Annotated in this window: 35 protein-coding genes and 1 other annotated feature (1 of these 36 running past the window's edge); of the genes, 27 read left to right on the top strand and 8 right to left on the bottom strand. The window is 56.9% G+C overall.

Annotated features, from left to right (window positions below; translation table 11 throughout):
* From DQG13_RS06145 to DQG13_RS06130, 4 genes are all read left to right on the top strand, one after another.
* A protein-coding gene (locus DQG13_RS06145; RefSeq protein WP_113018869.1) for a chemotaxis protein CheX crosses the window boundary here: on the top strand, positions 1–356 show its 3' portion. It extends 103 nt beyond the left edge of the window; the window shows 356 of its 459 coding nt (coding positions 104–459); the start codon falls outside the window, past its left edge; its stop codon occupies positions 354–356.
* Positions 357–377: 21 nt separating this feature from the next.
* On the top strand, positions 378–1,163 hold the full coding sequence (locus DQG13_RS06140; protein WP_181592610.1) for an SDR family NAD(P)-dependent oxidoreductase: 786 nt from the start codon (positions 378–380) through the stop codon (positions 1,161–1,163).
* Between the two features lie 173 nt (positions 1,164–1,336).
* Entirely contained in the window at positions 1,337–1,921 is a 585-nt protein-coding gene (locus DQG13_RS06135) for an RNA polymerase sigma factor (protein WP_113018868.1), read from the top strand.
* 335 nt (positions 1,922–2,256) lie between these two features.
* A complete protein-coding gene (locus DQG13_RS06130) occupies positions 2,257–3,765 on the top strand; it encodes a DEAD/DEAH box helicase (RefSeq protein ID WP_113018867.1) in 1,509 nt (502 codons plus the stop codon).
* A gap of 415 nt (positions 3,766–4,180) precedes the next feature.
* On the opposite strand, the gene DQG13_RS06125 is transcribed toward DQG13_RS06130, so the two are convergent.
* Entirely contained in the window at positions 4,181–5,767 is a 1,587-nt protein-coding gene (locus DQG13_RS06125; protein ID WP_181592609.1) for an FAD-dependent oxidoreductase, read from the bottom strand.
* A 402-nt stretch (positions 5,768–6,169) separates the two neighbouring features.
* On the opposite strand from DQG13_RS06125, the gene DQG13_RS06120 reads away from it, so the two are divergent.
* The 3 genes from DQG13_RS06120 to DQG13_RS06110 all read left to right on the top strand — a co-directional run bounded on the left by DQG13_RS06120 (position 6,170) and on the right by DQG13_RS06110 (position 16,555).
* Positions 6,170–7,393, top strand: a complete 1,224-nt coding sequence (locus DQG13_RS06120; RefSeq protein ID WP_258525486.1) for an S-layer homology domain-containing protein — start codon at positions 6,170–6,172, stop codon at positions 7,391–7,393.
* A 197-nt stretch (positions 7,394–7,590) separates the two neighbouring features.
* Positions 7,591–14,151: an S-layer homology domain-containing protein gene (locus tag DQG13_RS06115; protein ID WP_113018864.1), complete on the top strand. Its 6,561-nt coding sequence runs from the start codon at positions 7,591–7,593 to the stop codon at positions 14,149–14,151.
* A 25-nt stretch (positions 14,152–14,176) separates the two neighbouring features.
* Positions 14,177–16,555, top strand: a complete 2,379-nt coding sequence (locus DQG13_RS06110; protein WP_146767110.1) for a TIM-barrel domain-containing protein — start codon at positions 14,177–14,179, stop codon at positions 16,553–16,555.
* Between the two features lie 103 nt (positions 16,556–16,658).
* On the opposite strand, the gene DQG13_RS06105 is transcribed toward DQG13_RS06110, so the two are convergent.
* Both DQG13_RS06105 and DQG13_RS06100 read right to left on the bottom strand, forming a co-directional pair.
* On the bottom strand, positions 16,659–18,245 hold the full coding sequence (locus DQG13_RS06105) for a response regulator (RefSeq protein ID WP_113018862.1): 1,587 nt from the start codon (positions 18,243–18,245) through the stop codon (positions 16,659–16,661).
* Positions 18,246–18,249: 4 nt separating this feature from the next.
* Positions 18,250–20,034: a sensor histidine kinase gene (locus DQG13_RS06100; RefSeq protein WP_113018861.1), complete on the bottom strand. Its 1,785-nt coding sequence runs from the start codon at positions 20,032–20,034 to the stop codon at positions 18,250–18,252.
* 272 nt (positions 20,035–20,306) lie between these two features.
* Between DQG13_RS06100 and DQG13_RS06095 the strand changes: the two genes are divergently transcribed.
* From DQG13_RS06095 to DQG13_RS06085, 3 genes are all read left to right on the top strand, one after another.
* A complete protein-coding gene (locus tag DQG13_RS06095; protein WP_258525496.1) occupies positions 20,307–21,194 on the top strand; it encodes an ABC transporter permease in 888 nt (295 codons plus the stop codon).
* The gene (locus DQG13_RS06090; RefSeq protein WP_113018859.1) at positions 21,188–22,051 is read left to right on the top strand and encodes a carbohydrate ABC transporter permease; all 864 of its coding nucleotides are present in this window, start codon (positions 21,188–21,190) and stop codon (positions 22,049–22,051) included. Before DQG13_RS06095 ends, DQG13_RS06090 begins: the two co-directional genes overlap by 7 nt.
* Positions 22,052–22,138: 87 nt before the next feature.
* Positions 22,139–23,632: a type 2 periplasmic-binding domain-containing protein gene (locus DQG13_RS06085; RefSeq protein ID WP_181592608.1), complete on the top strand. Its 1,494-nt coding sequence runs from the start codon at positions 22,139–22,141 to the stop codon at positions 23,630–23,632.
* A 100-nt stretch (positions 23,633–23,732) separates the two neighbouring features.
* On the opposite strand, the gene DQG13_RS06080 is transcribed toward DQG13_RS06085, so the two are convergent.
* A complete protein-coding gene (locus tag DQG13_RS06080; protein ID WP_113018857.1) occupies positions 23,733–25,040 on the bottom strand; it encodes an aminotransferase class I/II-fold pyridoxal phosphate-dependent enzyme in 1,308 nt (435 codons plus the stop codon).
* 308 nt (positions 25,041–25,348) lie between these two features.
* Between DQG13_RS06080 and kduI the strand changes: the two genes are divergently transcribed.
* A complete protein-coding gene (kduI, locus tag DQG13_RS06075; RefSeq protein ID WP_113018856.1) occupies positions 25,349–26,182 on the top strand; it encodes a 5-dehydro-4-deoxy-D-glucuronate isomerase in 834 nt (277 codons plus the stop codon).
* A gap of 151 nt (positions 26,183–26,333) precedes the next feature.
* Positions 26,334–27,329, top strand: coding sequence for an aldose 1-epimerase (locus tag DQG13_RS06070; protein ID WP_113018855.1), 996 nt, complete (start codon positions 26,334–26,336; stop codon positions 27,327–27,329).
* A 63-nt stretch (positions 27,330–27,392) separates the two neighbouring features.
* On the opposite strand, the gene DQG13_RS06065 is transcribed toward DQG13_RS06070, so the two are convergent.
* Positions 27,393–28,016 carry a pyridoxamine 5'-phosphate oxidase family protein gene (locus DQG13_RS06065; RefSeq protein ID WP_113018854.1) on the bottom strand — a complete coding sequence of 208 codons (624 nt, stop codon included), beginning with the start codon at positions 28,014–28,016 and terminating at the stop codon, positions 27,393–27,395.
* Positions 28,017–28,210: 194 nt separating this feature from the next.
* On the opposite strand from DQG13_RS06065, the gene DQG13_RS06060 reads away from it, so the two are divergent.
* The 3 genes from DQG13_RS06060 (at position 28,211) to DQG13_RS06050 (ending at position 31,288) form a co-directional block, all read left to right on the top strand.
* A complete protein-coding gene (locus DQG13_RS06060) occupies positions 28,211–28,567 on the top strand; it encodes a hypothetical protein (protein ID WP_146767109.1) in 357 nt (118 codons plus the stop codon).
* Between the two features lie 134 nt (positions 28,568–28,701).
* Positions 28,702–30,408, top strand: coding sequence for an alpha/beta hydrolase family protein (locus tag DQG13_RS06055; RefSeq protein WP_113018852.1), 1,707 nt, complete (start codon positions 28,702–28,704; stop codon positions 30,406–30,408).
* Between the two features lie 88 nt (positions 30,409–30,496).
* Positions 30,497–31,288, top strand: a complete 792-nt coding sequence (locus DQG13_RS06050) for a helix-turn-helix domain-containing protein (RefSeq protein ID WP_113019012.1) — start codon at positions 30,497–30,499, stop codon at positions 31,286–31,288.
* A 91-nt stretch (positions 31,289–31,379) separates the two neighbouring features.
* On the opposite strand, the gene DQG13_RS06045 is transcribed toward DQG13_RS06050, so the two are convergent.
* The 3 genes from DQG13_RS06045 to asd all read right to left on the bottom strand — a co-directional run bounded on the left by DQG13_RS06045 (position 31,380) and on the right by asd (position 35,712).
* On the bottom strand, positions 31,380–33,341 hold the full coding sequence (locus DQG13_RS06045) for an LTA synthase family protein (RefSeq protein WP_146767108.1): 1,962 nt from the start codon (positions 33,339–33,341) through the stop codon (positions 31,380–31,382).
* Positions 33,342–33,583: 242 nt separating this feature from the next.
* The gene (locus DQG13_RS06040; protein WP_113018850.1) at positions 33,584–34,840 is read right to left on the bottom strand and encodes an MFS transporter; all 1,257 of its coding nucleotides are present in this window, start codon (positions 34,838–34,840) and stop codon (positions 33,584–33,586) included.
* Between the two features lie 83 nt (positions 34,841–34,923).
* The gene (gene asd, locus DQG13_RS06035) at positions 34,924–35,712 is read right to left on the bottom strand and encodes an archaetidylserine decarboxylase (protein ID WP_113018849.1); all 789 of its coding nucleotides are present in this window, start codon (positions 35,710–35,712) and stop codon (positions 34,924–34,926) included.
* A gap of 271 nt (positions 35,713–35,983) precedes the next feature.
* Between asd and DQG13_RS06030 the strand changes: the two genes are divergently transcribed.
* The 12 genes from DQG13_RS06030 to DQG13_RS05975 all read left to right on the top strand — a co-directional run bounded on the left by DQG13_RS06030 (position 35,984) and on the right by DQG13_RS05975 (position 57,315).
* The gene (locus DQG13_RS06030) at positions 35,984–36,946 is read left to right on the top strand and encodes an amidohydrolase family protein (protein ID WP_113018848.1); all 963 of its coding nucleotides are present in this window, start codon (positions 35,984–35,986) and stop codon (positions 36,944–36,946) included.
* A 417-nt stretch (positions 36,947–37,363) separates the two neighbouring features.
* Positions 37,364–37,446: a sequence feature (ribosomal protein L21 leader region), on the top strand.
* Between the two features lie 12 nt (positions 37,447–37,458).
* Positions 37,459–37,770: a 50S ribosomal protein L21 gene (gene rplU, locus DQG13_RS06025; protein ID WP_113018847.1), complete on the top strand. Its 312-nt coding sequence runs from the start codon at positions 37,459–37,461 to the stop codon at positions 37,768–37,770.
* 21 nt (positions 37,771–37,791) lie between these two features.
* Complete coding sequence (locus DQG13_RS06020) at positions 37,792–38,142, top strand: ribosomal-processing cysteine protease Prp (RefSeq protein ID WP_113018846.1); 351 nt, start codon at positions 37,792–37,794, stop codon at positions 38,140–38,142.
* Positions 38,143–38,148: 6 nt separating this feature from the next.
* Complete coding sequence (rpmA, locus tag DQG13_RS06015; RefSeq protein WP_113018845.1) at positions 38,149–38,460, top strand: 50S ribosomal protein L27; 312 nt, start codon at positions 38,149–38,151, stop codon at positions 38,458–38,460.
* Positions 38,461–38,633: 173 nt separating this feature from the next.
* The gene (locus DQG13_RS06010; protein ID WP_113018844.1) at positions 38,634–39,359 is read left to right on the top strand and encodes a Spo0B domain-containing protein; all 726 of its coding nucleotides are present in this window, start codon (positions 38,634–38,636) and stop codon (positions 39,357–39,359) included.
* Between the two features lie 60 nt (positions 39,360–39,419).
* Positions 39,420–40,730, top strand: a complete 1,311-nt coding sequence (obgE, locus tag DQG13_RS06005; protein WP_113018843.1) for a GTPase ObgE — start codon at positions 39,420–39,422, stop codon at positions 40,728–40,730.
* Positions 40,731–41,040: 310 nt separating this feature from the next.
* Positions 41,041–42,111, top strand: coding sequence for an anthranilate phosphoribosyltransferase (locus DQG13_RS06000; RefSeq protein WP_258525485.1), 1,071 nt, complete (start codon positions 41,041–41,043; stop codon positions 42,109–42,111).
* Between the two features lie 599 nt (positions 42,112–42,710).
* Positions 42,711–43,664, top strand: coding sequence for an ABC transporter permease (locus tag DQG13_RS05995; RefSeq protein WP_258525484.1), 954 nt, complete (start codon positions 42,711–42,713; stop codon positions 43,662–43,664).
* A 15-nt stretch (positions 43,665–43,679) separates the two neighbouring features.
* Positions 43,680–44,549, top strand: coding sequence for a carbohydrate ABC transporter permease (locus tag DQG13_RS05990; RefSeq protein ID WP_113018841.1), 870 nt, complete (start codon positions 43,680–43,682; stop codon positions 44,547–44,549).
* Between the two features lie 3 nt (positions 44,550–44,552).
* Entirely contained in the window at positions 44,553–47,498 is a 2,946-nt protein-coding gene (locus DQG13_RS05985; RefSeq protein ID WP_113018840.1) for an FAD-dependent oxidoreductase, read from the top strand.
* A gap of 48 nt (positions 47,499–47,546) precedes the next feature.
* Positions 47,547–49,784, top strand: a complete 2,238-nt coding sequence (locus DQG13_RS05980; RefSeq protein WP_181592606.1) for a heparinase II/III family protein — start codon at positions 47,547–47,549, stop codon at positions 49,782–49,784.
* Between the two features lie 91 nt (positions 49,785–49,875).
* A complete protein-coding gene (locus DQG13_RS05975) occupies positions 49,876–57,315 on the top strand; it encodes an S-layer homology domain-containing protein (protein ID WP_113018838.1) in 7,440 nt (2,479 codons plus the stop codon).
* Positions 57,316–57,671: the final 356 nt, after the last annotated feature.

Genomic DNA, 57,671 nt, shown 5'->3' with positions numbered 1-57,671 from the left:
TGAAGCTTGCCGACAATTACATATGGATTCAGATTGGGCTTAACGGACAAATGCAAGGGGATATTGTATTTGGTCTTCATGAATCGGTGGCGCTGAAGCTGGTTTCAGCGATGATGGGCGGCTTCACCATTACGGAAATCGACGATATGAGCAAAAGCGCCATATCCGAGCTGGGCAATATGATCAGCGGCAATGCCAGCACCATCCTGTTTAATCAAGGGGTGAAGGTGGATATTACGCCTCCGGTGGTTTTGCAATCGTCCAGCCATGCGGGCTTCACCGCCAAACGGGCCTTAACCATCCCCCTCATTATGGGCGGAATCGGAGAGATGGATATTCAGGTACTGATTTCCTAGAGAGGGGGGACAATTAATAAAATGAAGGGCATCTCCCTGGACGGAGCGGTAGCGGTGATTACCGGGGCCTCCGGCGGTCTTGGTTCCGTCCTCGCGGCAGAGCTGGCAAGCCGGGGCTCCTATGTTGTGCTTGCGGGACGTTCCCCGGAAAGGCTGGGCATGTTGGCCGCCAGGCTGGGGGAACGGGCCTCCTGGGCGGCTATGGATATCGCGTCTTACGAGAGTGTGCAGGGGGCCGTGCAGGAGATTATGTCCCGGCATGGCCGGATTGACGTGTGGATCAACAATGCCGGCTTTGGAATTTTTGAGAGGGCGGAGGCCGCGCCTCTGGATCATTTTGCAGAGATGATGGACGTGAACTATATGGGAACCGTCCGCTGCACCAAGGTGGTGCTTCCCCATATGCAGAAGGCGGGCAGGGGGCAGATTGTGAATATCGCCTCCCTTGCCGGCAAGATCGGGACGGCCAAAGGAAGCGGCTACTGCGCGTCGAAGCATGCGGTGCTGGGTTTCACCGACAGCCTGCGGCAGGAGCTGGCGGGTACGGGGATTACGGTGACGGCGATTAATCCCGGGCCGATTGACACGCCCTTTTTTGACCAGGCTGATCCCGAGGGCCATTATGTGAACAACATTCGCTGGATGATGCTGCGCCCGGAGCAGGTGGCCCGCAAGACGGCGGAGGCCATTGCCAAAGGGCGGAAGGAAGTGGACATGCCCTTTTTTCCGGCCGCGGGCGCGAAAATTCTCCGGCTTTTCCCCCGTCTGGCCGATGGCCCGGTTGGGCGTTGGCTGAACCAAAAATAACCTGAACAAAGCGCATTCCCGAAGGAGAACGGGGGTGCGCTTTTTCCGTTGGTTTTTCAGGGGGGAGGGCAAAGATGGGCCTTTGGATAAATTTGCGTTGTTTCCTGGGGCAACTTCCCCTAATATAGGATTAAAGCGACATATGCGTTCAGCAGCTTATCGGAGGTTCTTTCATGTCTGTATACCTGTCCATGCTGTTCACATCAAATTACATATCCCTGCCCAAAGCGACCCAGCAGGAAATTTATAAAGAATACTACAAGCTGGTTTATCCGGTGATTTTCTTTATTCTTCAGGAGTATCCGGCGACGGAGGATGTGATCCAGGAGTCTTTTTTGCGGACGCTGGAAAAGTCGTACCAATTGCAGGATATCAGGCGGATGGAAGGCTGGCTGCGGATGGTGGCGCGTTCCGTTGCGCTGAATTACCTGCGGAAGCTGAAGCGCAACCGGACCGAGCTGGAAACGGATGAGGTGTTCAGCGGCAGCGGGACCCCTCCCGGGGTAGTCCGCCCTTCCCTGGAGGAAGAGGTGGAAGCAAACCTGATGAAGGAGGATATCCGCAAATATCTGGGCCTGCTGAAGCCGGAATACCGCCAGCTTATTGAGATGCGCTGGTACAGCAACCTGAGCTACCGGGAAATGGCTGCCGCCCTGGGGACCACGGAGAATGTGGTGCGCCAGAAGCTCTACCGGGCCCGGGAAGCCGTCCGTGATAAGCTGAAGGAAAATTGGGAGGGCGTGCGGATCAGGCGTTAGGAGTTTGACCGCTGGTCAGACTCTCCCGGAGCCCGCATGGTTGGACTTTTGGCCTTGGGGCATCCTATAATGGAGAAATGCCGCTGTTTTTTTAGCGTAAGGTTATGATTGCCTCGGGAGCGCCGCGGCCAACCAACACGAGCCTGGCTAAACTGAGGGGAACAGATAAGGGACGGTCCTTGTCCGCTACCCTGAACTAACACGGTCCTTGCCCCAGGCCGAATGGTTAGCGCAGGTGGGAATTGTGTTGTTTGCGCCGCAGCGCTCAAGACAGTTGCGGGAGTGTTAAGGGCAGTAGCTTGAGTATATAGTTACGATACAAAAGGAGTTTTTTCATGACCATTCATACTTTCGAAGCCCTTCCGCTTCGCAAAGCTTTGATTCAAAATGTGCGCAGCATGAATATTACCGAACCGACCCCCATTCAACAAGAAGCCATCCCTGTCATTCTGGAGGGGCGGGACCTGATTGCCCAATCCCAGACAGGCTCCGGCAAAACGCTGGCTTATGCCCTTCCGGTGCTGGAGCGGATCGACCCTGCTCTGAAGAAGCAGCAGGCGCTGATTCTGGTGCCTACCCGCGAGCTGGGGGCGCAGATTTTCCGGGTGATGGAGCAGGCCGCCAAGGATACGGGCGCAGAGGTGCAGCTGTTGATCGGCGGCGCCTCCATCAGCCGGCAAATTGACCGCCTGCGGCTTCATCCCCAGGTGGTCATCGGCACTCCCGGACGGGTGCTGGAGCTGATCAAGCTGCGGAAGCTGTCCATGCACCATATCAAAACCATTATTGTGGATGAGGCGGACCATATCTTCGAGCAGGGAGAAGGCCGGGAAGTGGAAACGGTGATCAAAAGCGCCATGCGGGACCGGCAGCTTTGCTTTTTCTCGGCTACCATTCCCGATCCGGTGCGCCAGCTGGCAGACCGCTGGATGCGCGACCCTGTATCCGTCCAGATCGAACCCGAGCACAAAACGGCCAGCACCCTTACGCATTTGTACGTGGTTACCTCCGAGCGGGAACGGATCGATACGCTGCGCAGGCTGGTGAAGACATTGGAGCCCCGCTCCGGCATGGTGTTTACCAATCAGGTAAGTGACTTCGGGGAAATTCTGGCCAAGCTCCAATACGCCGGTCTTTCCATCGAGGGCCTGTACAGCGAGGCGGGCAAGCAGGACCGGGCCAAGGTGATGAAGGATTTCCGGGAGGGCCGCCTGCAGCTGTTGCTGGCTACGGATGTGGCTGCCCGGGGACTGGACATTCCCGAGGTGACCCATGTGTTCCACTTCGATCTGCCGGTGGATGCGGATCATTATGTGCACCGCTCCGGCCGGACGGGACGGATGGGACGGCAAGGGGTATCGGTGTCCCTGTGCGCGCCGAACCAGCTGTTTATTTTGGAGAAGTTCTCCAAGAGCCTAGGCGTCGATTTTGAAAAAAGAGTGCTGTTCGAGGGCAGGCTCTCCCGGCAGGAGGAGCTGCCCAAACGGCTGCTCCACCAGCTGGAGGGAAGCGGACAGTCCGGGCGCGGAGGACGCGCGCCTGTGGTTGACCGCACAAGAGGGGCGGCAGAGGCCCGCGACAGCACCCCGGAGCTCCGGGAGGAGCCCCGGGAGAAGGGCGGCCGGGCTGTCGGCGCAAGCCGTCAGGGCGCAGAGGCCGCTTATGGCGACCGCCGCGGTGCAGGTGCTCCGGCAGCCGGGGGGCGGGAGAAGGCTTCCGGTCCGCGGCCGCAGGAAGCGAAGGCGAGAGTCCCGGCCCGGGGCGGCAAGGTAGCCCGCAAGGCCGACCAGAAGAACAAAGGAGCGCCCCGCTGGCTGAAGGAGAAGCGCGGCTCCCAGGAATAAGGAGCTGTAAGAAAAAGGATAAAGCGCCCGCTATCCCCGGTTTGGGGAAGGGGGCGCTTTTTTTAGCGGCAAGGAAAATGATAGCGCATAACAAATGTATGCTATTTGCATAAAATCGATAAAAATCGCCAATTAGTGTACATAAAATGTATGCTAATACCACTCAAACTCCGCCAAATAGGCAGAATGGAGCGAATAGGATACATTTCATGATTGCTAATTGAGAAAATCGGGGGCGAATAAACGGATAGCATACATTTTTATGGCGCTTACATCAGCTTGGCAAATTCATCTGTCTCTTACTTGGGCCAGGATCGGGCCCGCCTGAAGGCATACAAGCAAGCCGCCACAAGGCAGCCTTCTCCCGCGCCAAAAAACGGGCGCCCCTCTTGGGATGCCCGTTCTGTGTTTTGTGTTACGGCTTGCGTGTTTTTACATAGCTGGGGTACACGATCTCGCCGGTGTCCAGCTTGGCGATTTCCTCCGCCGTCCAGCCGGCGATTTTGTTGGTGCCGGTGACGCCGGTAACCTTGATGGCGTATTTGCTCTCCAGGTACGGGTGCAGGGTGCTCCAGTCGGCCTCTGTCAGCTCCCGGAGCTTCTTCTTGCCGTGGATCTGGCCCAGAATGACGCCGATGGATTCCGCGGCCAAGGAGGTATTGGGCTGAATCCGGGCGCTGCCGTAGGCAATGGCGGTAGTCCCCACATTTTTGCCCGCCATCAGCACATTCTCGTAGTTCTTCAACTGGAAGCTGCGCAGGGGCATGCCGTATTTGTCCGGACGGCCCATCTCAATGCCCCACTTGTTGGCCTTAAGCCCCTGGAGATCCAGAGGATACCCGGCGATGCTCACATTGTCCGGGAACATCCGGGCTCCCAGCACATCGGAAACCTTCAGCACATAATCCGTTTCGTAATGGTTGTACTCCCGGATGTACAGATAGTCGGGAAAGCCGTTCAGCTCGGCATTTTCCCAGCCGGTCATATTTTTCTTGAAGTATTGCAGGATCAGGGGGATTTCCTTTTGGCCCAGCTCCTTGGCGGCGGCAATGGAGGCATCGTCGGAAGGGTCCACCTGGTAGAGCAGGAAGGCGTTGATGATCACTTCCCCGTCCCGCTGGCTGACGGCATTGAGCCCGCGCAGAAAGACGCTGTCATTGGTGGGCTTGTATCCCCGGGTGACGCCGGTGAGCCCAATGGCGAAGCTTTCATTGACGGATTCCTTGTAGGCCGCCTGGAAACGGGCCCAGTCCACGTTTTTGAACTTCATCATCATGCCGGCGCTCATATATTCAATCTGCTCCTGGCCGTAAAATTTCTCCAGACCCGGCAGGCGGGTTACCGCGAGGCGAGAGGCCAGGGCGGCAAAGTCGGAATTTTCCACCCAGTAGGAAGCGGTGAGCTTCTTTTCGGTGCCGTCCGCGGTTTTGTATGTAACGGATTGCACCGCCTCCGTTCCTTGAATACCCGGGGCTGCGGCAACCTCCTGAATAGTGATTCCCGATTCCATGGGGATGCCGTTCACCAGCTTGGCGTAGTAGGTTTGGAATTCGCTCAGCTTGCGGATTTTGCCGGCGCGGAAGCCGTCGAACAGCTCCTTGGCCCGGCCTTGCACCAACAGCTTGCCGCTGCCATCCCGGGTTTCATCCAGAAACAGCATTTCTCCTTGAAGCAATTGTCCGCCGGCCTTGGCCCGGGGGTCGATAACCTTGACGCTTAGCCCCTCATCTGCCGCCGCCCGGGCCAGATACATCCCCTCCAGCTCGCTGCCGATAATGGCTACATCCACCGTTTCCGCAGGGATGGGTTTGGGGGTAGGGACAGGGGAAGCGCTGGCCGCTGCGCTGGGTGCCGGCGTTTGGGCGGCCGCAGACGGCTTTGCCGCAGGATCAGCGCGGTTATCGCGGAATTGGACATACCCGATTGTAGAGCCTGCCAGGACGACAAGAAGGACGGCAAGGAATCCCCAGCGGGGCAACACGGACTTCTTTTTTCTGCGCATATACATCTCCTTATTCTCTTCACTTTTGGGGGATCTATTTCACCCTTACCAGTCTATCATGTTCCTCCCACCCCCTCAATCTCTTCTTGCCCCCCGAAACTCTGTAGCATCAATCCCCACTTCGCGAAGCGGTTCTTGGCCGGAACCATACCCAGGAGCTGCGAGGAAATTAGTACCCGCTTTTGCTGACAAAATCTCCACGGTTTTGGGAGTTTTGTCAGTAAATTAGCGGTACTTAGTTCGTCGCAGTCTCCCAGGAGCTGCGAGGAAATTAGTACCCGCTTTTGCTGACAAAATCTCCACGGTTTTGGGAGTTTTGTCAGTAAATTAGCGGTACTTAGTTCGTCGCAGTCTCCCAATCCAAAGCGAGGGAGTGCTTTAGAGATGAAGGCAAGAAAGACAATGAAAACAATGATTGCTGCAGGACTGGCGGTTTCCATGCTGGCGGGAGGCGGCGCTTCGGCGCTGGCCAACGGCAAAGGAAATAGCAGGGATCAAGGCAAAAACAACGACAGCAAGTACACCACCCAAGCCAAATCCAATTCCAACTCCAGCACCAAGGGAAATGTGAACATTATTCTGAACTTCCCCGATGTGACAGGCGCTGATGTGGAATGGGCGATGAAATATATTGCCAGCCTGGCCTCCAAACGGGTGTTTGAAGGTTATGAGGACGGCACCTTCCAGCCCCGGAAGACCATTACCCGCATTGAGGCGCTGACGGCGGCTGTCCGCCTGATGGGCTTGCGGGAGCAAGCCGAATCCGCCGAGGAGATGAACTCCAACCTGAACTTCAAGGACGCAGACCAGGTGAAAAAGCAATACGCCTGGGCAACCGGTTATGTGGCGGTGGCTGCCGAGAATGATCTGTTCCTGGAATCCGACGATAAGGTTCAGCCGGATAAGCCGGCAGACCGCCTGTGGGCCACAACCTTGCTGGTGAAGGCCATGAAACTGGGCACGGAAGCCAAAGCCAAGATGAACGAGAAGCTGACCTTCCGTGATGCGGCGCAAATTCCCGCCGGTTCGGTAGGATATGTAAAGGTTGCCCTGGAAAAAGGGCTGATCGACGGTTATGAGGACAATACCTTCCGTCCGGACCGGCCTGTAACCCGGGCGGAGCTGGCGGCCCTTCTGGACCGCACCGGCGAGCAGCTGCCGGGCAACGGCTCCGGGCAGGATCAGACTCTCGTAACCGGCAAGCTGGCTGCCGCTCCCGCCGGGAACGTGCTGCAGGTGGAGAAGGACGGCCAAACCGTTTCCATAGTGGTGGACGCCAACGCCTTCATCTTCCGCAACGGTTCCCGGGTGGCTTTGGGAGCGTTGGTTGCAGGCGATACGCTGAAAATCCGCACTTATAACGGAACTGCGCTTTTTGTGGAGGTAACCAATGCAGTTACCAACACATCCTTCACGGTTGTAGGCGTTTATAAGGATATGACCCTGACCGCAGAGGGCAAAATTGCCACCATCAAAATTGCCCAAACGGTAAACGGCACCGTCCAGGAGGCGGTATACAATGCAGCGCCGACAGTTTCCATTACCGGAGGCAGCCTGCCTGCCACAGACCGGCTGATTGAGCTGAAGGGCGCAAGCGCCCTGGTGACCGAGATCAAAATTTATTAAATCAAAGCTGTACAGGAGATATAAAAGGAAAAAGAGAAGCATATTGTGAAGAAAGCCATCCCGGCCAAATTAGCGGGATGGCTTTTCAAATATAGCGGAATAGTGATGATTTTCGCCCGATTTTGTATAGGCAGCGCCTCTGAATCCGTTTACATTGGAGAGGAAAGATAACTATCCTGCGAAAGGAGTCGGTTGCGTTGCTTTTCAGCTTGTCCGTGCGAATGCGCCGTACACTGGCGTTTGTTCTGTGCCTGGCACTTTTATTCGGATCTATTCCGCCCCGTTCCGTGTCTGCCGGCGGGAATGAGTCCATTGTAATCGACAATCTGGATGCGGCCTTTATCAACAACGGCTTCAGCACATCCAGCATTGCCGGATTTATCGGCAATACAGTGAACACGGGAGGGTCAAATACCAGCGTTCAATGGATTCCATCCTTGGCTCCCGGCTTTGAACCGGGGACTTACAAGGTTTCCGTCTATATTACCGTCCGGCCCGATGGAAAGAATGCCCAAGCCGGTCTGGAGGTGGCGGATCAAACCCATCCGGCGGCATCGCCGGATTACCGCGTAATTGATATTTCGGTCCAGGAAACCTCCGGCTTTGTGGAGCTGGGGACGTTCCAGTTCAGCGGCTCTCCGGATCAATGGATCAAAATGAGGAAAGCAGGCAGCTCCGTAACGGGCACCTCGTATGTTCATGCCGATACGGTCAGGCTGGAACGGGTGGTTCCGCCCCGGGTCAATGCGGATTTGCGCAGTTTGAAGGTGGGGAACGGCGTCGGCCTGACTCCCGGCTTCCTGCCGGAAGTCACCGCCTATGCCCAATCTGTTCCGTTCGGTACAGCAAGCGTAGCCATAACGGCAGAGACGGCAGACAGCGCGGCAGCTCTTTATATTGACGGCCAGCCGGCCGCCAGCGGAATCCCCTCGGCTCCGGTTGCCGTTCTGCCCGGGGGCAGCACGGTTACCATAACGGTATATGCCCAGGACCCAACGGTCAAAAAGATATATACAGTAGCGTTGACAGCCCGCGAAGCTCCGGATTCCGCAATTCTTCAAAGCCTTGCCGCCGATGGCGGGGAATTGCAGCCGGCGTTTGACCCTGAGATCCTGGCTTATGAGCTCCCGGTGAGCTACAGCACCGAAGCCGTATCTTTCATGGGCATCCCCAACACCGCCGGGGATATCGTCGAAATTAACGGTACAGCAGTTGCCGGAGGAAGCTGGTCCTCTCCCGTCCAGTTGAAGACGCCGGGGGAAACAACTAAGGTTCAGATAAAGGTAACCTCCCTGGCCGATTCCTCCGCCGCCAACGTGTATACGGTGTCTGTCCGCCGCGGCGCAGCTCCCGCTGTGCTGGAGAATGACGCCTACCTTGTAGCCGAGCAGCCTGATCTTGGATTTGTCGTCACGGAAAAAGCCTCCGGCGCTTCCGCGCGCTTTACTCCCGAGCTGACTGTTCGTCACAGCAGCACCGCTCCCAAAAAAGGCACCGCCAAAATTACCGGAGCCCAGCAAGGGACGGGAAGCATGCTCAATTACACGGTGCTGGGCTGGAACGGCAACGGGGATTTCTTCGCATCCCCGGGAGAAAGTACAGTGCACATGGCATCCGGGTCTGCTTTTGCCGATGGAATCCTGGCCTGGACCTATCTCTCTGGAGAGGGGTATACCTTGCAGGCTTCATTGGCATTGCCCCAGGGAGCCGGAGAGCCCCGGATCACCTGGAAGCTGGTTCCTTCCGCCCCCATGTATTATTCCATTGCCTACACCGGCGCACCCGTCTCTTCGGCTGAGGAAGCGGATTGGATTTACCAGCCCGGCGTATGGACCGGCAAGCGGATTCCCGACGCATCCTATATGACGGACGAATCGCGGGCGGGCATCCCCGTGGTAATGTACGGAAAAGGCGGCTTGACGGTGGGAATCGCCGCAGATCCGCGGGAATCCGCCTTCAGGCTGCCGACCATGCAGAATGCCGGATATGGCCTGCTGCTCCGAGACGCTTCCGGCCGGATGGCTCCTTCGGTATATGCCCCGGTCTATGGCGGGGAAGGCTCTCTGTTGACCGGGCCGTATGAATTTGCCGTCCGGCTGGTTGTCCGCCAGGATGACAGCTACGGCACGTTCCGGCATCTGGCGGAAGGTTTGTACGGCTTCGGCGATTACAGAACCAATACCTCCGTGACACTGAACGAGGCTTTGGACAATTTGACGGACTACATTCTCAATGACAGCGGCGAGAACTATTCCTATTGGCGCGAGGATTACAAAACCAATGAATATATCAATGACAAGCCCGGGTACGGCAGACAGCAGTCGGCATTGTATGCCCTGGGCCTGGCCATGGTCCGCGATGACCAAAAGCTGTATGAGGAACGGGCATTGCCCACTCTGGAATATCTGGCCTCCCGCAAGAGCCAGTACATAAAGCTGGACGGTTATGATCCTGAGTATCCCATGGGCGGTCCCACCGACGGGATAACCGGAGATTGGGCCGAGCTGTACGCCATGACAGGAGGCAGAACATTTGCGTTCAAGCAACTGGCGGAGGAGGCTATCGGCAAGGCTCTGAAGAATTACGGCATCACCGGAGGATTGGCATCGGTGATTGAAGCGGGGCGCACCTACAGCCGGGAGGAGGCGCTGGACAATGCCAAGCGCTGGCTGCGCCCGTTGATCAGCATGTACAGGATGACAGGAGACGGTGAATACTTGGCGGATGCCAGGCAGGCGGCGGATGATTACATCCGGTACCGCATAGATGCAGTTCCGCTGGATTACCGGGATACGTACAGCTCCTTCTGGAATGAGTTGGGCTCTCTGTACGATGCGCTGTTTGAAATGTATGATCTGACCGGGGAAACCCGCTACGGGGATGCCGCCGTGGCGTCCATGCGGGAATTTGCCCAGTTCATGCAATATACTCCGGTTATTCCGGAGGGAACAGTTGATTTGGAGGGAGAGACCGTTCCGGCATGGCAAATTTCCGAAGCGGGCCTGATCTCGGAGGCGGCAGGCACCAGCAATAGCCACAGGGGAATTTTCATGCCGTATATTGCCCCGTATTTTGCCAGGGCGGCGGCTTATTCCGGTGATTCCTTTCTGGCTGATGTGGGCAAAGCCAATATAATTGGACGGTATGCGAACTATCCGGGCTATACCTACCGGAATCAATATTCCCTGAAGTTCGGCAAAGCGGATTACCCGCTGCAATGGTACAATACGTATTCAAACACGGCCCATATGAACCATCCCCTTCCCATGGCAAGCATGATGGTGGATTATTTGGTCAGCGATACGCTGAACCGGTCCCTGTCAAGGATCAGCTTCCCTTCCCGCTATACGGATACCGGGGCATATTTTAAAAGCAAGGTATACGGGGACCGTCCGGGCACCTTCTACGGAGATGAGGATGTCCGCCTGTGGCTCCCCAAGGGGCTGCTCGGCATGGACAGCAAGCAGTTGAACTATATCAGCGGCTACGGCAACGGCAAGCTGTATATCGCCTTGTCCAATCAATCCGCCGAAGATGTGCTGGCAACAGTGCGGATCAATCCTGAGTTGGCTTCGGCTCCGGGCAACCGCAGCGCAAGAATATGGACAAACGGCGCGGAAGGGACAATCGCCGTCACGGACGGGGTGTTTGCAGTAACGGTTCCCGCCAATGGTCTTGCGGCCCTTGCGGTGGATGATGTGGCTGTTCAAACGTCTCTGCAGGAAACGCTATTCGGGGAAGCTGCCACTCCCGCGCTGCCCGGCAGAAGCTACATCAAAAGCTGCGAGCCGATGGGAGGGCTGACCGCCATGGTTCTATCCCCCTCCGCTTCTGCGGCCAGCCTGTTTGTTTACGCGGATACCAGTCCCGAATATGCGGATACCATGACGCTGCATTATTCCCTGGATGACAGTACATGGAAAACGATAGAAAAAATCGGCTTCCCCTTTGAATTTTCTCTGCCGCTTCCGAAGAATACGGAGAAAATCCGCTATTACGCTGTGGATTCGGAGCAGCGCACATCCGGAGAATATCAATTGCTGCTTGATCCGGAAGCTCCTGAAAGCAGCACGCCCATTCTGCCGGCTGCGGGCTGTCTTCCCCCCACGGAGGGGGAAAGTGTGCCCAAGCCGGCAAGTATGACGCTGACCGTATTTGAGGATTCCTTCAGCGAAGGCCATGCGGAGTCTTGGACCATTCTGTCGGGGGATTGGCAGGTTCAGGCCGAGGGAGGAAACGGCTTGCTGAAGCTGGCGACGATTTCCCAAGGCGCCGAGGAAGGAATGCTCCGGGCCGGGGATGCGGGCTGGTCCGACTATACTGTAGAGGCGCGCATCAAGGCATATGACAACAGCGGCTCCGGGGCCGCATCGGGCATAACGGCCCGGTACGTGGATGAGAACAATATGTATCTGCTGCGGCTTCACTGGAACACCAACGGCAACAATGTGCAGCTATACCGCAAGATCAACGGCAAGTGGGGCTCATTGGCTTCCGCCAAGCTGGACAGTCCTCCGGAGACGGGGAAGTGGTATACCCTGAAGCTGGCGGCAATTGGAGACCAACTGACCGGTTATGTGGACGGCGTCCAGAAAATCCAGTACACGGACACCTCCTTCCGTTCCGGCGCCATCGGGGTCAGAGCGTGGAATCAGACTGTGGCAGTGGATGATTTCCGGGTTGTCCATGAGGATGCGCCGCGTATGTACAGGGCTGCGGCAGACTCCTTCGACGATGGGCAACTGCCGGACTGGACGCCAGTTTCGGGAAGCTGGACGGCCGTTGCCGAGAACGGAAACGGCATATTGCGGCAAACGGATACGGCAGGAGCCTCCATCATCGCCCACAACGCTGTTTACGGCGATTATGCCGCGGAAGCGCAGCTGCGCTTCAACAATGAGGTGACGATTACCGCTTCGGGAATAGTGGGACGTTACCAGGATGCGGACCATTATTATCTCTTGCGGATGTTCTCCGATACCAGCCGCTTGCAATTGCTGAAGAAAACGCCGGAGGGTTATGTGCTGCTGGGAGAAAAAGCGGCCACGGTGACCAATGGCAAATGGTATACATTAAAGCTGGAAATGGCAGGCGCTGTGATCACGGGCTATCTGGATGGGGAAAAGAAGCTTACTGTTACCGATGCGGACCCTCTCCTCCAAGGCCGGGCCGGACTATTGGCGGAGGAGGAGCCCTTGGATGCGGACGGATTCGCGCTAATGGAGTACCGGATGCCCCGGCATGTATCCATTGAGCCTGCCGTCAGCCTCATTGCTGCGGGAGAAACCGTCGCCCTTGGCGCCGCCGTTCGGGAAACGGGCTTGCCGGCAGGAGCTGTGGTCTGGTCAAGCGATGATCCCCAAGCCGCGTCTGTGGATGAAAACGGGCTTGTCACCGCCCATGCCCCAGGTATTGCCCGGATCAGGGCTGCTCCTGCGGCGCAGGACCCGGAGGACTGGCTGTTTCCGGCGGAGCTGGTGCTGAAGGTTCAGCAGGACCCGGGCTCATCCGAGCCATCTGAACCGTCCGAGCCATCCGAGCCTGCTGCGGCAAACGAAGATACGGAACCTCCCGCAGCCATAAGCCGGGATTCCTCTGGCCGGGCCGTGATAGAGCCTGCTTCTTCGCTTCTGGAGGATGGCCGGGCCATGGCGGCCATTGCGCCAGCCGATTGGGAGGCGGCTCTCCGGTTGGCCCAGGCAGATTCCGGCGGCTGCAAAACAATCGTATTGCGGCTCGGGGAGGCCGTAACCGCCTGGGAGCTGACCCTTCCCGGAGGTTATGCCGGCAAGCCGGGGGGCGAGGAGCGGGCGCGAGTTCTGCTGGATTTGCCTTCCTTTCAAGTGATGCTCCCGCCTGATCTGCTGGACCCGGCACAGCCTCCCCTGGATGAGCTGCGGATCTCCATCGGTTTGCTTGACTCCGGAGATTCTGCATGGCGCCATACAGTCAGGCTGGCTGTAACCGCTCCATCGGGAACGGTTTACAGGAATCCGGCCGGAGGCGGGATCACGGTGCGGCTGCCCTATACTCCTAAACCGGAGGAAGACCCGGAAAAAATTGCGGCGGTGAAGCTGGACGGCTACGGCAATGCCGTTCCCCTTCCCGGAGGCCGCTACGTATCCGAATTAGGAGCGGTGGTGTTTCAAGCCTACGCCGACGGAAGCTACGGAATTGCCTACCGGGAGACCCGCTTCTCCGATATGGGCCATGCCTCTTGGGCCGAACGGGCGGTGGAGGCGCTGGCTGCAAAAGGAATTGTGGACGGTGTGGCAGACGGAAGATTCGCTCCCGACAGCACCGTTACCCGCGCGGATTTTGTCGTATTGCTGGTCCGGGCTCTGTCCCTGCGCAGCGCTCCCGGCCACAGCTTCACCGATGTGGATGCCGATGCCTATTATGCCGACCCTCTTGGCATTGCCCGGAGTCTGGGCATAGTGGAAGGTACGGAGGACGGCAGCTTCCTTCCGGGAGAAGGGCTTAGCCGGCAGGACATGATGGTGCTGGCAGCCCGCGCTGCAGAGCGCCTCGGGGTCCTGCGGGAAGCTCCGGGAGACAGGACAGAACCGGCATTCACGGACAGCGGCGAATTGGCGGGATACGCCCGCCCTTCCGTTATGCTGCTGGCCGCCGCCGGACTTGTGGAGGGGGACGAAGGCCGGCTCCTGCCTCTTCATGAGTGCACCCGGGCGGAAGCGGCGGTTCTCATTTACAGACTGTACCGCCTGGCGGCCCCGTCATCATTGATGCAGAAATGAGGTGTTCTCTTTGGAGAATCATACTGTGCAAACTGAAACAACCATCGAAATTCATTCGCTCCATTACAGCGTTTTTATTGACAGGGAAGGCTTCCGCTTTCGGGTGACCGATGCATCGGGCATGCCGCTGGTTGAGGCCCATCCCGTATGCGGCTTGCGGTGGTCCAACATAGCGGGAACGGTGCTGTACGATGCTGCTGCTGCGGACTATGCAGGAGCGCGGGGACAAGCGGCTGTTTTTCGCGTCCGCAACAAAGGCGGAGACGAAGCGGAGGTGGTGCTGCATCCGGAGGAGCATTCCTTCCGGCTTGCCGTTACTCCGGCGAAGGAAGGGAAATATGTCATCGAGGCGCGGACAGCTTCGGTTCGGCCCATTTACGGTATGGGGGATTTCGGCTCCCATACGGATACGGTGCTGACCGAGGATGCCCCTGCCCAAGGCAAGCTGGATATTCCCGCTCGGGACAGCGCCGATCTGTTCGGATTCAGCCGCAAGGATATGGTGAATCAAGGCACCAATATGCGTTTCCTGACCACCTTCGCCATTTGCCCCGGCAAGGGATTTGCACAGGTGCTGTTTGCCGAGGGCTCCAAACGGGCGTCTTTTACACTGGAAGAGAACATGCTGGGAGCAAATGGCGTGCGCAGCCTGGGCAGCCTGTATTATTTCTTCGGGGACACGAAGACCATATACCGGGAATACCAGCGTGTCCGCCATGAGGAGGGGTATCCCGACAGAAAGCCCAAGTATGACATGTTCCGGGTAGGCTGGGAGGCATACGGTTCCCTTGGCTGGAATGCATACCAGTCCGCCGTGGAGGAGGCGCTGGCGGAATACCGGGAGCGCGGCTACGAACTGGCCTGGGGTGTGGTAGGCTCCGGCTTTTGGAAAGGGGACCGCAAATCACCGGAGCAGGGCACCACCACCAGCTTCAATCTGTGGGACACCCTGGAGGAGGAGGGCCGCACAGACGGGCTGCCCAATCCCCGGTACCCGGACCCGGAGAGGATGAAGAGCCTGTTCAAGGCAAGCGGCATCAAGCTGTTGCTCGGCATCCGCCATCACTTCAAGGCTCCACGGGATGACGGAGGCTATCATAACCCGGTCAATAACGGAGCCTTTGTGGAAGAGGGGCTGGAGCGGGGATATTTTCTGCGGAGGGAGGATGGGGGCCTGGTAAGGCTGACCAATGCGGAGTTCCCCAAAGGAACCTTGTATGTTCTGGACAGCCGCAACCGGGAGGCCCTGGACTGGTTTGTCCGTTTGGCCGAGACTTGGGGAGCCGAAGGCTTTAAGGAGGATGCCATGGTCTACACCAAGCATTATGCCGACGGCAATTGGAACCCCATCAACGAGGCGTTTATGGACCGGGGGCATCTGGTGATTGTCCGCAATTCCGCCTATTCCGCTCCCGGCGACGTGATCCGGATTAATGACACCTATTACGGCAAAGGGGAGGGCTTTCATTTTGACCAGGAACGGGTTCCGCTTAATCTGTTTGGGTTTGCGGCCAGCGGCGTGTCCAATCTGTACCCGGATATAACGGGAGGTACGCCCAAAACCGATCCTTCGCTGCCAAGCTATCAATGGTATTTTGTGCGCAACGCCATGTTCAATGCCGTATGTCCTGCTATGTCCATGGGCCGGAAGCCGTGGGAGATGCAGCATCCGCGCTTCGAAGCCGCTGTCAAAAAGGCGGTGGATTGGCATAACCGCTACGCTCCCTACATCTACAGCTCGGTTGTTCATGCCTTCCGGTCCGGTTACCCCGAGGCCATGTGCCCCTTGCATATCGCCTTTCCCGAAGAGCCGGGGGTTCACGGGCTGGCCAACCGGCATACGCGGCAATACGAGTGGATGCTGGGCCCTTCTCTGCTGGCTGCCCCCTTGTACGGGAATGATTTTGAAACGGCGCAGACCCGGGATGTGTATCTGCCCTCCGGAGATTGGATGGAATATGAAACAGGCCGATGCTATCGCGGGCCGCAGATCCTGAAGGATCATCCCCGCCCTGCCGATGCTGTTCCGGTGTTTGTGGGGGGAGCGGGGATACTGGTCCGCCGTGATACTCCCGAAGGCCCCTGTATGGCCGAGGTATATCCGACAGCGCCGGACGGAACCGTCTACCGGTTTATTCATCCGGACGGAATCTCCGAAAGCATTGTGGCCGTTCGGAAGGTTTGCTCCAAGATGGGACAGGAGATGGGCAAAATAAGCTGGAGGGTGACGAAAACCCCTCTGTCCGCACCGGGGGCGCCGGAGGCGTGGAGCCATGGGAATGGACGGGATGCCGCCGATTCCTTGGGACAACCGGTTTCCTTTGGCAGACTGCCTGTGAGCGAAGCCTTGAGCTTTATTCTGGAGCCCGGCATGAAATACACGGCTGCGGCGGAATTCCAGTAATTCTGTCCGGCAAAAAGCAATTGGGAAAGCGCCTGCGAAAACAGCCGCTCCGCGTAAAGGCATACTATGCCGGATACGCAGGAGCGGCTGTTTGTCTGCCCGATCAGGTGGAGATAAAGGGCTTGTTGGCTTGCTTAAACTCGTTGGGGGTCAAGCCTGTATGCTTTTTAAAAACGGTGCAGAAATACGAATAGCTGTTGAAGCCTACCTTTTCCGCCAGCTCATAATTCCGGTATGTGCCGTTTAGAAGCCAAGCCTTGGCCGCTTCGATCCGCTGGTCCAAAATATAGTCAATAACGGAAAAGCCTGTTTCCTTCTTGAACAGATGACCCAGGTGGGAGGTGCTGAGCTGGATTTTTCCGGCGATTAAGTCCAGGGTCAGCTCCTGGTCCAGATTATGGCGGATAAACTGGATGGCAGCGGCGATTTCGGGGCGGAGCTGCTTTTTGTGCTGCTCCTTGGTTCTCCAGTCCAAAACGGCATCCCGAAGCGCCGACAGGCATTCGTGAAGAGTGGCGTCCTCCGCGACTGCGGCCGCTTCTCTCAATTCGGGCTCAGGCAGGGCGGCAATCTGCTCCTTCAGCCAGCTTCTGGCCCATTGGGGATGGGGCCTATAGGTCAGCAGCAGATCCCTGGCGGAGCGAATCCAACGCTCCCATTCTGCGGGCTGGGGGGAATGCCACGCCTCCCCGAAGCTTTCCGCAGCGGCAAGAACCGGCTCCTTCGGCGGCTCCTGAAACGGCGCCAGCCCTTGTGCGAACACGGGCCGGGGCTGCTCCTGGTAGAAGCGGTGCTCCAGCAGCTTTTCCGTCTGTACAAATTCCATCCGCAGCCGGGCCAGATTGGTGAAGGGATTGCTGCAGGCCGCCCCCAATCCGATGGACATGTATTGCCGCAGAGGAGCCTGGCATTCGGCCCACCATTCACTGATTGCAGCCGGGGTGAACGGAGCGCGGCTGCCGGTGAACAGCACCGCCGCTGTTCCGAAGCGGCAGGGGAACAGCTCGAATTGCCCCAGAGCCAGTCCGTCCAGAACCTCGCGGATGATTTCCAGCATGCTGAATTCAATTAAAGGCAGCTCTTTGGGCTGGTATTTCACGGCATATTGACTCAAGTGGTCGATGCGGAAGAGGCACAGAGTATAATAATCCGCTTGAAGCCGCAGCTCCAGCTCCTCTCCGCGCTTCAGCATTTCATCCCGGCGGCTCAATATGCCGGACAGCACATTCTCCAGAAATTCCTTGCGCAGCGGGTAGCGGTAATTGCGGATCAGGCTGTTCCGGAGACTGATATTGGCCGTCAGCTCGGATTCCTTCTCAATATCGCTGTAGGCCCGCTCCAATGCAGTTCGGGCGGCCTTCAGATCAATCGGCGATTTCAGGATATAGCCCAAAGCGCCTCCCGCCATAGCCTGCTGGGCATACTCGAAGTCCCGGTGGGCCGTCAGCATAATACAGCGGACCTGGGGGAACTGGCTGCGCAATTGCTCAAGCAGCGTCAGCCCGTCCATGACGGGCATGGTAATGTCAATCAGGGCTACGTCAGGATTTACCTCCCGGCACATGCGCAAAGCCTCCTCGCCATTGGCCGCCTCGCCTGCAATATAGGCTCCCCATGCTTCCCAAGGAAAGGAAGCCCGGATATGCTGCCGGGCAATGGGCTCATCGTCCACAATTAAAATGCGCTTCATAACATTAGCTCCCTTCTGTCAAACTCTCACGGTCTGTCCACACAGGCAGCTCAATCAGAATGCGGGTGCCTGCCTTCGGCCAGCTGTCCAAGCTCATAGAGTAGTCCCCGCCGAACAAAAGCCGGAACCGCTGATGCACATTCATTAGGCCAATTCCCGTTTTCTCATCCGGCTCATGGTCATGCTCAAGCTGCCGCTTAAGGCGGAGCAGGGTTTCCGGCGCCATGCCTGCGCCGTTGTCCTCAATCTGGATCTTCCACCTGCCGTCGGCAAAGGAGCTGCCCACGAACAGGATACCTGTCTCCGTGCCGGGGGCAAGGCCATGGAAGATGGCGTTCTCCACCAGAGGCTGCAAAACGAATTTGGGCAGCCTGCAGGACAGGGTTGCCGGGTCTGGGTCGCATTCCAGCAGAAACCGGCCGCCATAACGGATTTTCATCAGCTCTACATAATGCACCATAGCCGCCAGCTCCTCCCTGAAGGTAACAGGCGCAGTGCTTTCCTTCAAGGAATAATCCAGTTGGTTGGTCAGAGCGGATATAAGCGAGTCTACCTTGATCAACTCTCCGGCTCTGGCGGAAATACTGATCGCATTCAGTGTGTTGAATAAGAAATGGGGCTTGATTTGGGCATGAAGCGCCTTAAGCTCAAACTGCGTTTTTTTCTCCTCGGTGGCCTTCAGATTGTCAATCAATGTGGCGATTTGCCGGGTCATCTGGTTGAAATGGCGGGCCAGAAGCCCCAGTTCATCCTGCCGCTTGATGGGAATGCTTACGTCGAAGCGGCCTTGGCTCACCTGATCCATGGATGTGGCGATCCGCCGGATCGGCTGGCTTACCGACTTGGAGATAAGCAGCGAGACCACCAGTGAAAGAAATACGGAAAATGCCGCCAGCACCCAAGAAAACCGGGTTAATGCCTGAAGGGGCCTGAGCAGTTCTGTCCGGTCCATCAGCCACACGGCTTGCCATTTCAGCATGTTGCTGTTGCTGCGGGTGATGAAGAAGCGGTTGCCCTCGGGCGACTGCCAATCGGTGCTGCTCCAATTTCCTTCAAAGAGTCCGCCGAAGGGAACCAGCGGGACATACTGCCGCTCAAAAACATCATACGCAGTAAATGGACGGCGGCCGTAGACGGGCTTGCTTTCCGCGTCCAAGAGAACCAGCTCCCCCTTGAACTGGGCGGGAGCGTCAGGCTGCATGGCCTGGTACAGCTTGTCCAAATCCAGATCAATGGCCAGATATTTGGCTGTTTCCCCCGCTCCATTGGCAGATATCCGGATGACGCCCGTCACGGTAAAACCGGAAACAGGGGAGGAATAGGGAGCGGTCCAATAGATGGGGGAGTATTCCAGGACGCTTTCCAGCCCTTCCCGGAATAAAGTGTCGTCCAGCAGCATCCAGCCTGCCCGGGAGGTGCTTACCGTCACCTGGCCATTCTCCACAATGTGCAGATTGCGGGCATGGGCGGACAGATACGTCAGGTTTTCGTTCAGCCAGGTTTGAATGGCGGGTTGGGCAGGGTCAGCCATTCTGGAGTCGTTGGCCAAGGAGACGAACAGGCTGCGGATATTCCGCAGGCTGATCTCTAAATACTCATTGGACTTGACGGCCATTTGGATGGCGTAATCCCGCTGGGCCTGCTCCAACACTCCAGAGGCGACGCTCCGGTAGGCCGCTCCCAAAGAGAGGAAGATCGTTTCCACCAGGATAAAGCTCATCCAGAACATTTTGGCGGAGAGCTTCATTCGGAGCAGATGATGCCGGACAAAACGGGGCAAAACGCCCATCGGGTTTCCCTCCCTTTCTATGAAAACGGAAACAACACTGCGGTTAAGGGTATTATATCGCGTTCAACTCCTGCAGAAAACCATGAATTATTCATCGCCGGATTGTGAAGCTTTTCGTCGGATAGTGAATTTAACCTCCCTCCCCCGTTTTTTATAATAAAAGCAACAGCACACAGAAAGGATAGACGACAATGAGACAGCAAGCATACGCAGCTATTGCCAAGCCTCCGGAAGTGAGGCCGGCCTCCAAACTCAAACGTCTGGCGCTTCTCATGTGGAAGCAGCGGATGTTCTATGTCATGCTGCTTCCGGCTCTTGTATGGTATGCGGTATTTCGTTATGGCCCCATGTACGGCATGCTGATTGCCTTCAAGGAATACAGTCTGGCGGATGGTGTGTGGAGCAGTCCTTGGGCCGATCCCTGGTTCAAATATTTTCGCACCTTTTATGAATCGCCGTATTTTGCCCAATTGTTGACCAATACGTTCCTCATCAGTTTGTACAAACTGCTTTTTGGCATGGTGCCCTCCATTCTTCTTGCCATTGTATTGAGCGAATGCCGGGTCCTGTGGTACGGAAGAGTGATTCAGACCTTAAGCTATCTGCCTCACTTTCTGTCCTGGGTCATTATTCTGGGCATCAGCACCGCTTTTTTCTCCCAGACCAACGGGTTGGTAAACCGGTGGATTGCGGATGCCGGAGGACAGGCGATTCCGTTTATGACCTCTACGGAATGGTTCCGCAGCATTCTGGTGGGCAGCGATGTCTGGAAGGATCTTGGCTGGGGCGCAATTGTCTATCTGGCAGCGATCTCGGGCATTGATCCTACCCTGTATGAGGCGGCGAGAGTGGATGGAGCAAGCAGGCTGCGGATGATTTGGCATATTACCCTTCCGGGCATCCGCAGTGTCATTATTCTTTTGCTGATTATGAAGCTGGGGCATGTGTTGGATGCAGGTTTCGAGCAGGTTTATGTGATGTATAATATTCAAGTGTACCCTGTAGCCGATATTATCGATACCTGGGTGTACCGGGTGGGGCTGCAGGAGATGAATTTCAGCATCGCTTCCGCCGTTGGGCTGTTCAAATCGCTGATTGGACTGCTCCTGGTGGTGGGCTCCAACAAACTGGCCAAGCTTTGGGGGGAAGGAATATGGTAAAGTCGAACGAAGACAAAATCATCAACTGGGTGGTGATTCTCCTGCTGGCTATTGTGGGCATCGCCTCCATATTCCCCCTGCTGTTTGTGCTGTCCATGTCCCTTACCCCCTACGAGGAAGTGATGAAGCATGGCGGCTTCCTGGTTATCCCCCGTTCCATCACCCTCGAGGGATATCGTGAGGTGCTTCAGGGCGATCAAATTCCCCGCGCCTTCGGCGTTACGGTGTTCCTGACCACGGTCGGCACGGCGGTTAACCTGATCCTGACCATGCTGGCCGCTTATCCCCTGAGCAAAAAAAATCTGGTGGGCCGCAGTCCCGTGCTGTTCCTGATTCTGTTCACCATGCTGTTCCATGGCGGCATGATTCCGACTTATCTGGTGGTAAAAGACCTGGGGCTCTTGGATTCTGTATGGGCCATGATTGTGCCGGGGGCCATTTCCACCTTTAATCTGCTGATTATGAAAAGCTTCTTTGAGAATTTGCCGGAGGAGCTGTTTGAAAGCGCGCGTATGGATGGAGCCAAGGAGCTGCGCATCCTGTTCCAGATGGTGCTGCCGCTGTCTCTGCCGGTCATGATGACCATTGGACTGTTTTATGGCGTACAGCATTGGAATACGCTTTTCAGCGCTTTGCTCTATGTGCGGGAGCGTTCCCTGTATCCCTTGCAGGTAGTGCTGCGCGAGATTCTGATCAGTTCCCAGACCATGGATTATGCCAGCGCCCAAGCCAATATTCCCACGGAAACCTTCAAAATGAGCGCTGTCATCCTCTCCAGTCTGCCGATTGTGATGGTCTATCCGTTTATTCAAAAATATTTTGCCAAAGGGGTGCTGCTGGGCTCTGTGAAGGGATAAGTCCCGAAGAAGACAGAAGGAACATGCTGGGTTGTCCGGCGGTTGGCTAAAATGTTAAGCTCACAAAGAAAGGGGTTCAATTCAAACATGACAAAAAGCAGGCAATTGATGATGATGGCAGCGGTGCTGGCTGCCGGAGGCGTACTGGGTGGCTGCGGCGGAGACAGCGCCAAGGAGCAAGGGGCACCAGAGCAGCAGGCCAGTAAAGCTCCTGCAGGTCCGGTGGCTTTATCCATGATGCTCACATATTCCAAGCCCATGCCTGAAGCCAAGGATGATCCGATCAAGCAGTATCTTGACCAGAAGCTCGGCACCAATTTGACCATTAGCACCTATTTGCCCGATGACCAGCGGACGCAGCTGAACGTGGGGCTGGCCAGCGGTTCCAGCGCCGATATGTTCTATGTAAACCGTCAGGATCTGGTGCGCCTGGCCAAGAGCAACCTGCTTCTGGATTTGACGCCGTATCTGGATAAGCTGAAGCCGGCGGTGAGCTATGTGGGCGAGGGACGGCTGAATCTGTCCACCTACAATGGTAAGGTGTATGGCATTCCCCAGACTGAACGGGCATACCAGTATTCTTATTGGCTGCGCAAGGATTGGCTGGATAAGCTGAATCTGCAGATTCCCAAAACCACGGAGGAATTTTTCAATGTGGCCAAGGCTTTTGCCCAGCAGGACCCGGACGGGAATGGCAAGAACGATACCTATGGCTTCAGCGGCCGCCCGACAGAGGCCCTTGGTCCGCTGTTCGGCGCTTATGGAACCACGTATCCCGGCAGCTTTTACATCAAGGAGGGCAAGCTGGTGAATTCGGTCTATGATCCGGCGATGAAGGATGCCCTGGCGTATATCAAGCGTTTTTTTGACGAGAAGATCATTGATCCCGACTTTTTGGCCAATACCAAGCTGCAGCACAAGGACAAGGCCTACCAGGGCCAATTGGGCATGTTCTACTTCAATTGGCCGAATATCAAGACGGATGAATACAAGAAGGTCAATCCCGCCATGGATTGGGTCCAGATCGAGGTTCCTGCGGGTCCGGCAGGCCCAGGAGCTTATGCCAAGGATATGACGGCTTCCGTTCTGGCATTCCCCAAAAGCATCGAGAAGGATAAGGACAAGGTAGAGAAAATCATCGAGCTGGTCAACTATTCCGCATCTCCGGAAGGCTCCAAGGTTGCCATGTACGGGATAAAGGATAAACATTATACGGAGGAGAACGGGGCGATTAAAGTCACTGAGGTGCTGGCCGAACCCCAGGGCTTCGCATACCAGTTTGTGGGACGGGACGAGATGGTTTATTTGAAGACCAAGTTCCCGGATAAGGAGAAGGAATTTGTTTTTGCCAGCAAGCAGCCCTTCATTTCTGTCTATGACAGCATGATCACTCCGCCTGACGGCTTTGTGCTGGGAGACGCCAAACGCTTCATCGAGGAAGAGCTCTGGAAGTTTGTCAATGGCAAGCGGGATCTTGCCACTTATGGGGACTTTGTTGCCCAATTGGAAAATACATTTAAATATAAGCTGTATGTCCAGGCTGCGGAAAGCCAGCTGAAGGAACAGGGTATATTGAAATAAATGTAAAACATGTAAATTAGTATTTAGAAAAGCCCGGACTTTCGCTTTATGCGAAGCGCCGGGCCTTTTTGCATATGTTTTGTTATTGCCTGCGTTCCGTTTACTTGACGGCGGCCTTTTCCAAATCCTGCACGCCATTGTAGATCAGGTCGAACAGATGCTCAACGTTTGCTTCCTCGATGCAGGAGAAGGCTACGCGGAGATCGGTTTCGCCCAAGGCGATGGTGCCTACGCCGTATTGGTCCAGGAGATGCAGGCGAAGCTGCTCGGCGGTTACGGTTTTGAGCTTGAGGCACATAAAGTAGCCGGAGTTGAAGGGATAATAATCCCATACCCCACTGTACTTGCCGGAATCCAGCACAGCCTTGACCTTGTTGGCCCGGCCCTTCATGATCTGGTATTTCTCCGCCCGCTGGAGATCGAAGTCCGGGGATTGGAGGGCCTTCAGCACGAAGGTCTGGGACGGATGCGGGCCGCTGGAAATGGTAGCCCGGATAATGCCCATGGTTTTTTGCTCCAGGGCAGCCAGGACAGCTTCATTGGGATCGGCATAGGTGATGAAGCCCACGCGGAAGCCCCATACATACTCTTCCTTGGTGGCGCCGTCCACCTTGACAGCCAGCACCCGGGGATGCAGGCCTGCCAAAGAACCGAACAGGGACTCGTGGAGGGAGTCCTCGAAGAAGAGTCCGAAGTAAGCGTCGTCGGTAACCACAACCACGTTGATGCCCGCTTCCGCGCCTGCCCGGACGGCTTCCACAATCTTGCGGCCTTCCTCGGCGCCGGGGGTATAACCGGTGGGGTTGTTGGGGAAGTTTAGCACAACGATGGCTTTGCCCTTTTCCTTCTGGGCCAGAATGGCGTCTTTAAGGCCTTCGTCATTGAACTTTCTTTGTTCATTGTAAAGCGGATAATAGACCATTTCTGCACCGCGGCGGATGGAGAAGGTCAGCTCGTAGTTCTCCCAGTTCTTGTCGGGAATGATAACAGCGTCGCCGGGACCGGCGAACAGGTCGGCCACAATGGACAGGCCATGGGTCAGGGCGTTGGTGACAATGGGGTTGCCGTAGCTTTTGCCGGACAGGGAGGGGTTCTCCACTACCAGCTTGCTTCTCCAGGCGGCGCGCAGCTCGGGTTTGCCGGCGGGAGGCGCGTACTCGTACAGGTCTTTGGGGGCGTAAGCGGACAGGGTATCCTGAATCACCTTCAAATGCATGGGCTGGCCGTTTTCCAAAGCGGTGCCGATGGTGGCATTGTATGTTTTGGCCTTGGCTTTGGCTTCGGCGGACTGGCTTAGGATTCCGTCCTTGGGAAAATAAATGAGCTTGCCCAGGTCGGACAGCATTTCGTACAGATGGGGACTGTTCTTCTCAATGGTTTCGTTCAGCTTTTGGGCCAAAGGGTGCATGGGGGGGTCATCCTTCCTCAAATTGGTATACACATTGACAAATATTATACCACCTGCCTGCCGTTTACGTCACCCCAAAGAAAATGTGAAGAAATGAAGTGATATGGTAATTTCGTTCGTAATATGGTACCATATGAACGTAAAGAAAGTTTGAATGAACATGAATGAACCTGTTTGAAACCGGAATTACGTTTATCAGCCGGTTTACCGGTATGACTTTCTATTGCCGCGGCCATGCATAATTAGAAAAATGTTCATGCGCACGCCGGCAACAATCTTTTACCCTATCTAAGGAGGAATTTGTTGTTATGGAAATCCGCTATTCCAATCATCCCCAAGACGTGAAGAAGTATGACACCGAAGAACTGCGCAAGCACTTCCTGGTACAAAACCTGTTTGTACCCGGCGAGCTCAAGCTGGTATATAGCCACAATGACCGCTTCATTACCGGCGCTGCTGTACCCACCACAGGGTCCATCAAGCTGGAAGCCGACGCCAAGGATATGGGCGCGCCCTTCTTCCTGGCCCGCCGCGAGCTGGGCATCATCAACATCGGCGCCAAGGGCACGGTGAAGGTGGACGGCACCGCGTATGAGCTGGACAACAAGGATTGCCTTTATGTAGGCCTGGGGGCAGAGGAAGTGCTGTTTGAAAGCGCCGACGCTTCCGCTCCCGCCAAGTTCTATCTGAACTCCACTCCGGCCCACAAGCAATATCCGACAGTGAAGGCCGCTCAGAAGGACGCCAACCCGCGCCACCTGGGTTCCATCGAAACCTCCAACGAGCGCACCATCTACCAATACATCCACGAGAAGGGCATCCAAAGCTGTCAGCTGGTAATGGGCCTGACTCAGCTGGACCCGGGCAACATGTGGAACACCATGCCCTGCCACACCCATGAGCGCCGGATGGAAGTGTACCTGTACTTCGATATGCCGGAAAACGGCGTTGTTTTCCACATGATGGGACAGCCTACCGAAACCCGCCACCTGGTGATGCGCAACGAGGAAGTGGCCATCTCTCCGAGCTGGTCCATCCACTCCGGCGTGGGCACCGCAGCATATACCTTCATCTGGGGTATGGCCGGCGAAAACCAAGCCTTCGACGACATGGACGGCGTGCCGATGACCGAAATCCGCTAATCCGCTTCATTTGCTTTAGCTCCGGGCCCTTGTGGCTGCGGGGCTTTTGTTTTTGCTTTTGTTTTTGCTCTTGACTTGGCGCTGTCGCATGGTATCCTTTGGGGGAAGCAAGAGAAGGCATATGATTCCAAAACGAACAGGAGACTTGTAGATGTCCGTTTATGAAGCGAAGGTAGGCGAGTTTCAGGGAGAAAAAGCGGTCTGGCTGAAGGCCGGCAAATATGAGGCGGCGATTTTGCCGGAATACGGCGGCAATCTGGTGGCGTTCCGGGATGTGGAGAAGGGATACCGCTTTCTGCATGAGCCGGCCGAAGGCGGCATGGAGGAATTCAAGGCCCATCCCGCCATTTACGGGATTCCGGTTTTGTTCCCGCCCAACCGGTACGAGGACGGCAAATTCCCCTGGAACGGCAAGCTGTATCAATTGCCGGTAAATGAAGCAAGAAACAATAACCATATCCACGGCTTTGTCCACACCATCCCCTGGACGGTGGAGCAGGTTGGCGTGTACGGAAACGAAAGTGTTGTAACTGTCGTCGTTCAGGTGCGGGAGGGGCATCCGGTTTATCAATACCTGCCCTTTGACTTTACCATTCGGCTGACTTATTCGCTCAGCGCCGAAGGCGGTTTGGCCCAGCATCTGTTTATCAGAAACGACGGGAAAGCATCCATGCCGTGCCTCCTGGCCTTCCATACGGCGGTGAGTGTGCCTTTTGCGACCGGCAGCGCTGCCCGGGATTATCTGGTGAAGGTGACCATCGGCGAACGCTGGGAAATGTCAAGCCGCACCCTGCCTACCGGAAACAAGCTTCCTTTGTCGGCGGAGGAGATTGCCCTGCAGGGCGAGGGGCTGAATCCCTTTGCCATACCGTTGGACAACCACTATACGGTCAAGCCCCAGAACGGGCGCAACTTTATGGAGCTGACGGACAAAAAGGAGAATGTGACTCTGGTGTATGATGCAGGCACCTCCTACAAGCAATGGATGCTTTACAACAACGGCGCGCGGGAAGGCTTCTTCTGCCCCGAACCCCAGATCAATTTGGTGAATGCCCCCAACACGGGACTTCCTGCCGAGGAGATCGGCCTGTTCGGGCTGGAGCCGGGCGAGATTTGGGAGGAACGGGCGCGGCTGTATGTAAAATAAGCAAAAGACCCGGAGCGGCAGCTGTTTGCTCCGGGTCTTTTTGCCGCCGCGGGAAATGGCGCCCTATTCCTCCGGCACGGAAGGGGGAGCGTAGGCGCGCATGAGTTGGGCAGTGGCGTCGTCGTCAGGCCGCCCCCGTTCCTCCAGACGGCTGATGATGATATCCCTGCGGGAGTCGGAGAGATTCTGGCCGAATTTGAATTTGGCGCTGATCTCCTCAATGGATACCCGCACAACGGCTACCGCCTTCAGCATTTGCTTGTAGCGGGGGTCCTCCGGGTCAATGGCGGCATAGCCCCCTTCCGGCTGGAGCTTTTCCATAAGGGCGGTTAACGCCGCGGCTTTCTCCGCCGGGTCCTGGACAACATCGGCGAAGCCCTTGATGTGCACCGACTTGAAGAAGGCAGTGGCGGGGCATGCCACAGGCGAATCGCTGAAGGTGGAAGGGATAATGGCATACTCCTTGGCCACGGCGAAGGTGACCTGCCGGTTCCGGGCAAGATCGTCCATTTTTTCCCCTTTGGCTGATCCGTGAAAATAGATGGCTCCGTTGGTGTACGCATAATTCAGCGGCTTCATGTGGGGCCATCCGTCAGGCCCCATTACTCCGAGAAAGCCATAGGAGGCTTCACCCAAAAACGCATCGATTTCTTCGCGGCTTTGGACTTGGAATTCATCTCTTCTCATAATAAGGCAGACCTCCTTGATTCGGCTGGCGGTACGATATGAACGGTATGAAGGATAGAGCGGAAGACAGACAAAGCGGAGGAGGAAAAATGCTTTATTTCTCCAGTCTTATTATACCGGTTTTGATTATGCTTCCCAGTGTGAGTTTTATGTTTTTGTCTCCCCGGCATATGCCGGCAGCGGAAGAAAGGCGGATGCCCCCGCTTTGGACGGCGGCGGAAGCTATCGGGCGGGCCGGCACAGTGGCGCTCCCCCTGTTCTTCCCGTTTCATCTGGAGCGGTGGTACGAGATTGCCGCGTTGGCGGGAATGGCGGCATGTCTGCTTCTGTATTACGCTGTGTGGATCGCTTATTACCGGAACGGCCGCCAGTTTGCCCGGTTGTTCGCCCCCTTATGGGGGCTTCCCGTGCCGCTGGCCGTCTTCCCGTCAATTTATTTCCTGCTTGCCTCCGCGGTGCTCCATGCCCTGCCGCTGCTTGCGGCCGGTCTGATCTTCGGGGCGGCACATATTGCCGTAAGCTTCCGGACCTACCGCCGCACTCTCCAGTAAGCCCCCTGCAATGGAGCAGAGCCGATGCTTTCATCCACAACCGGTTTGACAAACGGAGGCAGGCGTATTATTGTTTAATTAAATGGTTAGATAATAATCTAAATATAATCAATTTCGAGGAAGGATGATGAAATGTGAAAAAACAAGCGGCACTCTTATCCTTGTCCTTGCTTGTGGCCTCCAGCTTGTCTATTCCCGCAGGAGCGCTTGGCGCAGCTGCGCCGGTTGCCCCTGCGGCAGCGGAAAGCCAGCCCGCAGCCGATTCCGGCTCCGCCGCCGGTCAACATGCGATCATGATTCCGCTGCGCTACGCAGCCGAGCTGCTGGGCGCCAGGGTAGAATGGAACGAAGGGGAACGAAGCGCCACGGCTGCAAGAGGAGCCTCTACGCTGAAGGTATGGATCGGCTCTGCGGAAGCGGAGTTGAACGGCGCGAAGCTCAGTCTTGATGCACCGGTCCAATTGGTGAACGAACAGACGGTTATTCCGCTTGCAGTCCTGGAGCAGTTTGCAGGAAGCGCTTTGAGCTGGGACGGACAGCAGCCGGTTGCCCAGGATGATCTGAGCCTCAAGGGAACCGCCTATGTCTATCATCTGCTGCACGGAGACGGGGAGCGTTTGGCTGCCGGTTCCTCCGCTGCCCTGACCCGGACCTTCGGGACGACCAGCACAACGACGGCACTGGCCCAAATTCAGGCCCTGGCTGCCGGGCATCCCAAGCTGCTGCAAGCCAAAACGGAAGAAAACGGCGTCCATACCAACGTGCTCCTGGACTACGAGCTGGACATTCCCCCCGGACGGATCACCATGGTGCTCCGTTTTGACAAACAGGGGCTGGTGGATGACCTGAATGCTTATGCAACGACGGAATCCCTCTATCAGCCTGCCGTTTACGATGATCCGTCGCTGTACACGGAGCGGGAAATGGTGGTGGGTGAAGGTGACTTGGCTCTCCCGGGAGCCTTGACTCTTCCCAAGGGAGACGGCCCTTTCCCCTTGGTTATCCTGGTTCACGGCTCAGGCCCCAATGACCGGGACGAAACCATCGGCGGAGCCAAACCCTTCCGCGATCTGGCCGCCGGGCTGGCGGGCAAGGGAATTGCCGTTTTGCGCTATGACAAAGTGACGGCGGAGCATACCCTGAAGGTGGCGGCGCTTCCCCGGTTCTCCCTGGAGGATGAAACGGTGGCGGATGCCCTGCGGGCAGTGGAGCTGGCCAAAACCCTGAAGGAAATCGACCCGGACAATATTTTCATTGCCGGTCACAGCCAAGGCGGCTATGCGGTGCCGCTGATGCTGGGGCAACCGCAGGGCGCTTCCATTAAGGGAGCGGTGCTTCTGTCCGCCCCCAGCGGCAATATCAGCCAAGTGCTGGTGGAGCAGCAGGAGGTTGCATTGCAGCTGCTGAAGGAAGCCGGTCAGCCCGAAGCGCTGATCGCCCAGCAGCAAGCGGCGGTGGCAGCCTACAAGAGCATGGTGGAAACCATTCAAAACCCGGCCTATTCCGTAGACCGCCTGCCGGAGCAATTCCCCTTGGGGGACCCGTATTGGTGGATCGAGCAGCGGGATTACCAGCCGGCGGAGCTGGCGCAGAGCCAGACCACTCCTTTATTTATCGCCCAGGGTGAAAATGACTGGCAGGTTTCCATGAAGCAGTTCGAGGGCTGGAAGGCTGCCTTGCAGAACCGGGCCAATGTGACCTATGCCTCCTATCCCTCCGTCAACCATCTGCTGGCCGAGTATGGCTCCATATCCATGGGACTGGAGTACGGGCAGCCCTCCAATGTGGCGGCATCCCTTGTGGAGGATGTGGCGGAATGGGTAAACAAGCAGGCGGAATAGCCCGTTAAGAATGATTTTCATTGGCAGCATCGGCTACTTTCGCTACAATAAGCATAAGAAGGATGCGACGGAAGGAAGCGGTAGGCCGATGCTGGACATTTCACCGGATGATTTTATTTTGAAGCCCTCTTTTGCCAAAATTCTCTGTGAGCCCGGCTGGAAATGGCATCGCAGAGAGGCGAGGCTGCCCAATTATGATTTGTTCTATGTCTGGAGCGGAGAAGGGGAGGTGCAGCTGAACGGGATGCAATACCGGATTGGCCGAGGAAGCTGCTTCCTCTTCCGGCCGGGGGACGATACCTATGCGGTGCATAATCCCCAGAAGCCGCTGACCCTCACTTATATCCACTTCGATCTCACCCGGATGCCGGCGCTGGTGCCGGAGCCTTACCGGGTGGTTCGGGAAACGGTGGATTTTGAACGTCTGTTGTCCAGCTATGTACGGCTGTTTCTGGTGGAAAAAACCTTCGGGGCCGAGGTGGAGGCCCGGCTGGTGCTGAAGCAGCTGATGATCCATCTGCTCCGGGAGGACCGGGTGGAGGAGCCGGAGGGGGGCGGCGACAGCGTGCAGCTGACAGAGGCCATCCACGAGGTGGCCAATTACATCCGCCTCCATGCGGCCCGCCAGCATAAGCTGGAGGATTTGGCGGCCCGGGCCAATCTCTCCCCCAAATATTTCTCCACCAAGTTCCGGGCCATGATCGGCCAATCGGTGCAGTCGTATATTATCCGCTCCCGGATTGAGCGGGCGGAGCATCTGCTCCGGTATGCCGGGCTGTCCGTGTCCGAGGTGGCCCATGAGCTGGGGTACCGGGATGTGTTTTTCTTCAGCCGCCAGTTTAAGCATTACACCGGCAAAAGCCCTTCGGAAATGCGGTAGAATAGGCTACAAATAAGCAAGCCCGGTGCAGGAATCCTCTCACAGGAGTCCCGCACCGGGCTTTTGCTTGCGCCGGGCCGCTGCCGTTGCGCTACCGCAACGACTGCTGCTCCGTATCCATAATGTTGTATGCCGGCAGCGCCAGCCGTCCGAGGAAGTCCTCGTCGATTTTGCCTGCCAAATATTGATTGCCAAACAGCATGTCGTATTGCAGCAGTCGGTAGTCCTCCACCAGCGCGCTTGCCTCCTCCGGCACGGTGCCGGAAAGATGGCTTCCGCCGTCTATGGTCAGGTTGCGCAGCAGCCCCGGCAAGGAAGGATACAGCTCCGCATTCAGGGCAAACTGTCCCACCGGCTCAATGCCCAGCGCCTTCAGCGCAAACGAACCCAGGAAAGACGAGCTGATGGTAGCGGGCAGCTCAGCCTTTACCGGAACATTCGTCCAGGTGACCAGGGGCACTGAGCGCATGCTGCGCAGCTCCTCCAGACTCCATTCCTCCGCCAGCGCGGAATTGATAAAGCCTGTCTGCCGGTACACATCATAATCATAACCCAGCATGGGCAGATGGTCGCCATAAAAGACGATGTAAGCCGGCTCTTCCTTTTCCTCAAAATAATCGATCAGCATCTTCAGGCTGGCATCCGCATCCTTGGCTCCCTGGGTATACGTGCTGATAATCTGTCTGGCCTCATCCGTCAGCTCTCCGTCGATGGCAATATCCGTTTGCCCGTACCGGTCGTCGTTGTAAGGCCCGTGATTCTGCATGGTGACCGCATAGATGAAGACCGGCACCTCCGACTTCTCCACCTCCCGGATAATGCTGCGGGAAACCTCGCTGTCGGCGATGAAGGCGCCCTTATATTCCGGCTCGGTAAAATGGGTCAGACTTTTGAAGCCCTCGAAGCCCATCCACTTGTACACATTGTTCCGGTTCCAGAACCAGCCCTCATAGGAGTGGACGGCCAGACTGCGGTAGCCGCGGCTTTCAAAAAAGCTGGCCAGGCTGGGAATGGGCTGGCTGATGTACTGCTGGTAAGGAACGGAGCCGCTGGGCAAAAAGCTGGTGGAAAACCCGGTCAGCACCTCAAACTCCACATTGCTGGTGCCGCCTCCGAACTGGGGCGTCAGCATGGTGCTGGCCCCGTAGCGCTCCTGGAGCCTGTGGACGGTGGGCAGCGGGTCCTCGCTGAAGGTGACGCCGGGCAGGAGCGTCGGGTCCCAAAACGCCTCGCTCATCACAAAGATCACATGCGGCAGCTTTTCCGCCGGTTCAGCGGTGTCCGCCGCGGCGCTTGAGGCTTCTCCCCGCAAGGAGGCAAGTCTGCCGGCAATGCTGTCAATGGCCTGCTCTCCGTAACCGGCGGGTTTGGTAATAATGGAATTTTTCACATTCAGGGTGAAAGCCAGGGCAAAGCCGTTGTTGCCGTAGTTTTCCTGCTGATTCCAGATAATCTGGGCCACTCCGGCCTGGTACAGCATCTTGTTGGCCCAGGAATTCTGCAGGGCAAAGGAGGTCAGCCCCGCCGCGGCCACCAGCACCAGGGCAAGCCTGCTCCACCAGGAGGGGGCAAGGCGTCCCAGCTTGAACCGGAGGACCACCAGCGCCGCCACCACCAGCACAATGCCGCCGATCCGGATATAGGCGTTGGGACCGGTCACCAGCGGGGCGATATTCATCCCCTCCTGATTGAGCAGAATATCCCAGGGAAAGAACGGCTCGCCGATCAGCCGGGTCTTGAAGTAGCTGACCAGGGAACCCACGGACAACAGCAGGGTCGCCAGTGATATGGCAGGCAGAAGGGAACCAATGATTCCGTAACACAGCAGCAGCAGAAAAAAAGTCAGCAGGGCATTCAGCAGAAAAATGTCGCGGCTGCCATCCATCCAGGAGCGGACCTGGGAGAAGGAGCCTCTGATCATCCATTCCATGCCCAGGCACAAGGCCAAGGCGGCAAGACCCAGGATTGCCGAAATGCAAACGGACTGCCAAAGCGTAAGGGAAGGGTTTTTACGGGCAGGAAGCTTGCGGAGGGCAAGCCGGGTTTCTCTCATGATTTCACACCTTTCATCGTGATTGTGGAATTTCGGGTGTACCGTTGGGGGAGCCGCCTCATGAAAAAAGGAGCCTGCGCAGCACGGCAGGCTCCATCAGATTTCAACAAAAGGTGTTTCGGCTTCCCGCTTGGCCGGTATGCACCGGCTTTCAGGGCGGCCCCAAGCGCCTGTACTTTTTATGGTACCAGCAGGGATTGATCAAATTGTGAAACAATTGTAAAGGAAATGTAAATTCGGCCTTATTCACCCGACCAGGAGCGGACCGTTTTGTCTGCAGGCAGCAGGAACGTCAGCAGTCCCAGCAGGGGGAGCACCGAGCAAACCTTCATGACGAAGCTGATGCTGGTAAAATCGGCCATGGCGCCCAAGGCGACGGAGCCCAATGCCCCCATGCCGAAGGCAAGGCCGGTGATCAGGCCGGACACGGTGCCGATTTTGCCGGGAACCAGCTCCTGGGCATATACCACGGTAACGGAAAAGCTGGAGAGCAGGATAAAGCCCATCACCGCCAAAATCGGGTACGCCCAAAAGGTGTTGGCAAACGGCAGCAGAAGCGCAAACGGAGCGCTGCCCAGCATGGAGAAGAACAGAATGTTCTTGCGTCCGAACCGGTCTCCCAGCGGTCCGCCGAAGAAGGTGCCCACAGCGCCTGCGGCCAGGAAGGTGAAGATATACCACTGGGCATTGCCGATGCCGGTATGGAGCACGTCGCGCAGATAGAAGGCGTAATAATTGGAGATGCAGGCGGAATACCAGGACCTGGCGAACACCAGCACCACCAGCATGATGACGGCGTTGCGGATTTTGCGCTTGCGCTCGGTGCTGAACACGGCGGCGGCAGAGGTTCTGGCAGCCCGCGGATTGGTGATCAGGTAGGAGCGGTACCACTTGGCTACAAAATATTGGACGATAATGGCGGCGCCGGCCACAAAGGTGAAATAAATGGCGCCGAACTGCTTGGCGCTGACGAAGATCAGCGCGGTCATAATGGGACCGAGGGACTGTCCCGCGTTGCCCCCCACCTGGAAAATGGACTGGGCCAGGCCGCGCTGCCGGGGGGAAGCGGCCATATTGGCCACCCGGGAGCCTTCGGGGTGGAACACTGCCGAGCCCAAGCCGATCATGACAACAGCGGCAATGACCTGCCAATATTGGGTGGCGAAGGCCAGGGTCAGCATGCCGAAGAAGCTGGCCACCATGCCGGTGGGAAGCAGCCAGGGGGACGGTTTTTTGTCGGTGTACAGCCCCACAACCGGCTGGAGAATGGACGCGGTGACATTGAGGCCGAAGATGACGAAGCCGACCTGAAGGTAGCTTAGATTCATGCCATCCTCCAGAATCGGCAGGATGCTTTGAATAACGGACTGCATGGAATCGTTCAGCAGATGGACCAGGCTGATGGCGAACAGCACACCGTAAATGGTAGCCTGATTGCCTGATGATGCCGGACCGGAGCTTTGGGCGGCCCCTTTTAGCTGTGATGCGGATACGGACAAGGTTTTCTCTCCTCTCTAATAGGCAAACCGGCCTCGGCCGCAGGGAATGCGGGAAGCCGGCTGTTTTCGTCCAATAATCGGTTTTACTTGGCGTGCAGAAGCCCCAGGATTTCCCCCATTTTAAGCTTCATGCCGGTCTCCAGATCCGCTCTGGGGGTGAAGGTGCCGTTTTCGAACAGGAGCACCACAGTGGAGCCAAACTCAAAGTATGCCAGATCGCCGCCGCGGGTAAGGCAATTCGGCAATGGGGTTACGTATTGAATGCTGCTGACGTTCATGGCGCCTACCTTGACCACCGCCAGCTCGCCGTAATCGTGGCGGATATAGGTCACCAGGCGCTCGTTGCGGGACAACACGCGCTTCATGTGGACCAGCCCGAAATCATTCACCGGATATACCTTGCCGGGGATATGCTCCTTCTCCAGGATTTTGCCGGCAACGGGGGAATGAATCCGGTGGTAATCGGTGGGACTTAAGTACAGCACCATAAAAAATCCGTCGGTATAGCTGACGAGCCGGGGGGATTCGTTCAGAAGCTCCTCCAGGGTGTAGTCCTGGCCTTTGATTTGCAGGAGCTGCCCCTCCCGGATGGGGCCCATGCCGGTGATCAGGGAATCCACGGGGCTGACGGCAATATCCGCATCCCCGGCAATGGGGCGCAGGCCCGGCTTCAGCCGCCGCGAAAAGAAGTCGTTCAGCGACGCATACTCCCGGACATGCTTTTCCGCATCCTCCACCCGGATTCCATAGGTGCGGGCGAACCAGGGAATCAGCCTGCGGCTCGCCTTGGATTTGGCAAAGGAGCCGGTCAGGCGCGAGATGGACTTGCGGGAGGATAATTCTGTCAGCAATCGAAAAAATCGCTTCGCCATAGGCGTAATTCACCTGTTTCCTTCTGATGTTGGAGCCAATATCATCTATACTACCATTCCGCTTTCCATCTGTCACCATCCGCCTTTAAGCAGCTTGGGGTCGCTCAAAACCATCACTTCCCCAAAGGGTCCTGCCGGGCGGCGTTTATTCCAATACTCATTTGAGCGAAAGGGGAACGGTTTTCTCCTTCCTGCGTATTAGCTTTAACCGTTTCCAATTGATGGGATATGGGAGCAGGCTGTGGACGTCATTCATATCGGGGGTATCCAAATGAAGCAGCAATTTATGGAAGCGCTGATGCAAGAGTCTTTGTCCGGGGTTGCCCGCATCCCCAAAAGCGATTTGCACAGCCATGCAGGCCGGGGTGGCAATATCCGCTATGTATCCCGCTGGGCCAACACTGCCATTGATCCGCCGTCGGAGCGGTTTGCATCCTTGGGCGGGATGGCGGATTGGTTTGTCGCCCATGTGAAATGCCATTGCCCCGGACTGGAGGGATACCTGATCCGAGTCCAAGCTTCGTTTATCCAGGCTGCCGAAGATGGCATCCGGCTTCTGGCGCTGAGCTTCGGATTGGATGAAGTCCGGGCATTGGGCGGTATGGAGCTTTTCATCCGGACAATGAATGAGCTGCGAAGCCGCTTTGCGCCGGAAACGCTCTTTATGCCGGAATTGGCTTTGGACCGCGGCTCCAATCCCGATGAGGCGAAGGAGGAATTTGAGGCGGCGCTGGCCAGCGGCTGGTTCCGTTCCGTGGATATTTGCGGGAATGAATTGGCGCAGCCTGCTTCGCGCTTCAAGGGCTTGTACCGGTTGGCCCGGAGCTATGGGGTTATGCTGCGCGCCCATACGGGTGAGTTCGGAACAGCGGATGATGTCCTGGAGGCGGTGGAGGAGTTGGAGCTGGATGAGGTCCATCACGGCATCGCGGCAGCGCAGTCGCCCTTGGTCATGAAGCGGTTGGCGGATGACGGCATCCGTCTCCATGTATGTCCCACCAGCAATATTATGCTGAGCCGGGTGGAGAGCTATGGCAGCCATCCCATCCGGCAGCTTTATGATTACGGAGTGCCGGTCACCGTTAACACGGATGATTTGCTGATTTTTGACCAGACTGTTTCCCAGGAGTATCTGAATCTGTACCGGTCCGGGCTGATGACGGCGGAGGAGCTGAACGCCATCCGGGAGGAGGGGCTTAAGGCGTATGGGCCAGGAAAAGGCGGGCGGGGATGACAATTATCAGCTAATTGACATGAACAAAAGCAGCTTTTAAAGCATGTTAGCGCTCAACAATTGTATGCTAACAGAGCATAAGGCGCAGTTTCGCGGGAATAGCGGGCATGAAATGATCGCTATTACATGAAAACGGCCCTTTTGGGAGGCGAATGGAGGTGTTAGCAATCATTTTAGGTATCCTAATGCAGCCATTATGGGAGGATTTGAAGCCATAGCGAACATTTTGTGGCGCTTACATGTTCCCATATCCGCCCAGCGCTTTGCCTGTACATCCGCCTCTTGCCGATTCTTCACGCGACCTTGCGCTTCATGGCGGTGAAGCCGGTTTTTCCGAGTGGAACCGCCTATAGGTACCGGTAAAAACACCCTTGCCAACATGGGCATAATATGATATCCTATTTTGGTATGTTGTAAAACATGCTGCAACCGCACGGGTCGGGTACCTGAAGCATCGGCCAAGCCGGTCACCTGGACTCACGGCGAGTCTCAACATGAGGAGGTGCAACGAAATGTACGCTGTTATCGAAACAGGCGGTAAGCAATACAAGGTTCAACAAGGCGATGTATTGTACATCGAGAAGGTTGACGCTGCTGAAGGCGACGTGGTTAAGTTTGACCGTGTTCTCCTGCTTTCCAAGGAAGATGGCCTGGTAGTAGGCTCTCCCCTTGTAGCCGGCGCTTCTGTTTCTGCCAAGGTCGAAAAGCATGGCAAGGACAAGAAGATCATCGTGTTCAAATATAAGCCCAAGAAAAACTACCGTAAGAAGCAAGGCCACCGTCAGCCTTACACCAAGATCACCATCGAAAGCATCCAGGCTTAATCGGCAGGGGAGCGGCTTTCCATGATTAAGGTGAGGATTGAACGGTCCGCGGAGGGGAGCATTCATTCCTTTACCGTAACGGGCCATGCAGGCTACAATGATCCCGGCAAGGATATTGTCTGCGCCGGTGTATCCGCTGTTACCGTAGGAACCTTGAACGCCATTGAGAAGCTGACGGGCCTCGAGCTTGCCGGCCGGGTGGAGGAAGGGTTTCTGGAGGCCGCTGTGCCGGAGCTTGCTCCCGGCGAAACGGCTGACCGGGTCCAGCTTTTGCTGGAGGCGATGGTAGTCATGATACAGTCCATACAAGAATCCTATGGTGCGTTTGTCACCATTCGGGACGGACATACAACCAAATCAAGAAGGAGGTAGACATCCATGTTGAAGCTTAATTTGCAGCTGTTCGCTTCCAAGAAGGGTGTAGGTTCCACCAAGAACGGCCGGGACAGCATCGCGAAGCGTCTGGGCGTGAAGCGTTCCGACGGACAGACGGTTACTGCTGGCAGTATTCTGGTCCGTCAACGCGGCACAAAGATTCATCCTGGCATCAATGTCGGTCTCGGCAAAGACGATACTCTGTTCGCAAAAGTGGAAGGAGTCGTCAAGTTCGAGCGCTGGGGTCGCGACCGTAAGAAGGTCAGCGTCTACCCGGTAGAAGCAGCACCGGTTGCTGCGACAGTGGAAGCTTAAGGACTCGCGACTAAAACTCCGGCAGAATTGACTGCCGGAGTTTTTTTGGTGAGAGGCCTCCACGAGGGGGGCCTCATCTTGCCGCGGCGTCTTGGAAGGTGTGCAGATGCTTTTGAAGGTCGGTTTTCGCATCCGCGTAAAACGCACAGGTCAATGGAAGGCGGGAAAACGGGATGGCAAGTCGGATTGGATGGCGGGCCGCGGCAGGCGCTGCAAGTGTGCTGGCTTTGGCGGCTCTTGTTATATGGCCGATGCCGCTTTTGGCGAGGGTGGCATTGGCGGTAATTGCCGGGGGTTCTGCATGGATTCTGGGTGCAGTCACGCTGAACGGGCGCAAAGTCCAGGAGAGGGAAACCATTCTCCGCCTCCTGACCCATTACAGGCATGACTGGATGAATGAGCTGCAGGTATTGTTTGGATACACCCGTCTGAAGAAGTACGATATATTGCCGGAATATATGGATAAGATAAGGATGTCCGCGCTTCAGGACAGCCTGATCTGCAAGCTGGGGAATCCGGCTTTGGCCGTGTATCTGATGGAGCGGCGGGTATCCGGCGGCAACTGCCGGGTGGAAGTGGAATTGGAGAAGGAAATGAATCTGCAAAAGCTGGCCATGTCGGAAAGGGATGTATTCCGGCTGGTGGAGGGTGTGTCCGAACGGCTGATCCGCCATTCCTCTCCCGCCCAGGGAGAGCCTGCTTTGCTCAGCCTGGGATTTGACGAAGAGGAATCGGAGGTCCTGGTGGATTTTGTATTCCGGGGCGAGGCGGATTGGGAGCGGCTCCGCGCGGCGGTGTCGGATTTTCTGCAGAAGTATAAGGATAAGCTGAGTATCAGGGAAGAAGAATATAGGGAAGACCAAGCGGTTATTGCGCTGGCGCTTCCGTTTCCAACATAAATGCAATCACCCATATGAAAAATGGGCATTCAGGTATTTTCACAAAAAGGGTGTGGCTTCATGTTTGTAGATACAGCGAAGGTGTTTGTTAAAGGGGGAGACGGCGGGGACGGCATCGTCTCGTACCGGCGGGAGCTCTATGTGCCTAACGGGGGACCGGCAGGCGGAGACGGCGGGGACGGCGGAGATGTGATCTTCCGTGTGGACGAAGGTTTGCGGACTCTGATGGATTTCCGCTACCAGCGTCATTACAAGGCTCCCAAGGGTGAGCGCGGCCAGACCAAAACCCGGCACGGCGCCAATGCGGAGGATATGATCGTCCGTGTGCCGCCGGGAACTCTTCTGGTGGACGACGATACCAAAGAAGTGATTGCCGATATGACCCGGCATGGCCAGGAGATTGTTATCGCCAAGGGCGGCAAGGGCGGACGGGGCAATGCCCGGTTTGCCACGGCCAACAATCCGGCTCCGGATATTGCGGAGAAGGGCGAAGAGGGACAGGAGCGCTATGTGCTGCTGGAGCTGAAGGTGATGGCGGACGTAGGGCTTGTGGGTTTCCCCAGCGTAGGCAAATCCACGCTGTTGTCCATGGTGTCGGCGGCTCAACCCAAAATCGGGGCTTATCACTTTACGACCCTGACCCCCAATCTGGGTGTGGTGGACGTGGAGGATGGCTTAAGCTTCGTCATGGCCGATCTGCCCGGACTGATCGAGGGGGCGCATACCGGCATCGGTCTGGGGCATGAGTTCCTGCGCCATGTGGAACGGACCCGGATTATTGTCCATGTGGTGGACATGTCCGGCAGCGAAGGCCGTGATCCCTATGACGATTGGCTGAAAATCAACGATGAGCTCAAGCTTTACAATGCAAAGCTTGAGCGCCGTCCCCAACTGGTGGTTGCCAATAAGATGGATATTCCGGAAGCGGCGGAGCATCTGGAGGAATTCAAGCGCAAGCTGGAGGAGAACCATGGCATTACTGAGGTGATCCCGATCTCGGCGGCTTCCCGTCAGGGAGTGCGCGAGCTGATCTTCCGGATCGCCGGCCTGCTGGCTGCAGTGCCTGAAGAACCGCTGGAAGAGGAAGATGAGAATCCGGTTCAGGAACGGGTGGTGTACACCTTTGCCAAGCAGAAGGACCCCAAGGACTTTGCCATTCATCAGGATGAGGATGGGGTGTTCGTGGTGGAGAGCGAAAACATCGAAAAGATGATGCGCCGGTTGAATTTTGCCTCCGATGATACCGTACTCCGCTTCGCAAGGACTCTGCGCAAGATGGGCGTTGACCAGGCTTTGCGGGACCGCGGCGCCAAGGACGGGGATACTGTCCGGATTAATGAGTTTGAGTTTGAATTTAGCGAAAAAGGCTGAAGCCGCAGAGTTGCTGCAAGCGGCAGGGCCAGTGGAAGACCTCCGGGTGAGCCGGGGGTCTTTTTGCGCTTTTGCAAGTTGAACTTTTTGTGACAAAGTTGTATATTTGAAATGTTAGTTATGCTAACATAGTATAAAGAGATAAGGGAAGAATTGATGGCGTTTCGTACATTAATATATCATATGTAGTAATATATGCGTTTAGTAATCGCATTTTATTTAGAGCAGATGGCTTGGACAGAGAGAGGTATGTCTGATTAATGAAATGTTCCATGTCATGAGGGCTGCGGTCCCTGTTAAAGGAGGCTACATGATGAAACAGTGGATAAAAGCGGTGGGCACCACGAAAAAAGAAGCGCGGCATCTCACCTATGACGAGGCTGTTGCCGCCGCTCATGCCATTGCCAGGGGAGAATCCACGGAAGCCCAGACGGCGGCTTTTTTGACGGCTGTGCGGATGAAGGGAGAAACCGACCAGGAAGTGACCGCGTTTGTGGATGTATTCCGGAAATATTCGCTCCCGTACGCTTCCTTTTCCGACTCCCTCAACTGCGCGGGCGTGTATGGAAGGCGGCAGATTCTGCCGGTTACGCTTCCGGTGGGGCTATTGATGGCATCCGTGGGCTTTGCCCAGGTATTGCACGGCAACGGTGCCTTTGGCGGCGGCCAAGGGGCTACAGCGGGAGAGCTGCTGCAGGGGCTGGGGGTGCAGACGGATTTGGCTGCAAGCGATTGGGAATCCGTCTTCGCCGCCGCGAAGATCGGCTATATCCGCACCGACCGGATGTGTCCCGCCTTGGCGGGCATCCGCCGGTTTCAGGAGGAGGTGGGGCTGGACACCTTCATGGGCCAGGTGGAGCGGATTCTCAATCCGGTCCATTCCCATCAGATGCTCATCGGCGCCGGACAGCGGTTTTCCGTGGAAAGTCTGGTGCGGATTCTGCCCAAGGTAGGCATCAAAAAGGCCATTATTGTGCAGGGCATGGAGGGGTCGGAGGATCTGTCCATTGCCAAAACCTCCACCATCCGGACGATTTCCCCGGATACCGATGAAACCGCCATTCTGGAGCCGTCCACCTTCGGCTTTTCCGGGCATATTCTGGAGTCCATGCCCCCTTCCCGGCAACTGGAGGCGCTGACCCGGCTGATCCAGGGGGATGATTCCCCGGAGCTGTGCAACGAACGGGAGCATGTGATTTATAACGCGGGGCTGCGGCTGTACTGGAACGAGAAGGTGTCCTCCTACGAGGACGGCTTCCAGCTGGCCCGGGAACTGTATGCCCGCAAGGAAGCCTGGAAAGCGCTGAAGAAGTGGCGGGACCTGACCGCAGCCTATACCCCGGAGAGCTCCCGGAAGAAGAATGAGGCCGCGGGGGCGTGAAGCGCTGCCAGGCCGATGGAGCGGCGGATGAGTGGCAGCAGCGTGGGCATTTTTGGCGGGCGGCATGTTGTTGCGGAACTCAGCGACTCTTATTGCGGTAAAAGCGGGAATTTGGATTTTTTGCGGAACTCAGCGACCCTTATACGGCTTTACTCGGCAAAAATGGGGCGGAATGAGGCTGCGGCGGGCATAAGCGCTTCTTAGTTCCATTGGAACGCCAATAAGCCGCAAAAGCTGCTTTAAGAGCCGTTCAGTTCCGTTTTGCGGCAAGCCTCTGCCCTCTGGCCCGGGTCCCCGAGAAATTTCCCGAAAGAAGAATAAAGCGGCGGGGCATGGGGGTTTTTTCCCGCCTGACCTGTTCTTGATCCCTGCGGTTTGCTCCGCCTTCTACCCGATGCTCTGCATCGGTTTTTTTGCCGTTCACGGCAAAGGCGCGTTCAAAAAATTTTGGAGCATTTCAAAAAATCAGTGGTAATGCCTTTCCTGCCCAACGGACTACAATGATGGTGCAAGGCCGAAAGAGGAGATCCGGGCAAAACAGACGGAATGCCGCCTCTGAAGGGCCTGGCAAGAAAAGCTTGGGGAGGAGAGACACAAACATGAAGATGTACGAACAGGCACCTGCTCCCGCCGTGATCCCGGTCAAACCCGCCAATTCGCTGTGGTCCAGGATCAGGCGGTACAAAGTGCTGTATCTGCTGCTTCTGCCATCGCTGGTGTACTTTGTGCTGCTGAAATATCTGCCCATGTTCGGGCTGGTGATCGCGTTCAAAAAATACAGTTTGGCTCTTGGTTTTTGGGGCAGCGAGTGGGTAGGGCTGAAGAACTTTACCGACTTTATTACCGGGGTGTATTTCTGGGATATTATGGGAAATACCATGATTATTTCGTTTTATAAACTTTTATTCGGGTTTACGGCTCCCATCATTCTTGCTCTGATGCTGAATGAGGTCGGCATAAGCTGGTTTAAGCGGGTGATTCAGACCATTACGTATTTGCCCCATTTTATTTCGTGGGTTATTGCCTACGGATTGATGGTGGCGCTGTTTTCTCCCGGTGAGGGTCTCGTGAATCTGCTGTTGAAGGAAAACGGCTTTAGCACCATCTCCTTTCTGACGGAGCCGGAATGGATCAGGCCGTTGATTGTAACCTCCGATATCTGGAAGGAAATCGGGTGGGGAGCCATTCTGTACCTGGCCGCGCTTGCTGGCATTGATCCTTTTTTATACGAGGCATCTCGCATCGACGGGGCCTCTAAATGGCGCCAGCTCTGGCATATTACTCTGCCTGGCATCCGCAATGTGATCATTATTCTGTTTATTATGCAGCTAAGCCGGATACTGGACGCAGGCTTCGACCAGATTTACATGATGGCCAACACCTTCAATCAGGAAAAGGCGGATATCATCGACACCTGGGTATACCGCCAGGGTCTGGAGCGTATGCAGATCGGACTGGCTACAGCCGTGGGACTGTTCAAATCGGTGATCGGATTTGTTCTTGTTATCGCCGCCAATAAAGTGGCCAAGCGGTTCGATGGACAAATTTGGTAGGGAGGATATCCGCATATGAAAAAAAGAGGAAGCCAGTACATCTCTTCCGGCATTATCTATGCCGTTCTGATAATTCTGGCGGCGGTAACGCTGTTTCCGTTCCTGTATATTGCCGGGGTGTCTCTGACCACCCAGTCGGAGATCATGCGGCGGGGAATCGTCATCATTCCCGAACGCGTCACCTTTGAGGCTTACCATTCCGTCTTTCGAAGCTTCGGCATCGGCCGCGCCTATCAAATCACGCTGTTCCGAACCGGCGTGGGCACCTTGCTGAACATGGTCTTTACCGTTTTGCCCGCTTATGTTCTCTCCAAGCGGGGGATTCCGGGCCGCAGCGGACTGCTGCTGTTCGTCGTGTTCACCATGCTGTTCAGCGGCGGGCTGATCCCCACTTATATCATTGTGAAGTGGCTGGGCTTAGTTAACACAATCTGGTCCCTGATTGTGCCGGGACTGATCAGCGTGTTCAATCTGGTAATCATCAAAAGCTTCTTCGAGCAGCTGCCCGTGGAAATTGAGGAGTCCGCGAAGGTGGATGGGGCCAGCGAATTGACTACCCTCATCCGGATTGTCCTGCCGCTTTCCCTCCCGTCCATTGCCACCATCGGGTTGTTCTATGCCGTTACCCACTGGAATAGCTATTTTGATGCGATTATGTACATCAATGATTCCAATCTGATGCCGCTGCAGGTGCTGCTTCGCAATATCCTGCTGAATTTGCAGAATATCTCGCCTGACAGCGGCCTGGATCAGGATGACCTGGTCAGCTCCACGGCGGTGCAGATGGCCGCGGTGATTGTCTCCACATTGCCAATTCTCTGTGTATATCCGTTTATCCAGAAGCATTTCACCAAGGGGGTCATGCTGGGAGCGGTCAAGGGCTAACTTATGGGAGGGATGAATATGAAGCCGGCGGATGTTATTGTGCTAGGGGGCGGATTGGCTGGCTGCATGGCCGCCAAGCATGCGGCGGAGCTGGGCTTGAGAACGGTTGTGATTGAGCGGCGGGGTGGGCTGGGGCATGAGCTTGCGGCCACAGGGCGGGCCTGGCTGTTGAACGGCGGCACGGGCTCGGAGTTGCCGGTACTGCTGGGCAGTCTCAAAAAGAAGCTGCTGGCAGACCAGTTGGAGGCGGGGGCGCTGCCGCTCTTCTTCTCGGCCCCCGCAGCTCTGGCGCTGGGTGACAAACGGGCTGCAGGGGTGCTTATCGGCAACCAGTACGGCCTGCAGTTTCTTCCTGCCCGGGCGGTCATCGACACAACAGCGGCCGGTGTTGCCGCAAGACTCCTGGGCGGAGGCGGCGATCCGCATAGCGGAGAGGCTGTCGTGCGGTATGTGGCGGAGATGGAGAACATCGGCTATTATTTTGAAAAAACTATGGAGGTTCCCCCGGAGCTCGGGCTGTTGGACGACAGAATCACGCTGCATGAGGGAGTCCGCAGCCGCTCTCTTTACGTGGAATTTTCCTTCCCGGCAAAAATAGATTCCGCTCGGCGGAATACAAAAGCTATCCTGGCCAGCGAGGCCAAGCGAAGGGCGTACAGGCTTGTATGCTGGCTAAGGGAGCATGCGGAGTTTTTTTCCGGCTCCCGGCTGAGCCACCTTCCTGCGGAGGCGTGGGTGGAGGAGCAGGGCGGAGACGGAGTTGCTGCCTCATGTCCCGGCCTCTATTCATACTCCGGGAGGCTGCATCCCAAGATGTCCACGAGGGATATGGACCGCCTGGAACAGGAAACCCGGACGCTGGCGGAGCGGGTGCTGCGGGAGCTTCCTCCAGAGCAGCCGTCCGTTCTCCGGTTTGTTTCCGGGTTAACGGAGATCCCGGTGTCCGCCTGCAGGCTGTCATCCTTCAGGGACCGGGGGATGGAGGTGGAATTGCAGCGGGCGGAGTTTGATTACGGACTGATTCGGGAACGGCTGGAAGCGCCTGTGCTGGTAGCCGGACTGGGAACCTCCGGCATGATGGCGGCCCGCGCCCTGTGGGACAGCGGCATGGCAGCGCTGCTTCTGGAAGCCAACAGCGAGCTGGGGGGAACCAGCGTAGTCGGGCTGGTAAACGGGTATTGGAACGGCTTCAGGGAAGGGATGGTGCGGCGGCGCGACCATGAGGTGATGGAGATTTCCCGCCAAGTTGCTGGCACCGGCAATGCTACCCATCTTTCAGCATCCATTATTGCCAACCATCTTCTGATGGAGCCTCATGCGGATTGGTGCCACACGGGAACGCTGCTGTGCGGAACTCTGGTATCGGCGGACCGCAAGGCAAGGGGAGCGGTTGCTGTGGATGAATTCGGCTTGTTTGCCATCGATGCGGACATCACCATTGATGCCACGGGGGACGGGGACGCGGCTTTTCTGGCTGGCTGCGACTATGAATTCGGCGATCCCCGGGACGGGGTCACTCAAACGGCAAGCCAATGGGGCGAGGAGCTTTGGGAGACGCGAACCTTTAAGGACACCCGCTATTATTCCGATTTGGATGCGATCTATAACGACCGCTATTCGGAGCTGCTCCGGGGCATCTGTCTGGCCCACCGGCGCAACAGCGATTACCGTTTCTCCGATATGCTTGCTGTGCGGGAATCCCGCCGGATTATTGGGGAGTATCAGCTGACAGTGGGAGATATTGTGCGGGGAATAGTTCCTGCCGATTGTGTGGGCGTGACTTTGACCCCCTTTGACTTTCACGGCATCCCTTCCAGCTGGCTGGCGAACATGGGCCTGTACGCCACCCATGACAAGCTGAGGGCCCGCATTCCGTACCGCGCTTATCTTCCCCGGGGCCTGGACGGCCTTCTGGTGACGGGCAAGGCCTTCTCCGCCACCCGGGATGCCGGCTGTATCTGCCGCATGAATGCCGACTTGCGCCATGCGGGGTACACGGTAGGGCTGGCCGCGGCCATGGCCTTCCGGCAGGGCTGCGGCGTGCGTGAGCTCGATGTGGCGGCCCTGCAAGCCAGGCTCCTGGAATTGGGCATTTTGCCGGAATGGGCGCTGGAGCAGGAGGCTGCAGACGGGACAATGGTCTTTGCAGGAGGCAAAGTGGAGCTGCTGCGGACTATGCTGGCGCCCCGGAAACAGGCGGTGGCAGAGGGACGCCGGCTGCTGGAGCAGGGGGAAACGCAGGATCGGCTGGATATTTGCAAGGTGCTGGCCTGGTTTGAGGAAGAGGATGCTCTGGATGAGGTCGCCCGTAGGCTCACAGAGCTGATGGATGCCGGAGGAATGGAGCAGCCGGCTATGTCTCCGCTCGCTAGCAATAAAGAAATGTATTTGGAAATCAATCATTGTCTGGCTCTCATCGGCAAAATCGGCAACACCAAATACAGGCATGTGCTGCTCCGGGCGCTGTCATTGGCCGGTCCGGGGGGACCTGTCCGGCATGAAGCTACGCTGTACCATCAGAGCCGCATCGACGGCTGGAGGGTACCCCATTATTCCCGCCTGATGACCCTTGCGGCCGCTTGCGAACGGCTGGCGGACCGGGAGCTGGCGCCTCACCTGGAGCGTCTTCTGGACGACCCCGTGCTGTCGGGATACATATCTCCCGGTCGCCATGAAGGGGTGAAGCCGTTCTTTTGCTCCTATCTGGAGCTGTGCCTCTCCCGGGCTGCAGCACGCTGCGGAAGCGCAGCCGGTGCGGAGCGGCTGGCCGGCTATCTGGAGGATGCGCGCTATGTGCTCAGCGAGGCGGCTCATAAGGAACTGACGGCCATAACGGGCGCTGACTTGGGTTTCGATGCTGGCCGTTGGCGGGTATGGCTGCAAGCCAGGAGCCCGCTGCCGCCGGCTCCCTACCGCGGGCCTGTGCCGGGGTATGACATTCCGCAATAAAATCTGTCCGACTCTGGAGTCGCTGTCAACATGCAAGGAGGAAAAAGCATGCGTCTGATCCCCATCAATTTAGCCGAAGCGATTTTTGAGCCTTTTTGGGACCCGGCCCTCAGCCAGTTGGAGCAATGGACCGTTCATACCGCCGGAGAGGAAGGGCGCCGGGTAGAGCAAAATTGGTGCAACGTGCAGTTTTTTTGGGAGAAGCCCTCCCCGAGCCATCAGGTGCTGCATATGGAGCGGAGCTGCCAATTGGATGCCGCAGGTTATGACACCCTGGTGGTGTCCGCTGTGCTTCCGGAGGACGGCTGGCTGGTAATCACCGCTGTCACCAGCAAGGGCACTGTCAGCAGGACCACGGAGCAGGGTGGCAAGGTGGAGGAGGGGCTCACCCTTCCCCATGCGTGCTGTCTGCTTCAGCTTAGGCTGGAGGCCTACGCCAAAGCTGACCGGGCAGCTTCCGGCTGGCTCAACTGGATGGGGCTGCACAACAGTGGTCTGCTGAAGCGTTATGCGGAGCAATGGAACTGCTTTGACGGGAAGTGGGAGGGGTATCTGACAGAGGAGGGTTTTGAGCCCTCTTATAAGCCCTGTTACGGTATTGCCGTTACGGAAGAGGAATTGGCTTCAGGACGCAAAGAATATCAAGAGGAGTTGGCCTGCACAGGCACCAGCGTGTATATTGAGCTGGTCCGCCCCTTTCTGGAGGAAGCGCCGGCGCCGGAGCGGCAAATCCGGGAGTACGCCCGCTTCTGGCAGGACTCCCGCTTTGCCAGAGTACGGGAGAATGACCAGTACATTGTATCGCCTGGTTCCAGACTTCTGATGCACGGGCTGTTGGCTCGGGACAAGGGGTCCCTGCGTCTGGCGGCACGCTATGCGCTGTCGCTGTGCATGATCCCCAACTGGTGCGACGGGTTTATCGCCCGTTATCCCGGAGGGGTCTTTGAACACCGCGCCTTCGTACAATCGCTGATCGTCACTGATTTGGCTTATATTCTGGACGGTGCGGGAGAGCTGTTTACGCCCCTGGGCCGGGAGCTCATCCAACGGCGAATGATGGAAGAAGGACTCGCCGGGATCAACTTCATAACCTGGAAGCACTCGTACATCTTCGACTGCAACCAGTTGGCCTGGTTCACGGCCGGGCGGCTGCTGGGCTATGCCGTGTTGTCCCGGGAATATCCCCGGATACGGCCCTATATGGAACAGGCCTACCGGGAAATTTGCGAAAGTATGGATCGCGTGGTGGAACAGGACGGCTCTACCCTGGAGGGGCCCACCTATTTCATGTGCCAGCCCGATAAAGGCGGCTCCGGCATCTATTACTACGCCCGCGCGCTGGCCCGCCCCTTTGAACTGCTTTTGCCGGAGCGGCTCCGGCTGACGGGGGATTACATCGACGCCGTATTCTCCACAGATAAGGAGCGAGACTTCATTACCATTTGCGATTGCGGTCCGCGGGCCTCTTTGCGAGGCGCGGCAGTAATGGCCCGACTGTTGCCCGACAGCTTGTGGGTGAACCTGTTCCACAAGATCAGAAGCCGCAATCCCGGCATGTGCGGGGATCTCATGACAGAGGAGTTGGCCAGGAGCATTCCGTCCCGGAATAATCCGCCCAAGCCCTTTGTCCGTTTGCCCGAGGCAGGCTATATCTCCTCGGTCAGGTCTCTCAACGGAGGCTGGTTGAAGCTTTTTATTATGGGGCACAAAGCGGGAGCGGGGCATACTCATGAGGACAAGGGCAGCTTTGTCATCGAATACGCGGGGGAAACCTTTGCCATGGACCCAGGCACCTGCTCCTATAGTTCTCCTCTCTCTGTGGAGCTCCAGCATTGCCAGTGGCATAACATGTTGATTCCCGGAGGTATGCCGGAGCGCCCTCATCCCCACCGTCCGCTTGTGGCGGATGTGAAGCCTGAAGGCTGGGGAGACGGGCAGCAGGTGGAGGTGCTTGCCGATCTCGGCGTCAGCTTTTCCTGCTATTACAAGCGCTGGACACGCCGGTTCTACTCTTCTTCGCCCGCGCTTCTCACAGTGACTGACGACTATGAGCTTGTCCGGGGCAATAGAGTGGATTTTCTGCTGCATACCCTGCTGCCCTGCCAGATAAAGGGAAGGGGGGTGGAAATCAGAGGGAAAAATGGCCGTTGTACAATAAACGTTCCCGAGGGCTGCCGGATTGCCATCCAGGAGCTGCCCTACACGGACGGGCAGATTATGCACCGACTGAGGATTGGCCAAACAGGCGTCAGCGGACGCTTGGAGGTGGAATTTATTTTCTCATGACCGGAAAAGCGCTTCGGCGCTTTATTTCCGCAAGCGAATGAATGCGCTTACTTAATTTGGAATCCACAGAGTATACGGGGAGGGCTTCAATTTGAAAAAAATCATCTATTGGATCATCGTGGCAGTGCTGCTGGCTGCCTCATTGCCCGTGGCTCCCTATGCCATGGCAGAGGACAACGGGACAAGAAGGGGGCTTGCCAACACTCGCTACAAGCTGCTGACCGAACACAGGCTGAAGGTAGGCTATATCGGCGGTTCCATCACGGTGGGATCGGGCGCGTCCAATCCGGATTACAGCTGGCGGGCCAAAACCACCAAATGGCTGAAGGAAACGTATCCCGCTGCAGAGATTTTCGAGATCAACGCCGGAATCGGCGGCTTCGGTTCCATCCCCAATGTCTTCCGTGCCAAAAACCAGCTTTTGCAGGGGCAGCCTGATCTGGTTTTCATTGATGCCGCCGTCAATGACTATAACCAGAATGAGCAGAACGTGAAGAACAGCATGGAAGGGCTGATCCGGCAGATTTACCAGGCCAATCCCTACGCGGATATCGTGATAGTGTATGCCTTAAACCGGAGCGGTGCGGAAACGGATTATGCCAACGGGCAAAGGATGAAGTCCGTACGGTGGCATGACGAGATTGCCGGGCATTACGGCATTCCGGCGGTGAATGTGGGCTATGCCCTGTATCAGGCGCTAGCGTCCGGCAATGAGGAGGCGACCTGGGACCTGATGTTCCGGGACAATGAACACCCTACCGACGAAGGGTATTCCATTTATGCCGACAGCATGCGGCAGTATCTGATCCAGGAGCTGGCCCAGCCTGTCCCTGACCTTCTCCAGGCCTATGACATGCCTGCCAAGCTTCATGCCGGAGCCTTGGATCGGGCGGATCTGGTAGACGGCTATGAGCTGGCGGTTCACGGCTTTGCCCGCACCGAAGCCTCCATGGGAGGACGCCATCCCCACATGATCGAAAGCGATCAGCGCAATGCAACGGTGGTCATTAACTTCCGGGGCACGGCTGTGGGCTTGTACTGGCTCAAATCCCTGGATGCCGGCTATGTGGAATGGCAGATCGACGATGGCCTGCCCCGGCTGCTGTCAGGTTGCGACAGTACGGCGCTGACCGGGAGTGCCAGAGGCACCTACGATATGCTGGCCATGGATTTGCCCGAGGGAGAGCATACCCTGATCCTGCGGGTAACCGGGGATCATGTGGCAGGGGCAACCGGGGCCTGGGTTCGGCTGGGCGGCATCTTCGTAGCGGAGCGTTCCCTGGTTCCGGCGGAGCCGCTGATTATCGGGGAGCAGGAGGAGGAACCGCTGGAATTGCTGTTTGAGGAGAACTTCAACGCTCCTCCGGTGGGCTGGAACATCAACAGTGCGTTCACGCGGGTGCAGCGGCCCGGAGGCGCTGCCCAGGATATGAGCATGTACATTCCCGCCGGATCGGCGAACAAAAGTATGACCCGTTCGCTGAACGACTATGAGGGAACCATGACACTGGAGACGGACATCCGCTATGAGGGCGCCGCCAGGCAGATCAAAATTCCTGACATCCTGATTAATGGCAATCAACAGGGGGTGTTGGTTTCCATTATCAACAACAAAGTATCTGTGCCGTACTTGAATGACCAGGGGGCCAATGTAAGAGCAGAGACGGCTGCTGCGGCAGGCGAATGGCACCGGATCGTGATTGAGCTGAGCACAGTGACCGATACCTTTACCATGTGGGTAAACGGCAAGGTGCTGGTTCAGAACGTCAAATTCTATAACGGGAACCAGGCGGATACCATTTCCCAGATCCGCTATGCGGCCACCAATGCGGCGGACCCCGCCTTTTATGTGGACAATGTGAGAGCCTATAAAGGGCCTGCCAGGTTTCCCCCGAAGGAAAAGACACTGGCGGATTACATGTTGCGCGCCGTACTGGTAAGAGAGAATGATGCAACCGCATATATGACCGGCTTTAAATCGGAGCTAAGTGCGGCTGCGTACCGGCAAAACGGCATTCTGATGGTGCCGCTGCAGGAGCTGGCAGAAGGCTTTCATGCCGACAGCGCCTTGGATGAGTTTACGGGAACCCAGACGGTTTCCCTGCATGGCCGCAATGCTGTGATTCAGGCAGGAGCCAATGGTGTGCTGGTGGATGGAGAGTTGGTTGCCACGGACGCGCCCGCCCTGATCGTAAATGGCCGCATGCATGTCAGCTTGGCAACGGCTGCGGCAGCGTTGGACAAGGAGCCTCTGGAGGAGGCTGGAAGCGGCATGGCTTTTTTGGCAGAGCGGGGAACCCTTCCTCTGGCGTCCGATCTGACCCGCGTCCTGATCGAAGCGGCTGCGCTGTTTGAGGAGGCGGCCCTGCCCGCCGCAGAGCTGTATGTGTCCCCCTCTGCCCAACCGGGGGGCGAGGGAACCGAAGCGCATCCCTTTGCCTCTCTTGAGGAAGTCCGGGTGAAGGTCCGCCAGCTGCTGGCAAGCGGGAGTACCGGGGATATTCATGTGAATCTGCGGGAGGGAACCTACCGGCTGGACAGCACCTTCGTCCTTACGGGGGAAGACTCGCCCGGCGATCCATACAAGGTGACCTACCGGTCCTACGGGCAGGAACGGGCGGTGATAGAGGGAGGCCAGCGGATTACGGACTGGGAGCCTTACCGGGACGGCATCTACAAGGCGGCTCTTCCGGCAGGCGTGAATCCCCTGACCCTCTATGAAAACAAGCAGCGGGCGGTGATGGCCCGCTATCCTGACAAGGGATATTCCAGGGCCGTTGCGGCGGATGTAAACCCGAAGAGCCGGTTCCGGTTTGCACCGGGTGATGTTCCGCAAGTAGCCCATCCTGAGAAGCTGATGGTATATGCCTGGCCCGGGGGACCGGCGGGGTATTATAACTGGTCTACTATGCGCGCCGGAGTGACCGGGGTAGATTACGGCCGACAGATGGTCTATCTGGATCGGGATATGACCTACGAAATGGGGACCGGCTCCCGCTATTATGTATACAATGCGTTGGAGCTTCTGGATGCACCGGGGGAATACTATGTCGATCCGGTGGAAAGTATGCTGTATTATAAGCCTTACGGAGATATTGCGGCCAGCGAAATCGTATTGCCGGCTGTCTTCGATCTGGTTTCCATCGCAGGCACGGAGGAGGCCCCTGCCCGCAACATCGTTCTGGACGGACTGGAGCTGCGCAATACGGAACTGAACAAAAGCCTGGTCTCCATTGCTGATGCCCGCAATATCGAAGTAAGGAACTCGGAGCTGTACAACAGTGGCCACATCGGCGTTCACATCAAGGAAAATGCCAAGAACAACCGGGTAGAGAATAATCTGGTTTATCAAACGGGCTTTTACGGGATATTTATTGTCGGCAAGGCTAATACCAAAGTCAATGAAACCTACGGCAATGCCGTTGTCAATAACCATGTGCATCATGTTGGCGAAATGAACGGCAACGCAGCGGGCATCCGGGTTATGCACGCCTCCTATTCGTATATTGCCTACAACAAGGTGGACCATTCGCCCCGGAACGGAATTCATATCTACGGTGTCCCCGACCCCAATATTATGGGCAAGGTGATCGACGATGTGACGGTAACGGCAGGAAATGTCAACGACTTCAAGGTGGCCCGCTACAATACGGTGATTTACAATGACGTATCCCAAGTGGTGCAGGATTCCCAGGATACCAACGCCATCGGCATGTGGGGCGCGGGCATGCGCAATGTAATCCGCAAGAACCGGATTCATGACAATGACCAGCCCCAAGTTACCACCGATGCCTCCCATTCCTTCTGGTTTCCCATGTATCTGGATGAAAACTCCAACGGCGAATGGCTGGAATCCAATATTTTGTACCGCAATCAGCTTCAGGGCGGCGGTACGCTGCGGGCAGGTTTCCACACCAATGCGTCCAAGAGTCCACGGGTGCTGAACAATCTGTTTCTGGATACCCGCTACCGGAATGCGCCTATTAATTCCAATGACATGAATGCCACGGACCGCACCTCCAAGAATCTGCTGGCCATGCGGAATATTCTCAGCGGCTTTAACGGCGGCGTCTACAGCTTCATGAAGTGGACTGCGGATACGGTGGAGCATGTGGACTATAACCTTCTGAACAGCGGGGACGGCGAATACCTGATCAGGGGCAGTTCCCCGTTTCAAACCTTTGCGGAATGGAAGGATTACGGGGATTTGAAGTATGACGCCAACTCGCTGATCGGCCAGCCGCAGTTTGTGGCGGAGGAAACGGGAGATTACCGCCTCCGTTACGGCTCTCCCGCGTATGCGGTGGGCTTTGAGGATATCAATGTCAGCGATATCGGTCTGAGAAGCGACTTTCTCTTTGCCGAACAAACGGATACAATCGCCGGTCTGTATGTTTACGCAACCGGAGACTCCGACAAGAAGGCTTGGGCCGCTGTCCATGCGGGGGACAGCGTGCAGCTTGCAGCCGATCTGCGGACGCAGAACGGCTACGCGGTTGAAGGCCGGCAGGCAACGTTTGCCTATACCGGCGGCGACCCCGCTGTGGCGACAGTGGACGGCAGCGGGGTAGTTCATGCCGTAGGCAAGGGCAGGGCGGTGATTGCGGTGACCGCGGAAAAAGGCGGGAAAACGTTGCAGACCTCTTTTGAAGTGGTGGTGGAGGATGCTCCGGCCGAACTGCACATCACCGGGGTAAAGTCCATGTACGAGATGGGGGACAGTTTCGATCCGGTTGTACTGGTCAAGTCCGAATTCGGCCATTTGACCCGGTACAACGATGTTGTCCTGAGCGCTCCCGATCCCGGCATCAGCATTGAGCAGCGGACTGTTACCGCACTGGCTCCCGGTATGTATACGATCCGCGCCGTCTCCTTATCGGACCCGGAGCTTACGGCGGAGGCAAACTTTGCGGTCAGCGGGGAATTGCTGGAAACTGTGGAGGTAACGGTGAATAAGGAGCTGTACCGGGCGGGGGAGGAGATTATTGCCGATTATCGCCTGTTCGGATCACAGGGCAGCGAAATCGATAAAGAACTGGCAACGATTCGTTGGAGCGGGGACGGAGACGGGATTATCCAGGTGGCAAACGGAAAAATCCTCGTCCTCCAGGAAGGAGTGGGCACACTCAGCGCAACGGCGGAGATCGGGGGCCGGATTCGCACGGGCACCATCAAAGTGGCGGTCATGCCGGCTGATGCCCAACTGCCTCCCGGCTTTCACTTTCGCAATTATTCGCCCAGTGCTGCCGAAAAAACAGTGGGCTATGCCTACGCGGAATCGGAGAGAATCCGCTTGGTGACCACCGGCAACGATGCCTGGGGCACAGCGGACAGCATGACCTTCCTGGCGGCGGAGGCGGAGAACAAGGAGCGGATCACAGTTACTGTGGCGGTATATGCGCTGCAGAATCCCCCCGTCATCGACGGAACCGGCGAGGTAGCGATTCATGCTGCTGCCGGAGTGATGATGCGGGCCGGGGATTCGCCGGACAGCCATAACGTGTTTGTCCGTTACCGGCTGAACGGGGATGTCATCATGTCGTACCGGAATGAGACCTATCCCGCCACCAGCTATCAGAAGGGAAAGGCTCCGGGCAAGCCGGTGGAGCTGAAGCTGGAGAAGGAAGGCAACCGCTTTACCGGATATTATAAAAATGAAGCGCGAGAATGGGTCAAAATTGCCAGCGTGGCCTGCGAAATGGGCAACCGGCTGCTGGTGGGCGTCGGACTGCAAAGCGGCAGCAAAGGGAACATGAACAGCGCGGAGTTTGGGGACATCCTCATTGAGCCAGATGTGCTGGCGCCGGTTTTGACGCCGGGGCCTATCCAGCGGGTAAGCGCCGGGGAGGCGCTGGCGGCCTTCACCTCCAATGAAGCAGGCCGCTACTATTATGCGGCGGTTGTCCGCGGTGCGGCTGCCCCCGTCATCGATACCACGGTAGCCGATACCGTGTATGGAGCAGTATATGCGCAAGTGGAGCATACCTTCCTGGCAGGGGGCCTGCTGCCCCAGGCCATGGATCTCTATATTACCGCGAAGGATGAAGCGGGAAATGTCACCTATCCTCCGCTGAAGCTGGAGATTCCCGCTTACGGGGATGACGGAGAGGGAGGCTCAGGCGGAGAAGAGGGCGGCGGTACCCCCGGCAACGGCGGCAATGAAGGCGGCGGCCCAGGTGGAGAGAACGGGGAAAGCCCTGGCAGCGAAGAGGAGGAAGCAGGCCAGAGGGCCGGAGAGGCTGCTCCCGGGGCGGATGACACCTCCTCCCCTGGAAGAGCTGCCATTGTGCTGGACGGCGTCCGTTATCCGGAAGCCGGGGTTTTGCACCGGTATACCGAGGAAGGCCGGGAAAAAGCAGAGCTGACCCTGGATGAGGAGGCGCTTCTTGGTCTGCTGGACAAAGCAAGGACCGGCTTGCGGCTTGTCTTTCCGTTTCCTTCGGGGACGGAAGAAGCCGCAGGGATCATAAGCGGGCGTTTGCTTTCGGCGCTGGCCAAAAAACAAACACAACTTTCCATCCAAACAGAGATGGGCAACTATGAGCTGGACACCGCAACAGTCAGCCTTCAGGCGCTATTGAACCCTCGGAAGTTAGCGGGAGCGGAGCCGGAGGAGACGGAGCTGCGGATCAGCCTATCCCGGCCTTCCGCCCAGGCGCTCCGGCTGTTGGAGAAAGCGGCGGTGTTGGAGGGTGCGGCGCTGCTGAGGCCGGCATTGGAATGGTCTGTGGACGCGGTCTATCAGGGAGAGCGGACCCGGATTAGCTCCTTGGGAGCATACCTGCGGATTCAGCTGCCTGTTCCCCAGGAGGGGACAACTGCCGCAGGGATTCCCGCAGCCGTCGGGGTGGATTCCCAGGGGGGCATATACCCGGTTCCCGTCCGTTTGACGGAAAGCAACGGCATGCGGTTCTATGAAATCAGGAGCCTGAACAGCGGGCTTCTGGCCGTGGTTTCCCGGTCGGTTTCATTCCGTGATACAGCGGGGCATTGGGCCGGCGAGAGCATCTCCGCCATGGCCTCCCGCTTGATTGTCGAGGGTGTCCGGGAGGGGGAATATGTTCCGGACGGGGAAGTCACCCGGGCGCAATTCGCCGCATTGCTGGTGCGGGCCTTGGGGCTGGAGCCGGCGGGGCATACAGGCTTGTACCCGGATGTGCCGGCAGAGCAATGGTACCAAGGCTATGTGGAGGCAGCCGCCTCTTACGGCCTTGTCCATGGTTATGAGGACGGCAGCTTCCACCCCGATGAACAGGTCAGCCGGCAGCAAGCGATGGTGATGCTGGCCCGAGCTGTGGAACTGACCGGAAGCGACCTATCCGTCAAGTCCGGGATGGGCCGGAGGCCGCTGGTCGATTACGAGGATTACGGGCAGGTGGACAGATATGCCTTGACCGCTGCGGAAATATGTCTGGAGTCCGGCATGATCTCCGGCCGCACGGATACCGTGCTGGCTCCCGGAGAAACCGTTACCCGGGCGGAGGCGGCAGTGATGCTGGAGCGGTTATTGAGGCAGTTGGGCTTCATTTGAACATCCGGCTCTGTCACAGCATTTCAGCCTGGTTCCGCACCGTATTGACCACTGTCAAAAATATTGGAGTTTTTCAAAAAATTGCGTGTAACCTGCCATGAGAACTTCAAGCTACACTAAAATTAGTTTCCAAAGGATCAGCTTTCAAAAAAGTCCAGCGGTAAGATGTCAAGCCCCTGAAAGAAGCGAATTGGAAATTTTATTGGGGCTGGGGGCCAACGTAAGGTCCAAAAAGGCATTACCAAAGAAGACCAGTCAAAATCAAGTTGTTTACCAGATTTTAACTGGGAATTCGAGAGGACTCAGCTAAAGGAGGCGTTACCCCTTCGCGCGATTCACCTTCCTCTTCGGCGTGT

The organism is Paenibacillus sp. YN15, from assembly GCF_003285005.1.
GTDB lineage: Bacteria > Bacillota > Bacilli > Paenibacillales > NBRC-103111 > Paenibacillus_AR.
Note: the sequence above shows the minus strand (reverse complement) of the source record. Positions and strands in the feature narration are given on the sequence as shown.

What these genes read in the sequence shown, in the direction of transcription:
- DQG13_RS05990 (WP_113018841.1), top strand. Translation starts at nt 43,680, where the DNA reads ATGAAAAAAAGAGGAAGCCAGTACATCTCTTCCGGCATTATCTATGCC.
- DQG13_RS06120 (WP_258525486.1), top strand. Translation starts at nt 6,170, where the DNA reads ATGAAAACAATGATTGCTGCAGGACTGGCGGTTTCCATGCTGGCGGGA.
- DQG13_RS06030 (WP_113018848.1), top strand. Translation starts at nt 35,984, where the DNA reads ATGAAGCAGCAATTTATGGAAGCGCTGATGCAAGAGTCTTTGTCCGGG.
- DQG13_RS06010 (WP_113018844.1), top strand. Translation starts at nt 38,634, where the DNA reads ATGGCAAGTCGGATTGGATGGCGGGCCGCGGCAGGCGCTGCAAGTGTG.
- DQG13_RS05995 (WP_258525484.1), top strand. Translation starts at nt 42,711, where the DNA reads ATGAAGATGTACGAACAGGCACCTGCTCCCGCCGTGATCCCGGTCAAA.
- DQG13_RS06135 (WP_113018868.1), top strand. Translation starts at nt 1,337, where the DNA reads ATGTCTGTATACCTGTCCATGCTGTTCACATCAAATTACATATCCCTG.
- DQG13_RS06090 (WP_113018859.1), top strand. Translation starts at nt 21,188, where the DNA reads ATGGTAAAGTCGAACGAAGACAAAATCATCAACTGGGTGGTGATTCTC.
- DQG13_RS06080 (WP_113018857.1), bottom strand. Translation starts at nt 25,040, where the DNA reads ATGCACCCTTTGGCCCAAAAGCTGAACGAAACCATTGAGAAGAACAGT.
- DQG13_RS06070 (WP_113018855.1), top strand. Translation starts at nt 26,334, where the DNA reads ATGTCCGTTTATGAAGCGAAGGTAGGCGAGTTTCAGGGAGAAAAAGCG.
- DQG13_RS06130 (WP_113018867.1), top strand. Translation starts at nt 2,257, where the DNA reads ATGACCATTCATACTTTCGAAGCCCTTCCGCTTCGCAAAGCTTTGATT.
- DQG13_RS05980 (WP_181592606.1), top strand. Translation starts at nt 47,547, where the DNA reads ATGCGTCTGATCCCCATCAATTTAGCCGAAGCGATTTTTGAGCCTTTT.
- DQG13_RS06105 (WP_113018862.1), bottom strand. Translation starts at nt 18,245, where the DNA reads ATGAAGCGCATTTTAATTGTGGACGATGAGCCCATTGCCCGGCAGCAT.
- rpmA (WP_113018845.1), top strand. Translation starts at nt 38,149, where the DNA reads ATGTTGAAGCTTAATTTGCAGCTGTTCGCTTCCAAGAAGGGTGTAGGT.
- DQG13_RS06060 (WP_146767109.1), top strand. Translation starts at nt 28,211, where the DNA reads ATGCCCCCGCTTTGGACGGCGGCGGAAGCTATCGGGCGGGCCGGCACA.
- DQG13_RS06140 (WP_181592610.1), top strand. Translation starts at nt 378, where the DNA reads ATGAAGGGCATCTCCCTGGACGGAGCGGTAGCGGTGATTACCGGGGCC.
- DQG13_RS06045 (WP_146767108.1), bottom strand. Translation starts at nt 33,341, where the DNA reads ATGAGAGAAACCCGGCTTGCCCTCCGCAAGCTTCCTGCCCGTAAAAAC.
- rplU (WP_113018847.1), top strand. Translation starts at nt 37,459, where the DNA reads ATGTACGCTGTTATCGAAACAGGCGGTAAGCAATACAAGGTTCAACAA.
- DQG13_RS06095 (WP_258525496.1), top strand. Translation starts at nt 20,307, where the DNA reads ATGTGGAAGCAGCGGATGTTCTATGTCATGCTGCTTCCGGCTCTTGTA.
- DQG13_RS06100 (WP_113018861.1), bottom strand. Translation starts at nt 20,034, where the DNA reads ATGGGCGTTTTGCCCCGTTTTGTCCGGCATCATCTGCTCCGAATGAAG.
- DQG13_RS06065 (WP_113018854.1), bottom strand. Translation starts at nt 28,016, where the DNA reads ATGAGAAGAGATGAATTCCAAGTCCAAAGCCGCGAAGAAATCGATGCG.
- DQG13_RS06000 (WP_258525485.1), top strand. Translation starts at nt 41,041, where the DNA reads ATGATGAAACAGTGGATAAAAGCGGTGGGCACCACGAAAAAAGAAGCG.
- DQG13_RS06020 (WP_113018846.1), top strand. Translation starts at nt 37,792, where the DNA reads ATGATTAAGGTGAGGATTGAACGGTCCGCGGAGGGGAGCATTCATTCC.
- DQG13_RS05985 (WP_113018840.1), top strand. Translation starts at nt 44,553, where the DNA reads ATGGGAGGGATGAATATGAAGCCGGCGGATGTTATTGTGCTAGGGGGC.
- kduI (WP_113018856.1), top strand. Translation starts at nt 25,349, where the DNA reads ATGGAAATCCGCTATTCCAATCATCCCCAAGACGTGAAGAAGTATGAC.
- DQG13_RS06050 (WP_113019012.1), top strand. Translation starts at nt 30,497, where the DNA reads ATGCTGGACATTTCACCGGATGATTTTATTTTGAAGCCCTCTTTTGCC.
- obgE (WP_113018843.1), top strand. Translation starts at nt 39,420, where the DNA reads ATGTTTGTAGATACAGCGAAGGTGTTTGTTAAAGGGGGAGACGGCGGG.
- DQG13_RS06085 (WP_181592608.1), top strand. Translation starts at nt 22,139, where the DNA reads ATGACAAAAAGCAGGCAATTGATGATGATGGCAGCGGTGCTGGCTGCC.
- asd (WP_113018849.1), bottom strand. Translation starts at nt 35,712, where the DNA reads ATGGCGAAGCGATTTTTTCGATTGCTGACAGAATTATCCTCCCGCAAG.
- DQG13_RS06125 (WP_181592609.1), bottom strand. Translation starts at nt 5,767, where the DNA reads ATGCGCAGAAAAAAGAAGTCCGTGTTGCCCCGCTGGGGATTCCTTGCC.